The following is a 56,299-nucleotide window of genomic DNA, read 5'->3' as shown; positions in this document are numbered from 1 at the left end:
GCCAGGAGCAGCTTGCGGAAGTTTTCGCCTTGCGCCGCGCGCTTCGAGACGAGATCGAGGCGCTTCAGCTTGGTCAGGCCGTCCACCAGGGCGCCGATTTCCGGGCTGAACAGCTCGCGGATCTCGTCGAGGGTGGCGGCCGTGTCCTCCACGGTGTCGTGCAGCACCGCAGCGACGATGGTGGCGTCGTCGAGCCGGAGGTCGGTGAGAATTCCGGCGACCTCGAGGGGATGGGCGAAGAACGGATCGCCCGAGGCGCGCTTCTGCGTGCCATGAGCACGCATGGCGTAGACATAGGCGCGGTTGAGCAGGGCCTCGTTCGCCGCGGGATTGTAGCGCTTCACCCGCTCGACAAGTTCGTATTGGCGCATCATCCGCCGGAAGACCCTTTCACGCGCGGCGGGTCCGGTCCCGGACCCGCTCCCTGATGTGTCCCGCATCGCACGCAAGCACGCCAGCCCCACGGCGTCGCATCAGCCGCGATTCGGGCCACGGAAACGAAAAAACCCGGCTCGGAGGCCGGGTTCTTCGAATGACCGATCGGGTCGGAAGCGGTCTACTCGGCCTCGTCGTCCGTCTCGGTGGGCGGAGCGAGATTCTCGAGGCCACGCAGGAGGTCTTCCTCGCTCATGCGGTCGAACTGAACCGCGCTGTCGTCGCTCGACGAGGGCGGAGCCACCGCAGCGGCGGCGGGCGAGCTCGACAGGAGCGGCACGGTCTCGGCCTCGGGCTCGTCGACCTCGACGTACTTCTGCATCGAGTGGATGAGCTGTTCCTTGAGGTCGTCCGCGGTGATCGTCTCGTCGCCGATCTCGCGCAGGGCGCAGACGGGATTCTTGTCGCGGTCGCGGTCGATCGTCAGCGGGGCACCCGCGGCGAGCAGGCGGGCACGGTGGCTGGCCAGCAGAACCAGCTCGAAGCGGTTCTCGACCTTGTCGATGCAGTCTTCAACGGTGACGCGAGCCATGGCGGACGGCTCCTTCCTCGGACGGAATTTCTGGGCTGAGCCCGCCTCATACACCCCTTGACGTCGGGCAACAAGCGCCGTGGCCTGTCTATCCCGTTGCGCACGTTCGACGATCCTCCGGCAATTCGCGCTCCATTCGCCGCACAACATCGTCTTCAAGGGCTCGATCGGGCGGATGATCGAGCCGATCGTGCCCGCGGTGCTGTCGCAGCGCGACAAACCGGGCGACTTCACCGGGAACTGCATGCGCGCCAACGTCAATCGCGTGGTGGAGCGCCTGCGCAGCGCCTCCGAACCGTCGCTGCTGGATCGGCTGGAGGCCGGTAAGCTGCGGATCGTCGGGGCCTCCGACAGGTTCGATTCCGGCACGGTCGACTTCTGCGACGAGAGCTGAAGGCGCTCCGCGTCGCTGCGGTGCCATGTTGACACAGGGGGCGGGCGGTGCGACTGCGCCGCCCTTCCAGCCTGGGGAACCCCGGCCCGACGACGAGGACACCACATGGCGCGCGCTTGCATCTTCCCGGGCCAGGGCAGCCAGGCGGTCGGCATGGGGCGGGCGCTGGCCGAGCACTTCCACCAGGCCCGCGACGTGTTCGCGGAGGTCGACGAGGCCCTGGGCCAGCCGCTCTCGCGCCTGATGTTCGAGGGGCCGGTGGAGGAACTGACGCTCACGGCCAACGCCCAGCCGGCCCTGATGGCGGCGAGCCTCGCGACGCTGCGGGTGCTGGAGGCCGAGCGCGGCCTCGATCTGAAGCGCGACGTGGCCTGCGTCGCCGGGCATTCGCTGGGCGAGTACACCGCGCTCGCCGCCGCCGGCACCTTCTCCATCGCGGATGCCGCCCGGCTGCTGCGCATTCGCGGCAGCGCCATGCAGGACGCGGTGGCCCCCGGGGCCGGCGCCATGGCGGCCCTGATCGGGGCCGATGCCGAGGCCGCCCAGGCGATCGCCGCGGACGCCGCCGAGGGCGCGGTCTGCGAGGTCGCCAACGACAATGGCGGCGGCCAGGTGGTGCTCTCCGGCGAGCGGGCCGCGGTCGAGCGCGCGGTGGCGCTGGCCCCGTCGCGCGGGATCAAGCGGGCCGTCATGCTCAACGTCTCGGCCCCGTTCCACTGCTCGCTGATGGCGCCGGCCGCCGCTCGTATGCAGAGAGCGCTTGTCGAGGTCGCGATGCACAGCCCCGTGGTGCCGGTCTACGCCAACGTTCTGGCCGGCCCCGTCACCGATCCGGCCGCGATCCGCGAGGCGCTGGTCGCCCAGGTCACCGGCACCGTGCGCTGGCGCGAATGCATCGCCGCCATGGCCGCCGCCGGAATCGACCAGTTCAGCGAGATCGGCACCGGCAAGGTGCTCACCGGACTCGTCAAGCGAATTGCGCCGGGCGCCGCGGCCAGCGCGGTCGGCACCCCCGACGACATCGCGTCCTTCCCCGCCTTCGGCTGAACCACAGGAAAGCCCATGTTCGACCTGACCGGCCGCAAGGCCCTCGTCACCGGCGCCACCGGCGGCCTCGGCGGCGCCATCGCGCGGGGCCTGCACGCGCAGGGGGCGACCCTCGCCGTCTCGGGCACCCGCCAGGCGGCCCTGGAGGCCTTCGCGGCGGAGCTCGGCGGGGAGCGCGTCCACGTCGTGCCGGGCGACCTCTCCGACAAGGCCTCGGTGGAGGCCCTGGTGCCGGCGGCGGAGGCGGCGCTCGGCGGCCTCGACATCCTGGTGAACAATGCCGGCATCACCCGCGACAACCTCGTGCTGCGGATGAAGGACGACGAGTGGGACGCGGTGATCGCCGTCAACCTCTCGGCGGCGTTCCGGCTCTCGCGGGCGGCCGTGAAGGGCATGATGAAGCGCCGCCACGGCCGCATCGTGAACATCGGCTCGGTGGTGGGCGCCACCGGCAACCCGGGCCAGGTGAACTATGCCGCCGCCAAGGCGGGCCTCGTCGGCATGACCAAGGCGCTGGCGGCCGAGGTCGCCACCCGCAACCTCACCGTCAACTGCATCGCGCCGGGCTTCATCACCTCGCCGATGACCGATGCCCTCAACGACAAGCAGCGCGAGGGCATCCTCGGGCGCGTGCCGATGGGGCGGCTCGGCACCGGCACCGACATCGCCGCGGCCGCGATCTACCTCGCCTCCGACGAGGCGGCCTACGTCACCGGCCAGACCCTGCACGTGAACGGCGGCATGGCGATGTACTGAGGCGCCGGCGCCCCCGTCTCGCTGCACCGCACAGCCCAAAAAACGGGCGATTGGCTCGAAAAGGCCACAGCGATGAACGGGTTGTGAACAGGCTCTCGCCAGCGTCGGAACCCTGTGTTAACACCCCGGCTGCCGTGCGAGGGGGGTGCCGATTCAGCGTGTTGCGGATGTTTGAAAAACGTGGGTCACTGACTGGACAAGTACGGTGACTTGCCCGAAACGCGCGATCGAACACACCGGCCGCTCAATCCGAACAGCCAGTCCCGGGGACGGGACGGCGGCCACGGCACCTTCACCGACCTTCCACCAGCAAGACTCTTCACCAACAAGATCCTTGCACCATCACGACCTTGAAGAGCTAAGGACCAAGACCGATGAGCGATATCGCTGAGCGCGTGAAGAAGATCGTTGTCGAGCACCTCGGCGTTGAGCCGGAGAAGGTGGTCGAGGGCGCGAACTTCATCGATGATCTCGGCGCCGACAGCCTCGACACCGTCGAGCTCGTGATGGCGTTCGAGGAAGAGTTCAACGTCGAGATCCCCGACGATGCCGCCGAGACCATCCAGACGGTCGGCGATGCGGTGAAGTTCCTCGAGAAGAACTCCGCTTAAGGCCACGGGTCGCGCGCCAGCGGGGTCTCGTGAAACGGACCCCGCGCGCCATTCGTTGTGATGACAGGACCGGTTCGGGATAGCGCGATGCGTCGGGTAGTGGTGACGGGCTTGGGGATGGTGACGCCGCTGGCCAGCGGGGTCGAAGCCACCTGGAGCCGGTTGATCGCCGGCGAATCGGCCGCCAAGGTCGTGACGGCATTCCCCGTCGACGACCTGGCCTGCCGCATCGCGTGTTCCGTGCCCTTCGGCGACGGCTCCGAGGGCAGCTTCAATCCCGACGCCTTCATGGAGGTGAAGGAGCAGCGCAAGGTCGATCCGTTCATCGTCTACGCGATGGCGGCCGCCGGCGAGGCCCTGAACGACGCCGACTGGCACCCGACGCGCTACGAGGACCAGTGCGCCACCGGCGTCATGGTCGGCTCCGGCATCGGCGGCATCGGCGGCATCTACGACGCCTCGGTGACCCTGCACGACAAGGGTCCGCGCCGCATCTCTCCCTTCTTCATTCCCGGCCGCATCATCAACCTGGCCTCCGGCCAGATCTCGATCGCGCACGGCCTCAAGGGCCCGAACCACGCGGTGGTGACGGCCTGCTCCACCGGCGCCCACGCCATCGGCGACGCGGCCCGGCTGATCCAGTTCGGCGATGCCGACGTCATGGTGGCGGGCGGCGCCGAATCGCCGGTGAACCGCCTCGCGCTCGCGGGCTTCGCCGCCTGCCGCGCCCTCTCCACCGGCTTCAACGACGACCCGACCCGGGCCTCGCGCCCCTACGACCGCGACCGCGACGGCTTCGTGATGGGCGAGGGCGCCGGCGTCGTCGTGCTCGAGGAGTACGAGCACGCCAAGGCCCGCGGCGCCCGGATCTACGCCGAGGTGATCGGCTACGGCCTCACCGGCGACGCCTACCACATCACCTCGCCGGCCCCGGACGGCGACGGCGCCTTCCGCTGCATGAGCGCCGCCGTGAAGCGCGCCGGCATCCGGGCCTCGGACCTCGACTACATCAACGCCCACGGCACCTCGACGCCCATGGGCGACGAGCTGGAGCTGAAGGCCGTGGAGCGCCTGCTGGGCGACCACGCGGGCCGCGCCTCCATGTCCTCCACCAAGTCCTCGATCGGCCACCTTCTGGGCGCCGCCGGCTCCGTGGAAGCGATCTTCTCGATCCTGGCCATCCGCGACGGCATCCTGCCCCCGACCCTCAACCTCGACAACCCCTCCGTCGAGACCGCGATCGACCTCGTGCCACACGAGGCCAAGCGCAAGCGGGTGGATACGGTGCTGTCGAATTCGTTCGGGTTTGGGGGGACGAACGCGAGCTTGGTCATGCGGCGGGTGGATTGATTGATGAGAGCTTGACGATTGGTTTTCTGCAATTCTGTCTAAAATTTCATGTGGATCACGAAAACCGTTCGTCCGATTCATTGATTAATTAAATTACGGTCGTCGCATCCTTGTTCGCGAAGAACACTCTGGGCGGCCATGTCCTACTCGACCAATTACGATGAATATAAGACGCGCATTTCACTAGAGATCAAGGATCTCATTTCGCGATATCAGTGCCAACCTATACTGTTCGTAGGCGCAGGTCTTTCGAGAAGGTATTTTAGTGCTCCAAGTTGGCACGATGCGCTTCGATTTTGCGTTAAGCAGATAGATGATCAAGGGCCAGACTATCAATACTATGTACAAAAACATGATGGCGATACCATCAAAATCGGCTCTTTAATATCGCAGCGCGTTCATGACTGGGCTTGGAAGGGCGGCAAGAATAAATTTCCGTCTCAATTATTCTCATCAGCTGATAATGGCAATATTTTTATTAAACACATGCTTGCCGATCACTTAATTAAGCTTATGCCCTCCAGCTTGAGTACGTCTCCATACAGCGAGGAGATCGAGTACTTCAAGAAAATCCGCCCACACGCAGTTATCACGACAAATTATGATACGCTTCTTGAGCATCTATTTGAAGGTTATGAAGCAATAGTTGGAGAAAATGTTTTAAAATACAATAGTTATAGCTTTGGTGAGATATACAAGATTCATGGCTCTGTCTCAGAGCCTGAAACTATGGTCCTTACCGAGGACGACTACAAGACATTTGTTGATAGAAAGCAATATCTTTCAGCTAAATTGCTTACCTATTTTATCGAGCATCCTATATTTATATTTGGATATGGATTTCAAGATCCAAATATCCAAGCAATAATAGAGAATGTTGGAAAAATTATTTCTTCGGATAGCGGTACAATCCGAAATATTTATTATGTTAAATGGGACGCATTAGCAGCTGAAAAAACAGATTTGCAGAGCGAACATCTGATTGCCTCAAATGGGCAAAATTTCCGTGTCAAAGCAATAGTCACCGACAGCTTTGATTGGATATTTCGATCTTTAGCCGTCGACGGAGAGCTTAAATCTGTAAATACAAAACTAGTTCGCGCCTTAGCTGCGCGAGCTTTTAAACTAATTCGCAATGATATTCCGAAGGGTCAAGTGAATGTAAATTACGAAGTTCTGGAGCGTGTGGCTGAATTAGACTCTGAGCTTCCGACATTATTGGGCATCACTCAGTCGGATAATATGAACGCTCAATATCCATTTGTTATTACACAAATTGCGGAAATGCTTGGATATAAAAGTTGGAATCCAATAAATAAAATGATCCTACAAATCAAGAAAGAGACGGGAGTTGACATTAAAGCTAGTGATAATAAATACCATTGCCGTGTTAAAACAGGTAAAAAATCCTATACGCCGAAATATTCACATCTTGCAGTCGATTTGATCAAGAAGGTCCATGCGCATCAAAAATATGAGTGCACTTTAGATTGACTTTTATCCTGCACCCAGCGGCCGATTGGTTTCGGCAGTAGCCACCGACGTTTCGCCACAAAACCCACCAAGTTCGCGCGCCAAGATGGCCGTCCCGTGCGCCCACCCCCTCGACTCGGGCGCGCGGATTCCCCAACACTCCGGCGGCGGCCGGGGCGGGGACCTGAGGCCCGAACAGGATGTCCATGTTCTTCCGCAAGCGCGACAAAACCCCGGCGCCCGCGCCGATCGCCTCCGACGAGCCGGCCCTGCCCAACCGCCTGTCGCCCCGCAGCCCCAGCGAGGCGATCAAGCCCACCGCCGCGCCGCCGCCGCCCGACCGTCCGGTCCGTGAGCGCGGCGGGCTGCTCGCCCGCATCTCCGGCCTGCTCACCGCCTCGGTCGTTCTGGCCATCGCCGTGATGATCGGCGTGACCCTGTTCGAGCGCCAGACCAAGGAGCCGGGGCCGCTGCCCGCCGACAAGGTCGTGGTCATCCCGCCCCGCAGCGGCACCACCGAGATCGCCGAGGCGCTCTCCCGCGAGGGCGTCATCACCCACACCGCCCTGTTCGAATGGGCCGCCCGCTTCTCGGGCAAGGCGCTCAAGGCCGGCGAGTACACGTTCAAGGCCCATGCCAGCATCGGCGAGGCCATCGACACCCTGGCCTCCGGCCGTCAGGTGCAGCACGCCATCACCTTCCCGGAAGGGCTGACCTCCGAGCAGATCGTGACGCGCCTCAACGACAACGACGTGCTCACCGGCGACGTCAACGAGATCCCGCCCGAGGGCTCGCTCCTGCCCGACACCTACAAGTTCGAGCGCGGCGCCACCCGCCAGCAGATCGTCAACCTGATGCGCGCCAAGCAGCGCGAGGTGCTGAACCAGATCTGGCTGCGCCGCTCGGCCGAGATTCCGGTGAAGACGCCGGCCGAGATGGTGACCCTGGCCTCCATCGTCGAGAAGGAGACCGGCCGGGCCGACGAGCGGCCCCGGGTCGCCGGGGTGTTCGTCAACCGCCTGAACAAGCGCATGAAGCTGCAGTCGGACCCGACCATCGTGTACGGGCTGGTCGGCGGGCGCGGCACCCTCGGGCGCGGCATCCAGCGCGCCGAGATCGAGCGCGCGACGCCCTACAACACCTACGTGATCGAGGGCCTGCCCCCGGGCCCCATCGCCAACCCGGGCCGGGCCGCCCTGGAGGCGGTGGCCAACCCCTCGCGCACCAAGGACCTGTTCTTCGTGGCCGACGGCACCGGCGGCCACGCCTTCGCCGAGACCCTGGAGGGCCATTCGCGCAACGTCGCCCGCTGGCGCCAGGTCGAGCGCGCCCGCCAGACGCCGACGCCGGACGCGGTGGTCGACAAGGCCGACCCGCCGGGCGCCCCCGCCGTCCCCGGCACCGCCTCGGCCTACGCCCCCGAGGGCACCAACATGGCCGCGACCCCGGAGGGCGGCGCCAACCGGCCGAAGGCCTTCGACGCCTCGGAGGGCACCCGCCTCGACCCCCTGCGCAACAAGACCTTCGACCTGAACTCGCCCAAGACCGTGCCGGTGCTCAAGCAGCCGTAGCGTCCGCCCACGAAACCGGACGACCCGCCCCGTCGTCCCGGAGCCGCGTAGCGGAGCCCGGGATCCGGACACACAGGTGGGCCAGGGCCTCGCACCGTCGGCGGCTCCGGATCGCCCGCCGCCGGCGCGCCCCTTTGGCTCCAGGCTCGCCTGCCGCGCCGCGGCATGACGGTGTGCCGTTCCACCGGGCAGAGCCGGGGCTGGCGCCGCCGGCCTCCGCTCCCGTAGAATCGCCCGACCCTCCCCATCCCGAGCGCCTCCCCACAGGGGGCGGGACGAACGCGAAGACAGCCATGATCCTCTCCAGCATGACGGGCTTCGCTCGGGCGGCGGGCACCACCGGGCCGGTGCAATGGGCCTGGGAGGTCCGCAGCGTGAACGGGCGCGGGCTCGACGTGCGCCTGCGGGTGCCGAACGGCTACGACGCCGTCGGCGAGGTCGCCCGCACCGCCCTGCAGAAGACCCTGGCCCGCGGCCAGTGCCAGCTCTCCCTCAACCTGACCCGGCCGGAGGCGGCGCCCCGCGTGCGCATCAACGAGGCGCTGCTCGGCCAGCTCGCCGCCGCCATCGCCCGCGTGCCCCGGCCCGAGGGGCTGGCGCCCGCCACCCTCGACGGGCTCCTCGGCATCCGCGGGGTCATCGAAGCCGACGAGGAGCCGGGCGCCGACGCGGAGGCCCTGGCCCGCGACCTCGCCGAGGGGGTGATCCGCCTCGTGGCCGATCTCGTCGAGGCGCGCCGGGCCGAGGGACGGGCGCTCCTCGCGGTGATCGAGGGCCAGCTCGCCGAGATGGCCCGGCTCACCGCCGCCGCCGAGGCCTGCCCGGCCCGCAGGCCGGAGGCGGTCAAGGCGCGCCTGTCCGCCACCGTCGCGACGCTGCTGGAGGCCGGCACCCTCGATCCCGACCGCCTGCACCAGGAGGCGGTGCTGCTGGCCGCCAAGGCCGACGTGCGCGAGGAGCTCGACCGGCTCCAGGCCCATCTCGGCGCCGCGGCCGAGCTGCTGGCCGCGGGCGGCGCCATCGGCCGCAAGCTCGACTTCCTGGCCCAGGAGCTCGGGCGCGAGGCCAATACCCTCTGCGCCAAGGCGAATGACATCGCGCTCTCGCGGATCGGACTCGACTTGAAGGCCGTGGTGGAGCAATTCCGGGAGCAGGTTCAGAACGTCGAATAGGTTTTTCGAGAGATGCGCGACGCATTGACGACGCATGCCGGGGCGATCGCGCGGCGCGGGTTCATCCTCATCCTGTCCTCGCCCTCGGGCGCGGGGAAGACCACCCTGACCCGGGCCGTCGCCGCCGATCCGAAATGGGGGCTCGACCTCTCGATCTCGGTGACGACCCGGCAGCGCCGCCCCTCGGAGATCGACGGGAAGCACTACAACTTCATCGACCGCGAGGCCTTCGACGCCCTGCGCGGCGCCGACAACCTGCTCGAATGGGCCGAGGTGCACGGCAATTTCTACGGCACCCCGCGCAAGCCCGTGGAGAAGGTGCTGGGCGCCGGCCGGGACATGATCTTCGACATCGACTACCAGGGCACCCGGCAGGTGCGGGCCAAGCTCACCGAGGACGTGGTGACGGTGTTCATCCTACCGCCGTCGCTGGCCGAACTGCGCCACCGCCTCGAGCGCCGGGCCGAGGATTCCCCCGACACCATCGAGAAGCGCCTCGCCAACGCCCGGCTGGAGATCCAGCGCTGGAGCGAATACGACTACGTCATCGTCAACGACGACCTCGACGACGCCTTCCGCTCCCTGGAGGGCATCCTGATCGCCGAGCGGCTGAAGCGCGCCCGCCGCACCGGCCTGACGTCCTTCGTCGAGGGCCTGCTCGCCGAGCCCGACTGACGGGCGGGTTGCCGCAGACAGGAACGTTCGCCGAACCCTGCGGGTTGGCCCGCGATTCCGGTGGCCGGGGTCGTGAGGCGCGAACCCGAGAGCCGTCGCGATGCGCGAGAGATCCTGTGACATCGCCGTGATCGGCGCCGGCACCGCCGGCCTCGCCGCCTTCCACGCCGCCCGCGACGGCGGCGCCGACGCCGTCCTGATCGAGGCCGGCCCCGGCGGCACCACCTGCGCCCGGGTGGGCTGCATGCCCTCGAAGCTGCTGATCACCGCCGCCAACGCCGCGCACGCGGCGCGCCACGCCGGCGTCTTCGGCATCGAGGCCGGCCCGGTGCGGGTGGACGGCCGCCGCGTGCTGGAGCGGGTCCGGCGCGAGCGCGACCGCTTCGTGGCCGGGGTGTTCGAGAAGATCGACGCCATTCCCGCAGAGCGCCGCATCGCCGGGCGCGCCCGCTTCAGCGGTGCCGACACCCTGGCGGTGGACGACCACACCACCCTCCGCTTCCGCGCCGCGGTCGTCGCCACCGGATCGAGCCCGGCCGTGCCGGAGCCCCTGCGCGACCTCGGCGACCGGCTGCTCACCAGCGACACGCTGTTCGAGATCGCCGACCTGCCGGAGACCCTCGCCGTGCTCGGCGGCGGCGCCGTCGGCCTCGAACTGGCGCAGGCCATGGCCCGGCTCGGGGTCGCCGTCACCCTGTTCGATCCGGGCACGCATCTCGCCGGCCTGCGCGACGACGGCCTCGCCGCCGAGGCCCGCCGCCTCTTCGGCGAAGAGATGTGCCTCCGCCTCGGCTGCACGGTGGAGGCGGGCGCCCGCGCGGGAGACGGCGTGCGCCTGACCTGGACGGACGAGGCCGGAACCCGCGCCACGGGCACCTTCGCCCGGGTCCTCGCGGCGGCGGGACGGCCGCCCAACGTCCGGCATCTCGGCCTCGCCGAAGCGGGCCTGCGCCTCGACGATCACGGCCTGCCGGACTTCGATCCACGCAGCCTGCTCTGCGCCGGCGCGCCGATCTTCATCGCGGGCGACGCCAATGCCGACCGGCCGGTGCTGCACGAGGCCGCGCGCCAGGGCCGGATCGCCGGCGCCAACGCCGCGCGTCTCCTCGCCTCGAGCCGGGCGGCCGTCGCGTCGCCCCGGCCCTGGACCCGCCTCGCCATGGTCTTCACCGAGCCCCAGGCGGCCAGCGTCGGCGAGGCCTACGATCCCGCGGATGCGGGCAGGGTCCTCGGCACGGTGGATTTCGGCAATCAGGGCCGGGCCCGCATCATGGCCGAGAATGCCGGCGCGCTGCGGCTGCAGGCCGATCGCAGCGGCACCCTGACGGGCGCCGAGATGCTCGGGCCGGCCTGCGAGCACCTCGCCCAGTTCCTCGCTCTCGCCATCGAGGACGGGCTGACCGCGCGGACCCTCCTCGATCGGCCCTTCTATCATCCGACCGTGGAGGAGGGGCTGAAGACCGCCCTGGAGGCCATCGTCGCGGCGCTGGATCGGCAGGACTGATCGGGGCCAGATCTCGTCTCGGCGCGATCGCACGATCCGGCGCGGCCTGAGCGTATCGGATTGGATCCGGGCCGGCAGAGCCCGATCTCGAATCGGACAGACCGGGCGCGACGACCGGCCGGCCGGGTCGAACTCGCCGTCGCCATGGAAGCGAGGGTTCTTCCGCTCCGGGCGTCGGCCGGCCAATACACGCGGATCGGCATCGTCCCTCGTGATGGACGTTTCGAAATCGTGCGAAGACCGCGGACATACTTACCGATCACGATAAAAATGACGCGTTTCAGCAATATAGATGCACAATGATCCAGGTATCATCAGTCGATACGTATTAGAACGTGGCTATCGTGCAATCGACTGATCGATCGCTCTGTACGATGTGAATTAACGGCCTGTTCGAAATTTCATGAAAGGATTACGAGGAGTAATATTTCATCTGGGATAAGATAGAGTAACAATAATGCGTATCGCGACATCGCTCCAGGGCAAGCTCATCGCCTGCTTCTCGGTGATGCTGATCCTGATCTTCGGTCTGGCCGCCTTGGCCTACCAACAGATCGAGACCATCAACAGCGCGGCCACCGAACTGCGGACGGGTCGGCTTCCCGCCACGCAAGCCATCGGGGCGATCCAGGCCGCGACCCTTCGCATCCGCATCAACGGCGGCCGCGTGCTGTCCGCCAAGACCCCGCAGCAGAAGGCGGAGGCTCTGGCGATGATCCAGCAGCGGCTCGCCGAACTCGGCACGCAGCAGGCGCGCTACGCCCAGCAGATCCAGGCCGCGTCGACCCGCGAGATCTACGCCACCTTCGAGCGCCAGTTGGCGACCTACCTCGCACAGCAGGCCGACGGCCTCGCCGCGGCGGAGCGGGGCGACCTGTCGACGGCGCAGGAGCAGTACAACACCACGATGTCCGACACGATGCGGACCGTCGTGGCCAGCCTGACCAAGCTCTCGGAGATCGAGGTCGCGGCGGCGGCGGCGAGCGGCGCCCAGGCACAGGGCGCCTACGACAATGCGCGGAGCCAGATGCTGGGCTTCGTCCTCTTCGCCGCTCTCGTCGCGAGCGGCGCCGTCGTCATGCTGGTCCTGGCGATCAGCCGGCCGCTGTCGCACATGACCGGCGCCATGCGCCGGCTCGCTTCGGGCGACACCGCGGCTGAGGTCCCGGCGACCGGTCGCCGGGACGAGATCGGCGCCATGGCGGCCGCCGTGCTGGTCTTCCGGGAGAACATGATCCAGGCCCGCCAGCTCGAGGCCGAGACGGCCCAGGCGCGCCTCGATGCCGAGCAGCAGCGCAAGGCCGGCATGCGCCAGATGGCCGATGCCTTCGAGCAGGCGGTGGGCGGCATCGTCGGCATGGTCTCGTCCGCGGCGACCGAATTGCAGGCGACCGCGCAGACCATGACGGTGACGGCGGCCGAGACGGCGAACCAGTCCGTCAGCGTCGCCGCCGCGGCCGAGCAGGCGGCGGCCAACGTGCAGACGGTGGCCGCGGCGGCCGAAGAACTCGGCTCCTCGGTCCAGGAGATCGGGCGGCAGGTCTCGGGCTCGTCGGACCTCGCCCAGACCGCCGTCGGCGAGGCGGACCAGACGATGCAGCTGGTCCAGGCCCTGAGCCAGGCCTCGGCCCGGATCGGCGACATGGTCGGGCTGATCTCGAACATCGCGAGCCAGACCAATCTCCTCGCGCTCAACGCCACCATCGAGGCGGCGCGCGCCGGCGAGGCCGGACGCGGCTTCGCGGTCGTCGCCACCGAGGTCAAGGAACTCGCTTCGCAGACGGCGCGGGCGACCGAGGAGATCGGGACGCAGATCGGCCAGATCCAGGGCGTCACCGGCCAGGCCGTCGCCGCCATCGGCTCGATCTCGACGCGCATCCGCGAAATCAACGGGGTCGCCACCTCGATCGCCGCCGCGGTCGAGGAGCAGGGTGCCGCGACCCAGGAGATCGTCCGCAACGTCGCCCAGGCTTCCACCGGAACGACCGAGGTGACGAGCAACATCGCGCGCGTGGCCCAGGCTTCGGAAGCGACCGGCACGGCAGCCGGTCAGGTGCTGTCCGCGGCCTCCGAACTCTCGCACCAGTCCGAGCACCTCAACACCGAGGTCGCCCGCTTCCTCCAGACCGTGCGCGCCGCCTGAGGCGGGGCGAAAGGCCCTCATCCGGCGGGACCCCCGATCCGGCGCAGGGCCGCTTCGGCGGCCCTGAATCGTTTGGGGCGGGCGTTCGATTCTGCGGGCAAGGGTCAGGTCGGGGTCATCGCAGCCGCCGCGGCGACGCGCCCGCGGTGGCTGCTCACCGTATTGCCCAGGGATGCCAGTACGATCAGGGCGATCGCCAGCCACTCGGTGGGGCTGAGACGCTCACCGAGGATCGCGAGGCCGGCGAGGGAGCCGACCGCGGGCTCCAGGCTGAGGAGCACGCCGAAGCTCTGCTTCGACATCCGCTTCAGGGCGACCATCTCCAGGGTGTAGGGCAGGGCGCTCGACAGGGCCGCCACCGCGAGGCCGAATCCGAGCATGGCCGGCTCCAAAAGCAGCGCGCCCGCCTTCGCGATCCCGAAGGGCATCACCACGAGGGCCGCCACCGACATGCCGATGGCCACCGCCCGCCCGCCGTGGAGATGCCCGACCCGCTGCCCGAAGACGATGTACAGCGCCCAGCACAGGGCCGCGCCGAGGGCGCAGCCCACCCCGATCGGATCGAGCCTGGTGGAGACGCCGCCGAGGGGCAGCAGGAGGGACAGGCCCAGGACGGCGCAGGCGATCCAGGCGAAGTCGATGGCCCGCCGCGACACCGCGAGGGCGAGCGTCAGCGGGCCGGAGAACTCGATGGCGATGGCGAGTCCCAGCGGGATCGTGCGCAGCGACAGGTAGAACAGCAGGTTCATCGCGCCCAGGACGGCCCCGTAGAGCAGCAGCGACCGGCGATCGGCACCGCTCAGGCGCAGGCGCCAGGGCCGCCAGAGCGCCACCAGCATCAGCGCCGACAGGCCGACGCGCAGGGTGGTGGTGCCCTCCGCGCCCAGGACCGGGAACAGGTGCTTGGCGAAGGACGTGCCGACGCTGAGGGAGACGATGCTGCCGAGAAGGGCCGCCACCGGCAGGAGCGTCGCGGCCAGGCCGACGGGCACGGCCGACGGCCCGCGCGGTGAGGAATCCATGTCGGCCGCGTCACGTCGCCGGAGGCAGGATCATGGCGCGTCGCGCCTCCAGGGCCTGCCAGAGCAGCAGGGCCGGCAGGCCGAGAACGACGTCGGGCACGCGCTTGATCAGCGACAGGGCGAGGGCGGTGCCCGCATCGATGCCGAACAGGCTGCCGAGGAGGACGAAGCCGCCCTCCTGCACCCCGAGGCCGCTCGGCACCGGGAAGGCCGCCGACTTGATCGCCTGGCTCAGCGCCTCGATCACCACGACCTCGGTGAAGCTCACCGACTCGACGCCGATGCAGGCCAGGGCGATCCAGATCTCCAGGGCGCCGAGCCCCCAGGCGGCGAGGTGAAGCAGGATCGACCCGGCGAGCCGACCCCAGCGGGCGCGCGCCCAGACGGCGTCGAGGGCGTCGTAGACGCCCCCGCCCGCCGGCGAGGCCTCGGCGCCATCGCCGCGAAAGGTCCGGCGCAACCGGCCGAAGGCCCGGCGCCCGAGTGCCCGCGCGGCCGGGCTGCGCTGGACCGCCAGGAAGGCCGCCAGCAGCAGGGCCGTGACCGCGAGCACCCGCAGGACCCAGGTCGCCAGGGCCTGGGCCGCCTCGCCCCCGACCTGGAGAAGGAGCCCGACGCCCGCCAGCGCGAACACGGCCTGGGTGCCGGCCTGGAACAGCATGTCGACGAGGATCGAGGCCGCCGCGAGGGTGCCGGCGGTGCCCCAGAAGGTCAGCAGGCGGCCGCCCACCACGTCGCCGCCGACGGAGGCGACGGGCAGAAGCACGTTGATGCCCTCGCGGACGAAGCGCAGCAGGACGAAGGCGCCGGTGCCGGCGCGTCCCAGGCCGGTCAGGCCCTGGATCACGCAGCCCCAGGCGAGCCCGCACAGCAGGATCACCGCCACCCGCACCAGCACGATGGCGGCGAGGCCGCCGGGGCCGACCCGGCCGAAGGCGTCGGCGACGGCGGCGAGATCGTTGGTGGCGATCAGCCAGATCCCGAGGGCGAGGCCCAGGAGGGTTCCGGCCAGGGGCAGGCGGCGCAGGACGTGGCGTCCGAGGCGGGCGGGCCAGGGCGGCCGGGAAGCCGGGCGCTCGGCCGTGCGTGTCGCGGTGGTGCGGAGTTCGTCAGGCATCCGATCGGTCACGCATCGTCCGGTTCGAGAAACGTCGGTCCGAGCGCAATCCGTCCCGTGGAACGTCCGGCCCGGCCCCGTCCCGCCGGGTGGGTCTCCCGGCACCCCCACCCGGAGCACCCGCGCCCGGAACGCCGCGGTCCGACCTAGCGGTCCGTGGTCGGGGCGTCCGCCAAGCTTAGGCAGCCTTTGGGGCCGAAATCGGGGAACAGCGCGTCGATCGATTGGGCCGGCGTGGCCGCCGGGTCAAGCAGGTGGATGCGCCGCTTGGCGAGACTGTCCGCGGTGGCGGCCGCGAGCGCCCGCTTCGGACAGGGGCCGAGGCACCCGACCTCCACGACCCGGAGCTTGCGCGACGGGACGCGCGCCTTCAATTCGCGCCGCAGCAGCCGGCGCACCGAGCCCTTCTTCAGTCCCTGACGCTTGACGCACTTGCCGCAGACGAGCACGAGTTCGGAGAACCCGGCGCGTGCCATGCGGATCCGCGCCGGGCGCGCCGTCCCACCTGTGTCTTCCATGCCGTCACCGATGTTCCCTGCCGCCGCCGCGTGACGCGGCGCCCCGGCGAAGCGCCTTAAAAAGGGCCGAAAAACGAAGGAGTCCTCCGCTCAACACGAGGGCGGCGCGGGGGCTCCGCAGGCGTGACCATATGCATCGTCCTCAACCCCGTGCAGACTCGCCGTCCCTGACGGTGATTCCTCAGCCTGCCCTGATCGAGCCGTGTCTCGGGAACCTGAATTGATGAGTGCCGAGGAGGTCAAGCAGAAGGATCGCGTGCGGGGGGTGATCGACGTCGCCCTGCGCTCGCTGCCCGATCTGCGGCGCAATGCCGAAACCGTCGACCCGGTCTCGCGGAGCCGCGTCCCCGCGCTCCTGCGCCGGGCGCAGGAGCGGCTGGACTGGCGCCAGCTGCCCGGGATCCGGCCGCCGTCGAGCCAGCCGAAGAACCTGATCAAGAGCCTGGTGCGACAGTTCGGCCTCTTCGTGCTGCTGCCGACCGCCCTCGCGGGGATCTACTTCTACGCCTTCGCCGCCGATCAGTACGTGGCGATCTCGCAATTCGCCGTCCGCGGCAACGTCGAGCCGATGGAGGAAAGCTCGGGCGGGCAGTTCTCCGACCTGATCATGAAGCACAACAGCCAGGACAGCTTCATCATCCGCGACTTCGTCGAGAGCCGGGCGATCGTCGCCACGATGGAGGAGCGCCTGCAGGTCTCGAAGATGTTCTCGCGACCGGAAGCCGACTTCTGGACGCGCTACCGCGTCGGCGAGCCCATGGAGGAGCTGGTCAAGTACTGGAACAAGCATGTCGGCACGCGGATCGAAGTGCTCTCGGGCATCATCACCCTCAGCGTCCGCGCCTTCACACCCCAGGACGCCCTGACCATCAACCGCGCGATCGTCGAACGCAGCGAGGCGCTGATCAACGAGATCTCGCGGCGGGCGCAGGCCGATATGGTCAAGCACGCCGAGGCCGAGGCGGCCAAGGCGCAGGAGCGCCTGCGCAACGCCCACCTGGCGCTGCAGGTCTTCCGCAACCGCTGGGGCATCATCGACCCGGCCAAGGCCGCGGAATCCACCCTCACGACGATCGCCGGTTTGCGGAAGGACCGCCTGAAGGCTGAATCCGACCTCGCGGTCCTGCGCGGATCGAGCCTCGACGAGAAGTCGCGCAGCATCCAGAACCTGGCCTCGACCGTCGCGGCCCTGGATCAGCAGATCCAGAAACTCACGGGCCAGCTGACCACCGATGGCCTGTCGGGGGCAGATTCCGCCACCAACATGACCCGCGCGCTGCTGGAATACGAGAGCCTCCAGGTCGAGCGCACCATCGCCACCAAGCTCAACGAATCGGCGAACCTGATGGTCGACCGCGCCCGCATCGCGGCGAACAAGCAGCAGATCTACCTCGCGACCTTCGTGGACCCGGCCCTGCCGGACGATTCGATCTTCCCACAGCGCGGCTACAGCATCATGGTCGTTTTCTTCGGATGCCTGGTCGTCTGGAGCTCGATCGCCCTGATCATCGCCGGCGTCAACGACCAGCGCCTCTAGCCCGTCCCGAGCATCGATCCGCCCCGCACCGCCGCATGTCCGAATTCACCGATCTCATCGCCCGCGCGGTCAATCCCACCATGTCCCGCACCGAGCGGGAAGCGGTCTACGGCGTCGTCAAGCAGGCGGTGGAGCGGCTTCAGGCGCGGGACGGCCTCGAGCCGAACGACCCGCGCAGCGCCCTGCAGCAGCACCTCGTGGAGGAGACGATCCGCGACGTGGAGGCCGACATCGCCCGCTTCCACGCGCTGGAGAAGCTGGAGCGCGCCCACGCGGTCCAGATGGCCGGCGAGCGCGTCCACGGCGCCTCGTAGGCCTGCACCCCGGGGCGCGGGGCAGCCCGGCGGTCAGCCGTAGGCCGCCACCGCCCGCACGCTTCCGGGCTCGGCCACGGACAGGCCGGCATCGACGTACTCGTTGAGCTTGTTGCGCAGGGTCCGGATCGAGATGCCGAGGATCTTGGCGGCGTGGGTCCGATTGCCGAGGCAATGATCGAGCGTGTCGAGGATGAGGTCGCACTCGACCTGCGCCACCGTCTGCCCGACGAGGCCGCGGGTCGCGGCCTCCGCCACCCGGGCGGCGCGCTCGGCCGGCCCGGCCGCGACCGGCGCGATGCTGTCGCCCTCGGGCGTGAGGATGGCGTCGGGGCCGATCTCCGGACCGGAGGCGAGGAGCACCGCCCGGTGCAGGGTGTTCTCGAGTTCGCGGACGTTGCCGCGCCAGGGATTGGCGCGCACCAGTCCCTGCGCCTCGGCGCTGAGCGGCCGCACCGGCACCCCGTTCACCTCGGCGTATTTCTTGGCGAAGTGCGCCGCCAGTTCGAGGATGTCGGCCGGGCGCTCGCGGAGCGCCGGCAGGCGCAGGTGCACGACGTTGAGCCGGTAATACAGATCCTCGCGGAAGGTGCCCTTGCGGACCTCCTCCACCAGGTTGCGGTTCGAGGTGGCGAGCACGCGGATGTCGACCTTCACCGGCGCGGTGCCGCCGACCCGGTCGATGACCCGCTCCTGCAGGGCGCGCAGCAGCTTCGACTGCAGGCGCACGTCCATCTCGGAGATTTCGTCGAGGAGGAGCGTGCCGCCGTGAGCCTCCTCGAAGCGGCCGATGCGGCGCGCCACGGCGCCCGTGAAGGCGCCCTTCTCGTGGCCGAACAGCTCCGATTCGAGCAGCGCCTCGGGGATCGCCGCGCAGTTGACGGAGACGAAGGGCCGGTTGGCCCGGTTCGACTTGCCGTGCAGGTGGCGGGCCAGGACCTCCTTGCCGGTGCCGCTCTCGCCGGTGATGAGCACGGAGGCCTCCGAGCGGGCCACCTGCTCGGCGAGCTTGACCACCTTCTCCATGGAGGCGTCGCGCCACACGAAGGCGCGCCCGTCCTCGGACACCGCCTGCAGGACGGCGGCGATCAGCTCGGGATCCGGGGGCAGGGGGATGTATTCCCGCGCGCCGGCCTGGATCGCGGCGACCGCGGCCTTGGCGTCGGTGGCGACGCCGCAGGCGATGACGGGGGTGCGGATGCGCTCCTCGGCGAGCGCCGTCACCAGATCGCGGATCGCCAGGGCGACGTCGATCATGATGAGGTCGGCCCCCTTGGCCCGTAGCACCGCGAGCCCCTGGGCGAGGCTCTCGGCGTTGGTGACGGCCGCGCCCCGGTTCATGGCGATCTTGGAGGCGGTGATCAGCTCGCCGTTGAGCCGTCCGATGATGAGTAGCCGCATGGCCCGGAATCTCCGTCAGGTGTGGCTTCGCGCGAGAAGCGCGGCGGCCGGAAGGGCGGGGAGTGTCAGTGGTCGCTCTTGATGATCTCGGTCATCGTGACCCCGAGGCGGTCCTCGACCAGCACCACCTCGCCGCGCGCCACGAGGCGGTTGTTCACGAAGATGTCGATGGCCTCGCCGACCTTGCGGTCGAGTTCCAGCACTGCGCCGGGCTGGAGCCGGAGCAGGTCGCCGATCGGCATGCGCGAGGAGCCGAGCACCGCCGAGACCACCACCGGCACGTCGAAGACCTGCTCCAGGTCGGCGGCGCTCTTCGGCGTGGTCGGCGTCTCGCGAATCGACTCGGTGCCGAGGCCGTCGAAAGAGGCGTCGCCGCCGTTGAGCTGGGGCAGGCTGAAATCGTCGGACATAGGGGTTTTCCGGAGCGGAGATCGGGTCGGGCAGAGGCGTCGGGCGGGGGCGTCAGGCGGGAATTCCGAGGGCGGCGAGCACGGCGGCCTCGATCTGGGCCCGGTCCCGGACGACGCCGCCATCGGCCCATTCCATGCGGGCGTCGCCGGGGGCGAGATCGGGTTCGCCGAGCACCACGAGGCGCCCCTCGAAGCCCCGTTCGCGGGCGAGACGCTTCACCAGAGCCTCGGAATCGTCGACGAGGCTCTCGTGCACCCGCACGACGAGGTGGGGCACGCCGCGCAGGTGCTGGAGTGCGGCGCGCGCGGCGTCGCCGATCGCCGCCAGGGGCTGGGCGTCGAGGGCCTCGCCCGCGACCTTGCGGGCGAGCAGGATGGCGAAGTCGAGCGCCTCGTCCTCCCGCGCCTGGTCGCGCGCGTCCGACTGCCCGATCAGACCGGCCGCCGCGAGGCCGAGCCGGGTGAGGGCGTCCGAGAGGCGCGCCTGGATCTGCTGCTCGGCCATGACCTGGCCCTCGCGCAGGCCGCGGGCGTAGCCCTCGGCCTCGGCGCGCGCGACGGTCTCGGCGAGGGCCGCGGCCTCCTTGACGGTGGCGGGGTTGTCCGGCCTCGGCCGGAAGTCGGTGTCGAAGAGGAAGCGGCGCGCGTTCAATAGACCAGCTCCTCCTCGCCGCTCGACTTGGCGATCATGATCTCGCCCTTCTCGGCCAGCTCCTTGGCGAGCTCGGTCATCTTGGCCTGAGCCTCATCGACGTCCTTGAGGCGGATCGGCCCGAGGGAGCCCATCTCGTCGGTGATGTTCTTGGCCGCCCGGGTGGACATGTTCTTCAGGAAGAAGTTGCGCACCCGCTCGTCGGCGCCCTTGAGGGCCCGGCACAGGGTCTCGTTGTCGACCTTGCGCAGCAGGGTCTGGACGCTGCCGGCATCGAGCTTCAACAAGTCCTCGAAGGTGAACATCAGCTGGCGGATCTTCTTGGCCGAACCGCGATTGGCCTGGTCGAGGGCCGTGAGGAAGCGGCCTTCCGTCTGCCGGTCGAAGGCGTTGAAGACGTCCGCCATGAGCTCGTGCGCGTCGCGCCGGGTGGTCTGGGCGATGGTGGAGACGAACTCGACGCGCAGGGTCTCCTCGATGTGGCGCAGGGCCTCCTTCTGCACCGTCTCCATCCGCAGCATCCGGTTCAGCACGTCGATGGCGAACTCCTCGGGCAGGATGGTCAGCACCTTGGCGGCGTAGTCGGAGCGCACCTTCGAGAGCACCACCGCCACCGTCTGCGGGTATTCGTTGCGCAGGAACGAGGCCAGGATCTCGGGATCGATCTGGGTCAGGCTCGCCCAGACGCGCTTGCCCGAGGCGCCCTTGATCTCGGCCATGATCGAGGAGACCTGGTCGGTCGGGAAGATCTTGAGGAGCAGGGATTCCGTCCGCTCGAAATTCGAGGTGATGCCGCCGCCGGAGGAGAGGCGGGAGACGAAGTCGACGATCAGCTTCTCGACCGTCTCGGCTTCCAGCGAGCCGAGCTGCACCATGGCGTGCGAGACGAGCTTGACCTCGTCCTCGTCGAGCATCTGCCAGATCGGCGCGCCCTCGCTCTCGCCGAGGAGCAGGAGGAGCGCGGCGGCGCGCTGGGCGCCCGTCATGGCGCCGAAAGCACCGTTGCTGCCCTTGGCGAGTTCCGCCTGGATGTTCAATCCCGAGGACATGGTCTCAACGCCTCTTGGTCGGTGCGGGGGAGAGGGCGCGCATCAGTTCTCGTGAATCCAGTTGCGGAGCACTTCCACGGTCTCGCTCGGGCTGGCGCGGACCATGTCGACCACCCGCTGAACGGTCTCGGCCTGGACCTTGCCGTTGAGCTGGGCGAAATCGACGAGGCGCGCGGTCGGGTTGTCGGGCGGGGCCATCAGGGCCTCGCCGCCGGCGGCCAGGGCGCCGGCGCCCTCGGAGAGGAGGGCGATCTGGATCGGCTCCGAGGCCAGGACCTTCTTCAGGAGCGGGCGCACCACCGCCATCAGGACGATCAGGGTCAGCATCGTCAGGACGCCGAGTTCGACGATCCGCATGACCTCCTCCTTCGAGGGGGCCAGCAGCGACTGGACCAGCGACGGCTCGGCGAACTCGGCCGGTGCCGGCGTCTCGGCGAAGCGCAGGTTCACCACCTCGACCTGATCGCCGCGCGCCTTGTCGAAGCCGATGGCCGAGCGCACCAGGGCGGCGATGCGGTCGACCTCGGCCGCCGGGCGCGGCTGGTAGACGGGCTTGCCGTCCGGGCCGGGCACGTAGGCGCCATCGACCACCACCGCCACCGAGAGCCGCTTGACCCGACCGCCCTCGGCGACCTCGGTCTTCGTCACCCGGGAGATCTCGTAGTTCGTGGTCTCCTCGTTCTTGTTCGTGGAATCCTTCTGCGCCGGCGCCTGGCCGGGCTGATTGGCGCCCGGAAGCTCGTTGCCGACGCTGACCGCGCCCTCGGCGCCGCCCGTGAGGGAATTCTCGCTGCGGGTCTGGGTCGAGCGCACCACCCGGCTCTCGGGGTCGAAGCTCTCCGACCGGCTCTCGATCCGGTTGAGGTCGAGCTCCGCACTGACCTGGATGCGGGCGCGCCCGGCACCGACGATGCCGGCGACGATCTCCTCGATCTGCGCGCGCAGGCGGCGCTCGATGCCGACCTGCTTCTCCTCCATGCCGGCCCCGGTCTCGGACTCGGCGCCGCGGGCGCCATCGGCCAGCAGGCGGCCGCGCTCGTCGACGATGGAGACCCGCTCCGGCTTCAGGCCCTCGACGGCTGAGGCCGCGAGGTGGCGGATGGCTCGGACCTGGGAGGGGTCGAGGTCGCCCATCAGCTTCAGGACGATGGCGGCGCTCGGCGTCTCGCGGTCGCGCTCGAACAGGCGCCGCTCGGGGATCACGAGGTGGACCCGGGCCGCCTGGACCCGGCCGATGGCGCGGATCGAGCGGGACAGCTCGCCCTCGAGGGCGCGCAGGTGGTTCACGTTCTGGACGAAGTTGGTCGACGAGAAGGCGTCGCCCTTGTCGAAGATCTCGTAGCCGACGCCGGCGGCGCTCGGCAGGCCCTTGCCGGCGAGGTCCATGCGCAGGCGCGGCAGGTCGGCCCGCGGCGCGAGGATGGTCTGGCCCGCGTCGCCCTTGGTCTCGTACTTGATTCCGCGCGCGTCGAGGTCGCGGATCACCGCCGAGGAATCGGACATCGACAGGTCGGCGAAGAGCACGCCCATGTCGGGCTTCGAGACCCGCAGGATGACGAAGGCGAAGAAGCCGATCAGCGTCATCGTGACGGCGGCCATGGCGGCGAGGCGCGCCGGGCCCAACTTTGTCACGAGGTCGAGGACCGGTTTCACGACGCGACGCACCCACCCGAGACGCGGCGCCGGACTGCCGGCACCCGCTCGGCAAAATTTGCCTGGGCCGTGGTTAGCGCCGGGTTAACAATCGTGAACGAAGTGGGGCGCGCGGACATGAACGCCCCCCGGAAACGCGAAAGCCGCGCCCGGGTGAGGGGACGCGGCTTCCGGGTTCGGAGGGGCTGGGACGGGGTCGGGCGCTGAGCCCGGCCGTCTTCCGGCTCAGTGGCGGTAGTGCTGGATGCGCGTGGTGCGCAGCCCGGCCAGACCGTGCTGATCGATGGAGAACTGCCAGCTCAGGAACTCCTCAGTGGTGAGGGTGTAGCGCTGGCAGGCCTCCTCGAGGCTGAGGAGACCGCCCCTGACGGCGGCGACCACCTCGGCCTTGCGGCGGATGACCCATCGACGGGTGGTGGTCGGTGGAAGATCCGCAATGGTTAACGGACTTCCATCAGGCCCGATAACATACTTCACTCTCGGGCGGCTTGGTTCGGTCATGATACGCTCTACAACTCGACTGACCTGTCGAGATTGGAAGCTACTTGTACCCACTTAAGATATCTTGAAGCGGATCGATCGCATTGGATTCGCCCCGCTGGTCATGTGGACAACCCCGCGCCGATGTCCTGCACGGTCGAGACCGGAACCCGCGACTTGCCCACCAGCAGCACCGGTTCCGAGCCGCTGAGATCGACGCTGTCGACCGTGCCGCTCACCTTGGTGTCGACCTTGATCTTGGCGCCGGTGGCGTCCACCGCGTCGACCTTGATCGCGTAGGTGCCGTTAGGCGCGGTGAAGCCGCTGGAGGTGCGGCCGTCCCAGGTGAAGCTCTGGGCCTCGGCCGTGAGCGCCTTGGTCTGCGTCGCCACCACGTTGCCCTTGGCGTCGCTGATCGTCATCGTCGCCTGCTTGGCCGCCCGTGCCGGGGTCAGGGTCCAGGAGGCGGCACCGTCCTTGAGGGCGGTCGTCGTGCCGTTCGCCGTGATCTGCTGACCGATGAAGCCCGTGGCCGAGGCGGCGCTGGACGACTTGGCGTTGCTCAGGATCGAATCGAGCCGGTCGTTCGACTTCAGCTGCTGCTCCACGCCGGCATACTGCACCAGCTGCTGGGTGAACTGGTTGGTGTCCATGGGATCGAGGGGGTTCTGATTCTTGAGCTGCGTCGTCAGCAGCGTCAGGAACTGGGTGAAGTTCCCGGCGAGTTCCTGCTGGGAGGTCTTGGTCGTGCCGCTCGACCCGGTCGAACTCGCGGCGCCGGTGATGCCTGAAGCCATGTTCGGATTCCTCAGATGCGGATGTCGATGCCGGAGAGGGCGCCGTAGCGGCGCATCGGAACGGCGGCGATGGGGGTCGGGTCGGGGTTGTCGGCGCGCGCGCTCCGGCCCGTGTCGGATTGCTGCCCGTCGCCCCCGGAACCGTTGGAGCGGCCGTCTTGCTGGCCGTCTCCGCGAAGGGACAGGTTGATGCTGCCCTCTCCGGGATTCAGGCCGGCCTGCGCCAGGGCCTGCTGGAGATTACTGGCATCGCGCTGGAGCAGGGCCAGGGTCTCGGGCCGGTCGACCACGAGCCGGGCCTGGACGGCACCGGTCTCCTTGTCGATGTCGAGATTGACGTCGATGCGCCCGAGATCCTTCGGATCGAGGCGGATCTCGAACTGGTTGCTGCCCGCGAGGGAGCGCAGGCCGATGGTCATCGGCACGGCGCCGAGGGGCACCGGCGGCTGGGCCGGGGCGGCCGGCACGCCGGGCGCGGACGCCTCGGTGGCCTTGGCGTGCGCCGGCGCCGGCGCCGCCGTGGCGGCGGGCGCCAGATCGGTGCGGGCGGCGCCCTCCACGGCCGGCGCGAGGCTGGCGGCGAACTCACCCTGCGGCTTGCCGTTGCCCGGTTCGCCGCCCTCGGAGCCCTCGCCACGGCCGGCCGGCGCGTGGACCTTCAACCCCTGCGGGACCGGAGCCGCCGTGCCGGCCACCTCCGCACCCGCGGCCACCACCGGGGCGGCGGGACCGGCTGGATCCTGCGCCGGGACCGCCTCGCCCGATCCGGCCGACGCGGCCGATTGCGCGGCCTGAGCCGCGGCACTCGGCGGAGGGGCGATCGGCAAGGGGACGATCGGCGCCGCGGGACCGGCCTGCGTGGCCAGTTCCGTGTCCTCGGAAGTGTCGGCCGCAGCCGTCTCGCCGGTCGCCGCCTTCGGGGGCGATGCGTCGTCCGGGGCGGGCGCGGCCGGGTCCCGGCTCGCGGGCGCCCCGGGCGGGACCTTCGTGTCGGGACGCGCCGCCGGTGCTTCGTTCGATGCCGCCGGACGCGGCGAATCCGTGTCGCTTCTGGCCTGCGCGCCGGTGGGGCGGGGGCGGGGCGGCACCGGGGCGCGGGTCTCCTCCGCCTTGGTGGAACGCGCCGCCGCGGCGGCCTTCGCGGTGTCGCGGGCCTGTGCGGCCTCGCGATTGGCCGCCGCGTCGGCGGCACGGTCGGATGCGATCCGCTCGTTCCGATCCGCGGCCGCCGCGCGGTCGTCCCGGGCACGGGCCTCGGACGCAAGCGGACGAGGTTCGGGCGCGGGCACGTCGAGACTGAAGGTCGCCGACCCGCGCGAGGGAACCACGCCGGGCGTGACCGGGCGCCGGGCCGGGGAGTTCCAATCGATCGACGACACAGCCATGGGCGACAATCCTCTACGGATCTGGACCGAGCAAGGCGCAGGCCAGCCGGCTTCGAGCGCAAGCTCTTGACGGGACGCGATTTTTTCCAAGAGGTGATGTCCTGCTCCGGCACGGCCGGGCAAATCCTGCCGGGGGGCCGGCAGCTTCCGCCCGGAGCCGGACGCCGTGCGCGGGCGCGCACCCGCCATCGCGGCCTCCCTGGAACTCCCGGGCCAGGATCGCTATAGACTCACGCGCGGGGCCGGACCGGTCCCTTCCGGCAAACCCTGGCGCGATGAATTCCCTCGATCTTCCCAAGGCTCCGCACGAGACGCGCGTCGTCGTCGCCATGTCGGGCGGCGTCGATTCCTCCGTCGTGGCCGGGCTCCTGAAGCGCCAGGGCTACGACGTCGTCGGCATCACCCTCCAACTCTACGATCACGGCGCCGCCACCCATCGGAAGGGTGCCTGCTGCGCCGGCCAGGACATCCACGACGCCCGGCGCGTCGCCGAGGCCCTCGCCATCCCGCACTACGTCCTCGACTACGAGGACCGCTTCCGCGAATCCGTGATCGACCGCTTCGCCGAGAGCTACCTGGCCGGCGAGACGCCGATCCCCTGCGTCGAGTGCAACCGCTCGATCAAGTTCCGCGACCTCCTGCGCACGGCCCGCGACCTGGAGGCCGATTGCCTCGCCACCGGGCACTACGTGGCGAGCCGGCCCGAAGCGTCCGGCGGACGCGGGCTCTACCGCGCCCTCGATCCGGCCCGCGACCAGAGCTACTTCCTCTACGCGACCACGGCCGAGCAGCTCGACTTCCTGCGCTTTCCCCTGGGCGAACTGCCCAAGGACGAGACCCGCCGCCTCGCGCGCGACCTCGGCCTCGCCGTGGCCGAGAAGGCCGACAGCCAGGACATCTGCTTCGTGCCCCAGGGGCGCTACGCCGACGTGATCGCGCGGCTGCGGCCCGACGCGGCGCGGGCCGGCGAGATCGTCGATCTCGGCGGGCAGGTGCTCGGCCGGCACGAGGGCATCATCCACTACACCGTCGGCCAGCGCCGGGGCCTGCGCCTCGCGGTGGGCGAGCCGCTCTACGTCATCCGCCTCGAGCCCGACACGGCCCGCGTCGTGGTCGGACCGCGCGCGGCGCTCGCCACCAGCCGCATCCGGATCACCGACCTGAACTGGCTCGGCGGCGCCGGGACCTGCGAGGACCTGCCCGTGGCGGTGCGCGTGCGCTCGACCCGGGAGCCCCGGCCGGCCCTCCTGACCCGAGACGCCTCGGGCGACGCGGCCGAGATCGTTCTCGCCACGCCGGAGGACGGCGTCTCGCCCGGACAGGCTTGCGTCATCTACGCCGACGACGGTCCGCGCGCCCGCGTTCTGGGCGGCGGCACCATTCGGCGCGTCGACGCGTTGGCGACCGGCGCGGCCGAAGCGGCCTGACCGACGAACCGCCCCACGAAACCCATCCCTCCACAGGACGACGAGATCGACATGCTGAGCGAGCCGCGGGAGGCCGGTCCGAGCACCGCCCTGATGCGCAAGGCCTATGCGCGCTGGGCGCCGGTCTACGACGTCGTCTACGACAAGCTCACGGAGCCGGCCGCGCGGGACGCCGTCGAGGCCGCCGTGGCCTGTGGGCCGCGCATCCTCGAGGCGGGCGTCGGCACCGGCCTGTCGCTGGGCTACTACCCGCCCGCGAGCTTCGTCTGCGGCGTCGACCTCTCCGAGGACATGCTGAAGCGGGCGCGGGCCAAGGTGCTGCGGCGCGGCCTCCGTCACGTCCGCGGCCTCCAGGTCATGGACGTCTGCCGCCTCGGCTACGCCGATGCCAGCTTCGACGCCGTGGTGGCGCAGTTCCTGATCACCCTGGTGCCGGATCCGGAGGCCGCCCTCTCGGAGTTCCTGCGGGTGGTCCGCCCGGGCGGCGAGATCGTGCTCGCCAACCATTTCGGCCAGACCGCCGGCCCGGTGGCCAAGGTCGAGGAGATCGTGGCGCCGCTCTGCACCAAGATCGGCTGGTCCTCGGCCTTCAAGTCGACCCGGATCGAGGCCTGGGCTCGCGCCAACGGCGTCGAATTCATCGGCGTGTCGCCGACCTTCCCGGGCGGGTTCTTCAAGATCCTGCGGATGCGCAAGCGCGGGTGAGCGCGCCGACGCCGCCGGCGAGCCCCGGGACGCCGACGCGGCTGAAGCGCCTCCTGCGCTGGGGGCCGCTCCTGCTCCTCGTCTGCGCCTCGCTGGCGGTGCTCGCCTCCGGGGCCTCGCATCTCCTCAGCCTCGACCGGCTGCTCGCCTCGCGGGCCTGGCTCAACGCCTGGGTCGCCGAGGACCGCTTCCGCGCGATGGTGGTGGCCTACCTCGTCTATGTCGGGGCCGTGGTGGTGTCCGTCCCGGCTTCCCTCTTCCTGACGATGCTGTGCGGGTTCCTGTTCGGGATCGTGCCCGGCGCCCTCGTGGCCGTGGCCTCCGCCACCACGGGCGCCGCCATCGTCTTCACCATCGGCCGCGGGCCCGCCTCCGACCTCCTCCTGCGGCGGGCCGGCCCGCGCCTCGCCGGCCTCGCGGCGGGGTTCCGCGAGGACGCCTTCGGCTACATCGCGTTCCTGCGCCTCTTGCCGATCTTCCCCTTCTGGATGACGAACCTGGCGCCGGCCGCCTTCGGGGTGAAGCGCGGCACCTTCGTGCTGGCGACCCTGGTCGGCCTCCTGCCGGGCGCCTTCATCTACGCCTCGACGGGTGCGGCGATCGAGGACGTGGTCCTGGCGCACGAGAGCGCCAAGGCGGCCTGCCTCGCCGCGGACGGCCTCGATTGCGCGAACGCCCTGACGCTGCGCGCCCTCGTCACGCCCAAGATGGTGCTCGGCCTCGGCGCGCTGGCCGCATTGGCCCTGATCTCGGTATTCGTCCGACGTCGCGCACAGGGCCGGCGCCGTCTAGAATCCTGATCGAATTTAGCCATACATCTGATCTAAAAAGTTGTATCTCTGGACGCAGCCTAATGCCGTTCGGAGCGTTGTTGGGCAATCGCGCTTCGAGCCGTCGCCCTGAAAACGCCACTGAACCGCTCTCCAGATCAGGTTCACGCCGTCACCCGCCGCGCCCTTGGAACACCGGAAACGCTAGTACCGAGATGGGTGTGACGTCGCACGTCGAATTCGAGCAGGAGGTGGCCGCGACGTCCCCCGTGGCCGAGCGCGGGCTCGGCCGGCATCTCGGCCTGTCGGGCCGGCTGTTCCTGCTCACCGTGGCCTTCGTCGCCCTCATCGAGGTGCTGATCTACGTGCCGACGGTGGCCAATTACCGCCGGATGTGGCTCTCGGACCGGATCGCGGCGGCCCAGGTCGCCGCGCTCGTCCTCGACGCGGCTCCCGACCAGCAGGTCTCGGAAGGCCTGTCCCAACGCCTGCTCGCCGGCGCCGGCGCCCGCGCCATCGCGGTGCGCGGCAACGGCACCCGCCGGCTTCTGGCCAACGAGACGGTGCCCGACAGGGTCTCGGACATCATCGACCTGCGCTCGGAGCACTGGATCCGCTCGATCCGCGGCGTGGCCCGCACCCTCTTCACGGAATCGCCCGACCCGATCCGCGTGATCGGACACGGGCGCGACGGCATCGACCTCGTCGAGATCCTGATGGACCCGGGTCCCTTCCGGGAGGCGGTGGCGGACTTCTCGATCCGGCTGGCCCTGTCGTCCATGGCCCTCGCGGCCGCGGTGGCCGGCCTGATCTTCTTCGTCCTGCAGCGGGCGATCGTGAGGCCGGTCCGACGCCTCGTCGAGAACATCACGGAATTCGCCGACGACCCGGAAGCGATCGACGGGGTGATCGTGCCCTCCCGCCGCACCGACGAGATCGGCCATGCCGAGATCGCCCTGGCCCGCATGGAGACCGCGCTGGCGCGGGAGCTGCGCGAGAAGCGCCGGTTGGCCGGCCTCGGCCTGTCGGTAAGCAAGATCAACCACGAACTGCGCAACCTGCTGACCACGGCGCAGCTGCTCAGCGACCGCCTCGACGGCGTCGCCGACCCCGTGGCCCAGCGGGTGGCTCCGCGCCTCGTCGCCACCCTGGATCGCGCGATCCGGTTCTGCGAGGAGACCCTGGCCTATGGCCGGGCGACGGAGCGCAATCCGAACCGGCGCCTCGTGCCGATCGCCCCGATCGTCGCCGAACAGGCGGATCTGGCCGGGCGCGGGCGCGATTCGAAGATCGTCATCCACGAGGTCTGCCCGAGCGAATTGCGGATCTTCGTCGATCCCGACCAGTTCTCGCGGGCGCTCGCCAACATCGTCCGGAACGCGGTGCAGGCGCTGAGTCCCCAGGGCGCCGGCTATGAGCCGCTGGACCAGCAGAATCCCGAGATCACCATCAGGGCGCGCCGGCAGGGCCAGCCCGGGTCCGGAGAGACGCAGATCCTCGTCGCCGATAACGGCCCGGGGCTGCCGCCCCGCGCCCGCGAGCACCTGTTCTCGCCGTTCAAGGGCTCGTCGCGGGCCGGCGGCACGGGCCTCGGCCTCGCCATCGCCTCGGAGCTGATCGAGCTCAACGGCGGTCGCCTCAGCCTCGACGACACCGTCATCGGCACCTGCTTCCGCATCACCATCCCGGACGCCGCCAGCGCCTGAGCCGGTGGTGGTCGCGGACGGGCGCTACTCCGCCGCCGCCAGGGTCAGGCCCGGCACGGTGATGCCGATGTCGCGCAGGAGCTCGGCGTCGGAATCGGTCTCGTTGTTGGCCGTGGTCAGCAGGCGCTCGCCGTAGAAGATCGAGTTGGCGCCGGCGAGGAAGCACAGGATCTGCGCTTCGCGGGTCAGGCCCTTGCGGCCGGCGCTGAGGCGCACCCGGGCGCGTGGCATGACGATGCGGGCCGTGGCGCACATCCGCACCAGATCGAGGGGATCGACCGCCGGGCGATCCGCGAGCGGCGTCCCTTCCACCGCCACCAGGGCGTTGATCGGCACGCTCTCCGGGTGCGGCGCGTGGTTCGCCAGCACCTGGAGCATGCTCGCCCGGTCCTTCACGCCCTCGCCCATGCCGACGATGCCGCCGCAGCACACGCCGATGCCGGCGTCGCGCACGTTCTGCAGGGTGGTCAGGCGATCCGCGTAGGTCCGCGTGGAAATGATGTCGCCGTAGAAGTCCGGGCCGGTGTCGAGGTTGTGATTGTAGGAGGTGAGCCCGGCCTCCGCGAGGCGCTCGGCCTGCGAGGGCGACAGCATCCCGAGGGTCACGCAGGCTTCCATGCCGAGACCGCGCACGCCGCGCACCATCGCCAGCACGGCGTCGAATTCCGGTCCGTCCTTGGGCTGGCGCCAGGCCGCGCCCATGCAGAAGCGGTGGGCGCCGGCCGCCTTCGCCTCGGCCGCCTCGCGCAGCACAACATCCACCGGCATCAGGCGCTCGCGCGCCATGCCGGTGCCCTTGTGGTGGGCCGATTGCGGGCAATAGGCGCAATCCTCGGGGCAACCGCCAGTCTTGATCGACAGCAGGCTCGCGCGCTGGATGTCGGCCGGATCGTTGTGCGCACGATGGATTTCGGCCGCCCGGAACACGAGGTCGAGGAGCGGCAGGTCGTGGATCGCCTGGATCTCGGCCACGCTCCAGTCGTGACGGATCGCGGCTGCCGCGGGGGCCGGGCGGGAAGCGAGGGGGGCCAGGGTATCGGTCATGGTCCCCATGAGGCGAATCTCGGCCGGAAAATCAAGCCGGCCGGGTGTCCTCAATGCGTCGGCTCGCCCGCCGCCACCTTGGCGGTCCAATCGTCGAAGGCGACGATCTCCTGGCGCTGCTCGCCCAGGCCGGCGATGCCGAGGGTCATCACGTCGCCGCTGCGCAGGAAGCGCGGCGGCTTGCGGGCCATGCCGACGCCGGGGGGCGTGCCGGTCGTGATGACGTCGCCGGGCTCCAGCATCATGAAGTGCGAGACGTAGGCGACGAGTTGCGCGGCATCGAAGATCATCGTCGCCGTGGAGCCGGTCTGCATCCGGCTGCCGTTCACGTCGAGCCACATGGCGAGGTTCTTCAGGTCGGGGATCTCGTCCAGGGTGACGAGCCAGGGACCGAGCGGTCCGAAGGTCGGGCAGCCCTTGCCCTTCGTCCAGGTTCCGCCGCGCTCCATCTGGTACTCGCGCTCGGAGACGTCGTTGCAGATGCAGGCACCGGCCACGTAGGACAGGGCCTCGTTGGCGTGCACGTAGGAGGCGCGCGCGCCGATCACCAGGGCGAGCTCCACCTCCCAGTCGGTCTTGGCCGAGCCCTTAGGCAGGATCACCCGGTCGTGGGCGCCCGCGAGGCACGAGGGCGCCTTGTTGAAGATGATCGGCTCGGGCGGGATGTCGGCGCCGATCTCGGCGGCGTGATCGGTGAAGTTCAGCCCGATGGCGACGAAGTTGCGGGTGCCGCCGACGCAGGGGCCGAGCCGGGTGTCGGCCGGAAGGGCGGGCAGGCTCGCGCTGTCGATCCGGCGCAGGCGCTCCAGCGTCTCGCGCGACAGCGCAGGACCCGCGATGTCGCGCACATGGGCCGAGAGGTCGCGCAGGACACCCTGCGAGTCGATGAGCCCCGGCTTCTCGTCTCCGCTCGCGCCGTGCCGTACCAGTTTCATCGCTCGTGCCTCCGCATGACGTTGCGATGTCTGACATCGATCGCATCGGGATACCCGGCAAGGGGCAATCCGCGACGGATGGCGCGCGATCTTCCCCTCCGGCGCCGGGTCAGGGGCGGATCCGGGCCGATTTTGTCACCGAAAGGTCACACCGCCGCTGGGAGATGCGACGGCAGCGTTTTTTCCGGCCCGGCGCTTACTCACGGCAACGAGAGTTTAGATGTGAACCATTCTGCCGGCTTCCTGGCCTCGGCGATCCCAAGGCTGCAATATTGCGCAAAAAACAGGTTATTCTTGCGTTGATACTTTGCTTCTATTGGAGGATGTCCGGATTGCGAAGTCGCGCCGGTCGCGTCATTGTCTCATCCAAGGTGCGAGACCGACCCAGTCGGGACGGGACAAGCGAGCGCCAACAACAAGGGTGGGTCTTACGTCATGATGGGCACGATTCGGGGCCGTTCCCTCCGCAACATCGCGCGATCGGGAGTTTCCGCGGCCATCCTCTGCGCCAGCGTGGCCGGCGCCTCGGCCGGCGCCTTCGGCATCCGCGAGCAGAGCGCCCAGGCGCAGGGTCTCGCCTGGGCCGGCGCCGCGTCCGGCTCCGGCGGCGTCTCCTCGATGTTCTGGAACCCCGCCACCGTGACCATGCGTCCGGGCTGGGTCACCGAGCAGAACTTGAGCTTCATCAACCTGTCGGCGAAGATCACGCCCGACGTGGGCACGAACCCGGCCTTCGCCCGTCTCGGCGACAGCGGCGAGCTCGGCCAGGGCGCCATCGTCCCAGCGGGCGCCACCTCTTACCAGCTCAACGACCGCCTCTGGGTCGGCATCACCACGGGCGCGCCCTTCGGCCTCGTGACCAAGCCGCGTCAGACCTGGTCGGGCGAGCTCTATGGCCGCTCCAGCCGCATCTTCTCGCTGGCCTTCAACCCGGTCATCGGTTTCAAGGTCAACGAGTGGCTCTCGATCGCCGCCGGCCCGAACATCGAGTACTTCAAGCTCGTCCTGCGCCAGGCCTTCATCCCGGCCGCCGTCTTCAACCCGGCCGCCCTGCCGAGCTCGGGCCTCAAGGGCGATTCCTGGGGGGTCGGCTTCACCGCCGGCGCGCTGATCACGCCCTTCGACGGCACCGCCATCGGCGTCGGCTACCGCTCCTCGGTGCACCACGACATCGGCGGCCAGCTCATCCTCCCGGGCGCCTTCTCGGCGCTCGGCGGCGACATCAAGGCCAAGCTCAACACCCCCGAGAAGCTGAGCGTCGGACTCACGCAGGCGATCACCCCGGTGGCGCGCCTCAATCTCGGCTTCGAATGGGACAACTGGAGCCGCGTCGGGCTGATCAACATCGTCTCGGCCGGGGCGCGGGCCGCGGCGCCGCCGCTGACCCTCAACTACAAGGACGGCTACACCTACTCGATCGGCGGTGAGTACGACTGGTCGCCGGCCCTGACGGTCCGCGCGGGCGTCGCCTACGAATCCTCGCCGATCGACTTCTCGAACCGCTCCGTGCGCCTGCCCGACGGCGACCGGGTGAACGTCTCGGTCGGCGGAAGCTACCGCTGGAGCGAGAAGCTGACCCTCAACGTCGCCTACTCGCACTTCTTCGTCGACAAGGGCCGCATCCTCGCCGGTCCCGGACGCGACTACAACGTCCAGAACGTCGTCTTCGCCGGCGTGGCCGACAGCAGCGCCGACATCGTCTCGGTGGGCTTCCGCTACGTCTTCGGCGATCCGGTCGTCGCCGCCCCGGCCCCGCTGGTGCGCAAGTTCTGAGGCCGCGGAACGCTCAGGACGGCGGAGCCGGTGCGGCTCCGCCGTACTCGAAGCGCTTCACGTAGAAGATCCGGTCATGGCCGGGCGGATAGTCGGTGATCCGCCCGCACTCGGAAAAGCCGAGGCGCTCGTAGAAGCCGGGCGCCTGGAAGGTCCAGGTGTCGAGCCAGATTCCGGAGAGGCCGCGCCGGCGTGCCTCGGCCTCCGCGTCCTGCATCAGGCGCCGGCCGAGCCCGCGGTCCCGGGCCGGACCCAGCGCCAGCAACTCCACGAACAGCATGCCGTAGCCGGTCCGGCCCCAGAGGCCGCCGACGATGGCGCCGGCCGCGTCCCGCACGGTGAGGGCCAGCAACCCCCAGTTGCCGTTCGGCACCTGGGCTTCGTTGTGGGCGACGAGGGGCGCCAGGATCTCGGCGCGCATGATCGGGTCCGGCTCCGCCTCCAGGCGGACGGTCCAGCCCGGCGCGTCCCTGCCGGCGCTCACGCCTTCATGCGGACATAGGTCCCGGGCGCCGGCCCGAGGGAGGCGAGGCCGCCCTCGCCGGGAACCCGCGCCGGTACGCGGGCCGGGGCCTGGTGCTCCAGCCACTGGAACCAGTAGGGCCACCAGGACCCCTTGGTCTCCGTGGCGGCCGTCACCCAGTCCTCGAACCGCCCCACGGCCGGGCCGCCGGTCCAGAAGCCGTATTTCGGCTTGGCCGGCGGATTGACCACCCCCGCGATGTGGCCCGACCCGGCCAGCACGTAATCGACCGGGCCGCCGAACTTCGAGGAGCCCTCGAACACCGACAGGGCGGGCGCGATGTGATCCTCCTTGGTGGCTAGGTTGAAGATCGGGATCTTCACCTTCTTCAGGTCGAGGCGTACGTTGCCGAGGATCATCTTGCCCTGCGCGAGTGTGTTGTTGAGGTAGCAGTTGCGCAGGTAGAACGAGTGATTGGCTGCCGGCATCCGGGTCGAATCGGCGTTCCAGTACAGCAGGTCGAAGGGCATCGGCGCCTGGCCCTTGACGTAGTTGTTGACCACGTAGGACCAGATCAGGTCGTTGGGGCGCAGCATGTTGAAGGCGGTGGCCATGCCGGTGCCCTCGAGATAGCCGCGCTTCTGCATCCGCGACTCGATCAGGCGGATCTGCTCCTCGTCGGCGAACACCTTGAGGTCGCCCGCATGGGTGAAATCGACCTGCGTGGTCAGGAAGGTGGCGCTCTTGATGCGCTTGTTGCCGGTGGCGGCCTGCATCGCCAGGGTCACGGCCAGCAGGGTGCCGCCGACGCAGTAGCCCGCCGCCGAGACCTCGCTCTCGCCGGTGGCGACCCCGATGGCATCGATCGCGGTCTCGATGCCCTCCCGCATGTAACTCTCGAAATCCTTGTCGGCGTGCCGCGCATCGGGATTGACCCAGGAGATGCAGAACACCGTCAGGCCCTGACCGACCATCCAGGCGATCAGGCTCTTCGACGGGTTGAGGTCGAGGATGTAGAACTTGTTGATCCAGGGCGGCACGATCAGGAACGGCCGCTTCAGCACCGTGTCGGTCGTCGGCGCGTACTGGATCAGCTCCATCAGGTCGTTGCGGAAGACCACCTCGCCGGGCGTCACCGCCACGTTGAGGCCGACCTCGAAGCCGGCGCCCGGATCGGTCTGGCGCACCCGGAGCTGGCCCTTGCCGGCCTCGATGTCCTCGGCGAGCATCTTCATGCCGCGCACGAGGTTGGCGCCGTTCTCCTTCAGGGTGTGCCGGATCAGTTCCGGATTGGTCATCACGAAGTTCGAGGGCGACAGCGCCCCGGTGATCTGGCGCAGGTAGAAATGCGCCTTGTGCCGGGTGTGCTCGTCGATGCCCTCGGCCTCCTCGACGAGCTCCTCCGCCCAGCGGGAGGTGATGAGGTAGCTCTGCTTGATGAAGTCGAAGATCGGGTTGGTGGACCACTCGGCGTGGGCGAAGCGGTTGTCCTTGGGCTCGGGCTGCGCCACGGGCGGGGCGCTCTCGCCCTGCAGGCGCTGCCAGGTCGAGCCCCAGAGGGTGATGAACGCCTCGCTCAGCTTGGTCTGCGCCTCGACGGTCCGCTTGGGATCCGCGAGCCAGGTCTCGGCGACGCTGCCGAGGGTGCGCACCACGTCCTTGACCTCCTCGGGGGGTTCGACGGCCTCGACCGGGAGGGCGTCCGACGCGCCGACGGGCTTCATGTAGCGCGATGCGGCCCGGCCGAATTCCTCGACCAGCAGGCTCGCGTTGCGGGACAGGGCCTCGATGTCGGGCAGCGGTGTCGTCCGTTCGGTCGTCACGCGTGCGTCTCTCCCCGAGTGTGGCCCGGCCTTTCACCGCGCGACGCCTGCCGCGCGGCCGAGGGGGCCTCGTTTCCGACAAATTAACGCGCCATCGCGGAGTTCCGCCAGTGCGCATGACTCCGAAACGGCCGACTTCCCCCATGTCCCGGCTTCACAACCCTCAGTTTGTCGCGAGCCTGGTGTTCGCGATCCTGCTCGCCGGCTGTTCCGGCGACCTGAATCCGATGCGGATCGCCTACGGCACCGGCGAGGCGGGTCCGCCGGCCAAGGCGCCCGATTTCGTCGCGCAGTCGCGCCGCGGCGACGACGCGTTCATGCCCGTCGGGGTCTCCGCTCCGGCCCGGCCCATCCGCGCCAAGACGCCGGAGGGCACGCGGGCCCTGGAGGACGAGCTCGTCGCCGCCCGCGGCCGGAACGAGGCGCGCGGCCGCTCCGCCGAGAGCGCCGCGCAGGGCGCCAAGCCTTAAGATCCGCCAGATCGGGCCGTCGGGTCCGCCAGATATCGTTCGGCGTCGGGCCGCAGAACTGCTAGAGATTCGCCGGGCGTGCGGATTCCGCGACGGCCCTGCGCAAGGCAGATCCGTCAAAGGACGTCCGAATGCCGCTCGAGGGACCTTCGGACGAGACCACGCTCCCGTCTCGGGATGACGACAGCTTCGCGCGGCGGTGACGCCCGTCACCCCGCGCCTCAATTCCATTTCGGACTTCGTGAAGGCCATGACCGACTTCCACCGCATCAAGCGCCTGCCGCCCTACGTCTTCGAGCAGGTGAACCGGATCAAGGCCCAGGCCCGCGCCAACGGCGCCGACATCATCGATCTCGGCATGGGCAACCCGGACCTCGACGCCCCGAAGCACGTCATCGCCAAGCTGGTGGAGACCGCCGGCCGGCCGCGCACGGACCGGTACTCGGCCTCCAAGGGCATCGCCGGCCTGCGCCGCGCCCAGGCGAGCTACTACAAGCGCCGCTTCGGCGTGAGCCTCAACCCCGACACCCAGGTGGTGGCGACGCTGGGCTCGAAGGAGGGCTTCGCCAACATGGCGCAGGCGATCACCGCGCCGGGCGACGTGGTGCTGGTGCCGAACCCGAGCTATCCCATCCACGCCTTCGGCTTCCTCATGGCGGGCGGCGTCATCCGCTCCGTTCCGGCCGAACCGACACCCGCCTTCTTCCCGGCGGTCGAGAAGGCGATGCAGCACTCGATCCCGAAGCCGGTGGCGATCGTGGTCTGCTACCCCTCGAACCCCACCGCCTACGTGGCGAGCCTCGACTTCTACCGGGATCTCGTCGCCTTCGCGAAGCGCCACGAGATCATCATCCTGTCGGACCTCGCCTATGCGGAGGTCTATTTCGACGGCGATCCGCCGCCCTCCGTCCTGGAGATTCCCGGCGCCATCGACTGCACGGTGGAGTTCTCGTCCCTGTCCAAGACCTTCTCCATGGCCGGCTGGCGCATGGGCTTCGCGGTCGGTAACGAGCGCCTGCTCGCCGCGCTCACCCGCGTGAAGTCCTACCTCGATTACGGCGCCTTCACGCCGATCCAGGTCGCGGCGACCGCCGCCCTCAACGGGCCGGAGGATTGCATCGTCGAGATGCGCTCGATCTACAGGAAGCGCCGCGACGCGCTGATCGAGTCCTTCGGCAAGACGGGCTGGAAGATCCCGACCCCGTCCGCCTCGATGTTCGCCTGGGTGCCGATCCCGGAGAAGTATCAGGCGCTGGGCAGCCTCGAATTCTCGAAGCTCCTTCTCGAGAAGTCGGACGTGGCCGTGGCCCCCGGCATCGGCTTCGGCGAGCACGGCGACAACTACGTCCGCATCGCCCTGGTCGAGAACGAGCAGCGCATCCGGCAGGCGGCGCGCAACGTCCGGCGCTTCTTCGAGACCTCGGACAAGACGCTGCACAACGTGGTGCCGCTGCCCGAGGCCCCGCTGTCGAAGGCCGGCTGAGCAGGTCCCCGGCCGGTTGTTGCGGCCGGGAGACAGGCGCCCGCAAAGCTCGCCGAAACGCACCGATGCGCTTGTCACGGCGGTGCGAGGTCAGCAGGGTCGAACGACGCCGCGCCGCGCCCGATGGTTTCGCGCGGCCCGTTCGCCGAGGCCCGAGGATCGTATGCGTCGCCTGACCCTTGCCGTCGCCCTGGTGCTGAGCGCCTCCGCGGGGGCCTGCGCCCCGAAGCCGATCGTCGCCCGCGATCCGGTGCCGGCGCCCGAGCCGACCCTCGGATACGAGTGCAATTCGCGCCCGACCGTCCTGAACGGCTTCTACTCGACCTGCGAGCCGGTGCTCCAGGAACGCTCCGTGGTGCTCCGCGCCAAGGGCTGAACAAGGGCTGACCGAGGGCTGAGACCATCGTCGGACCCCTTCGCGGCTCAGGGCCGGGCCGATCGCCCGGCCTTCGTCGTTCCGGGCACCTCTCGACGGGGCTTTTGCCCACAGGGCTTTGCTGAAAGTCGTGGCGGCGCGACCGAACGGACACGGACAGCGTCGCGGGAATGGAGCATGATGCGCGCGGGCGCCTCGCTTCCCGGTCTCAGGCTGCCCGCAGGAGTGATCTCGTGGTGCTGAAGATGCGAGCCCTTATTGCCGCTGGCCTGATCGGTCTCGGGTTCAGCGTTCCCGCCCCCGCGCAGACCCTCTTTCTCGGATCCCAGGGTCCGATCGTCCTGCCCACCAGCCCCAGCAGCGGTCGGCCGATCCCGGACGTGCCGAACGCCGTGCCGGTGCCGAGCGTGATGAACGGCGGCGGCTTCGGCCTGACCGGCACGGATTACTTCGCCGACGGCCTCAGCGAAGGCCCGCTGAACCAGCGCCATCGCCCGCGCGAATACGTCCTGGCCCCGGCCCGCATCGGCCCGCCCGACTACGTTCGCCCGGCCCTGCGCTAGCGCCGGTCGGCCAGGCGCGCGGCCAGGATCCCGGCCGCGTAGGCGACGAGGTTCCAGGGCGAGAACACCCGCCCGACCAGCAGCTTGCCGGCCAGCGTCAGCCGGAAGGCGTCGAGCTCGGGCGTGTGAACCAGCCGGAAGAGCTCGACCGCGACGGCGATGGCGGCCGCCAGGGCCAGAATACGTCCGCGCGGCCACGGCAGCACGAGGCCGACGAGCCCGTAGACCATCGCGCCCCAGAGCACCGAGCCGCCCCACTTCGTCACCGCGGCCGGCAGGCCGAGGGGCACGAGGCGCAGGAAGAGGCCGGCCGCGATGACCAGGACGGTCAGCGCGAGAAGCCGGAGCCGCCGGGTGTTCTGGGCTTGCATCGTTCGACGATCCTGGGGCGGCGCGCGGGTGCGCGCCGTTTACACCATCCGGCCGGCCCGGTATCACCCCGTCCCACACCCCCGAACCACGAGCCCGAAACACCAGATGCGCGCCGAGATCGAACAACTCTCGGATGCCGCCAAGCAGTCGATCGGACTGCTGAGGAGGCATCTTTGACTGGGATACCGTCGAGAAACGCCTCGCGGAGCTGAACGCGGCTTCCGAGAACCCCGAACTCTGGAACGACGCCGAGGCGGCCCAGAAGGTCATGCGCGAGCGCACCCAGCTCGATGACGCCGTCACCGCGATCAAGAAGCTGAGCCAGGACCTCGAGGATGCCCACACGCTGATCGAACTCGGCGAGATGGAGGGCGACGAGGCCACCATCCTGGAGGGCGAGGCCGGCGTGCGCGCCGTCGAGAAGGAGGCCGCGCGCCGCCAGATCGAGACGCTGCTCTCCGGCGAGGCCGACGGCTTCGACACCTATCTCGAGGTCCATTCGGGCGCCGGCGGCACCGAGAGCCAGGACTGGGCCAACATGCTCCAGCGCATGTATGCCCGCTGGGCCGAGCGCCGGAAGTACAAGGTCGAGATCGTCGAGTGGTCGGACGGCGACGAGGCCGGGATCAAGGGCGCCACGCTCCTGATCAAGGGCCACAACGCCTATGGCTGGCTCAAGACCGAGTCCGGCGTGCACCGGCTGGTCCGCATCTCGCCCTACGATTCGAGCGCGCGTCGCCACACCAGCTTCGCCAGCGTCTGGGTCTATCCGGTGATCGACGACCGGATCGAGATCGAGATCAAGGAATCCGATTGCCGGATCGACACCTACCGGTCGTCGGGCGCCGGCGGCCAGCACGTGAACACCACCGATTCGGCGGTGCGCATCACCCACATCCCGACGGGCATCGTGGTGGCCTGCCAGCAGGAGCGCTCGCAGCACAAGAACCGGGCCACCGCCTGGAACATGCTGCGCGCCCGCATGTACGAGGCCGAGCTGAAGAAGCGGGAGGAGAAGGCCAGCGCCGAGGCCGCCGCCAAGACCGATATCGGCTGGGGCCATCAGATCCGAAGCTACGTGCTGCAGCCCTATCAGCTCGTGAAGGACCTGCGCACAGGCACCCAGTCCACCGATCCGGACGCGGTGCTCGACGGCTCCCTCGACCCGTTCATGGAATCGTCCCTGGCCCAGCGCGTCTATGGCGGCGCCGACGTGGTCGAGGACATCGAATAGGGACCCGCGCCCGAATCCTGGGGAATGTCGCACGCGGTTCCCGTGCGGGTTCCCCGGGCCTCGGCGCGCGTCGGGCGCTGCAGGCGATAGGGATCGGATGGGCCTGCCGCGGCCCGCCCGATCGCCGCTCAGAGCGCCTCGGCGGCCCTGAGGAAGCGAACCGGGTCGACGGGCTCGCCGTCGATGCGGGTCTCGTAATGCAGGTGGCTGCCGGTGGAGCGCCCGGTGGAGCCGACGCGGCCGACGATCGTGCCGGGCTCGACCCATTGGCCGGGCGTCACGTCGAAGGCCGAGAGGTGGGCGTAGCGGGTGACCAGGCCGTGGCCGTGGTCGACCTCGACCATGTTGCCGTAGCCGCCGTTGTAATCCGCCACCGTGACCCGTCCGGCCGCCGTGGCGCGGGCCGGCTCGCCGGTCTCCGCCCGCATGTCCATGCCGGTATGCATGGCGTAACCGCGGGTGAAGGGATCGAGGCGCGCGCCGAAATTGCTCGACAGGCTGAGCTCGCCGGAGAGGGGACGGCGCACCGGCAGGCCGGCGGTGATCCGGCGCAGATGCGCCTCCTCGGCGATGGAGCGCTGCACGTCCGCCAGCGAGGCGCCGAACGCGTCGCTCAGGGGCACCAGGGGGCCGCCGATGCCGGCCGGGCGCTCATGCTCGAAGCGGGCCGGGTCGAGGCCGAGGCGGACCACGAGTTGGCGCAGGCGCTGGGCGCCCTTGCCGGCGCGCAGGCCGAGATTGGCGAGCACGCGCGACTGGGCCTCGGCGAGGCCGTCGAGGCGCTGCTCCAGGGCCGCGATCCGGCTCTCGGCCGCGCGCGCGGATTGCCGGCCGGGCATGGTTTCCGCGTCGGTCCGCAGCCGCAGGCCGTCGGGGGTCGGGAAGGGCTTGCCGCCCGGAAGCGGTCGCGGCGCCGGCTCGGGGATCTCGACCGCCGGGGGCGGGAGCGCCGCGGCGCCGGTCTCGCCGGCCAGGTTCGCCAGCACGGCCTGGCGCGCCTCCATGGCGGCCTGCCGTCGGGCGAGCTCGGCCATGCGCTGGGCGATCCCGTCGCGCGCCGCCGCCTGCTCCATCGTCACCCGGTCGAGCTGGAGGCGGAGCGCACCGATCCGTTCCTCGTAGCCGTACTGGATCGCGCTCTGCTGCGAGACGAAGCGGGCGAGCACCTCGTCATGGAAGACGAGGTAGTACGTCGCTCCGCCGGCCCAGGCGACCGCGAGGGCCAGCGCTCCGGCGAGGAGGCGTGACCGAAGCGTCGCGCCGGGCGCGGCGGAGACGACGTGGGTCGTCTTCGAGGAGGTTTTCCGAGAGGACGATGGCATGGGACGCGTGACCTGATCCACCGCGTCACTCTGCCCGGATCAGGGTTAACGAACCGCCAAGGCGCCGGTCCGACGATTCACCATGCGGGTCATGTCGCCCTGCCGGATCGCGCCGTCATGCCGAGTCGCTCTTCATGCCAAGTCGCGGGCGGCGGCCAGGACCTCCTCGGCGTGACCGGGCACCTTCACCTTCGGCCAGATCCGCGCGATGCGGCCGGTCCGGTCGAGGAGCATCGTGGTCCGCTCGACGCCCATGTACTTGCGGCCGTACATGCTCTTCTCGACCCAGACGCCGTAGGCCTCGAGCATCGCCTTGCTCTCGTCGGAGGCGAGCGGGAAGGTGAGGGCGTATTTGGCGCGGAACTTGTCGTGGCTCTTGACCGAGTCCGGCGACACCCCGATCACGATGGTGTCAGCCGCGGCGAAGTCGGGGCCGAGGGCGTTGAAGCCCTGCGCCTCCAGGGTACAACCGCTCGTGTCGTCCTTGGGGTAGAAGTACAGGACCGCCTTGCGGCCCTTCAGTGCTCCGAGGCTGATCGTCTCGTCGCCGGCGCCCGCCAGGGTGAAATCGGGCGCCTGATCTCCGGTAGCGAGGGGCATCATGCCTTCCTTTCGGCCGATTGATGGTGTGCCTCTGGAGTTGCATCGCGACGGGGCGTGACGCCCCGGCCCACCGGGACCGATCAAGGCGAAAGACCCGCGAAAGCTGAAACCCGTAGGACAGCCGCTCGATAGCCCGAGGGGACGTTCCGATCCAGCGGCACAAGGATTGATGGACCAGGAAACGGCCAAAGGTTTGCGACCCGCGCGGCCCGCCGCCCGGCGGCGGCCGCTGCTCTGGATCGTGGCCGCCCTGGTGATCGGCCTGGTGATCGCCGTCGGCGGGCTGATCGGGCGCCTCGCCATGGGGCCGCTGCGGATCGACGGCATGTCGGAGCGGGTGGCCTCGGCCATCGCCGGCAGCATCGGTCCCGGCTGGCGCGTCAACCTCAGCGACAGCGCCCTGGAGATCGACCCCGAGAATTCCCTCGCCCTGCGGGTGGCCGGTCTCGACATCCGCAACCCGGAGGGCGCCCTCGTGGTCCGGGCGCCCCTGGCGGTGGTCAGCCTCGACACCTGGAGCCTGCTGCGCCTCGCGGTTCAGCCCCGCGCCATCGAGTTCCGCGACCTGCAGATGACCGCCCTGGTCCATCGCAACGGCAGCATCGCCTTCGCGGCCTCCGACAGCAGCCAGGCGGGGACGGTGGTGCCCCACACCCTGCCGAGCGTCGATGCCGCCGCCGGGCACGTCTCGCCGATCTCCGCCGGCGTCGCCTCGATCTTCGGCGTGGTGCTGGATTCCGCCGGCGTCATCGGCGCCCTCGACCGGGCGCGGATCACGAACGGGCGCCTGACGCTGATCGACGACGATGCCCGCCAACGCGCCGTCTTCGAGCACGTCAACGGCCTGTTCCGACGGGATGCCGTGCGCGACGCCCGGGTCTTCGAGCTGCGCATCGACGGACCGCACGGGGAATGGCGCTTCGGCGGCGACCTGCACGAGGCCGGCGGCACCAAGCGCACCGGCATCATCACCCTCGACGACCTGCCGATCAACGACCTCCTCCTCCTGTCCGGCCAGTCGAAGCTGCCGGTGGAGACCGACCTCAAGCTCTCGGCCAAGGCCGACGTGGCCATCGATGCCGGGCGCATCGAGACGATGACGGCCGAGATCCGCACCGGCGGCGGCAGCGTTCTCATCGAGGCGAAGGACTTCAACCCGGTCACCATCGACAGCCTCGCGGCCGCGGTGAGCTGGGACGAGGCCGGCCGGGCGATGAAGCTCGAGGCCCTCGACTATCGCGGGGCCGGCAACGCGGTGCATCTCTCCGGCGTCTGGACCGCCGCGCCGCAGGGCGCGGAATCCGCCTGGACCCTCGAGCTGTCGGGCAAGGATGCGGTCCTGCGCGGGGCCAATGCCGGCGACAAGCCGGTGACCCTGGACACGATCTCGAGCCACCTCACCGGCAAGGCCGGGGGGGTCGTCATCGACGACTTCTCGGTCCGGGCCGGGGTGGCGAGCGGCCGGATCACCGGAACCATCGGGACGGCCGCCGACGACGACGGTCTGACCCTGCACATCGTGGCCGCCGACACCGACGCGCGCATGGCCCTTCGCCTCTGGCCGGAACACGTGGTTCCGCCCGCGCGCAACTACCTCGTCGACAATCTGCGCGGCGGCCGGGTGAACGCCGTGGACATCACCGTGGACATGAGCGGCTCCGAACTCGCCGCCGCCACCCGCGGCGAGCCGATGCCCGACAACGCCGTCCATATCGACTTCGCGGTCTCCGACGCGAGCCTGATGGTCTCCGCCGACGCCCCGCCGCTGACGCGCGGGCGTGTCACCGGCACCATCACGGGCCTGACGACGACGATCCGCAACGTCACCGCCGACCTGCGCATGCAGGACAGTCGCACCCTGTCGATCTCCGACGGCTCCTTCGTCATCCCCAGGATCACGCCCGACACGATGGTGGCGCAGATCGGCCTGCGCCTCGGCGGCGGCGCGGACGCGCTGGTCTCCCTGCTGCAGACGAAGATGTTCAAGAGCCTGACCGGGGTCGACGTCGACCCGGCCACCGTCAAGGGCAGCGCCGACCTGCGGATCGATTTCCCGCTCAACCTCAAGCACATCCCCGACCTGCCGGAGCTTCCGGTCACGATGACGGGGACGCTGGCCGACATCGCCGTCGACAAGGCCTTCGGCAAGGAGCGCCTGGATGCCGGCCGCTTCTCGGTCTCCTACGACCGGGGTGCCTTCGCGCTGAAGGGCGACGGACGGGTGCTGGGGTCGGCGCTCACCGTCGACCTGCGCCAGCCGAAGGCCGGCGCGCCCGGCGAGGTCAACGTCGCCCTCGCCCTCGACGAAGCGTTGCGCGCCCGCAAGGGCCTGCCGGTGGCGCCGCTCCTGTCCGGCACGATCCCGGTGCGGATCAACGTGCCGATCGGGCGGCCCACAGCCGGCAAGCCGCCGATCCGGATCGAGGCCGACCTCGCCCGGGCCGGCAGCGACGGATTGCTGCCGGGCTTCACCAAGGCGGTCGGCAAGCCCGGCCGGGCCAGCTTCACGATGCAGGAGACCGCCGGCGGCGGCCTGGAGCTGCGCGACCTCGCCGTCGAAGCCGCGCCCCTGCTGGCGCGGGGCAGCGCCACGCTGAACGGCGAGGGCGGTTTCGAGCGGGCCGACCTGTCGAGCTTCAAGCTCTCGCCCGGCGACGACATGCGCCTGCAGGCCGAGCGCAACGGCAACGGCTACCGAATCGGCGTGAAGGGCGCCGTGGCCGATGCGCGCCCCTTCCTGCGCAACCTCGCCGGCTCCGACGCCAAGGGCGGCCGCGATGCCGCCCCGAAGGACATCGACGCCGATCTCAGTGTCGGCATCCTCACGGGCTTCAACGGCGAATCCCTCACCAACGCGACCGTCAAGGTCGCCCTGCGCGGGCGCGACATCCGCAGCGGACGCATCCAGGGCAAGTTCACCAGCGCGCCGTTCTCCGCGCAGATCACCCACAGCGATCGGGGCGTCTCGGGCATCGCCATCGAGACCCTCGATGCCGGCTCGACCCTGCGCTTCGCGGACATCTACAAGCGCATGTACGGGGGCAAGCTGATCATGACGAGCGCCCTGAACGACGGACCGCAGCCGGGCTCGGTCCAGATCCGCAACTTCGTCCTGCGCAACGAGCCCGCCCTGTCGAGCATCATGGCCCAGGGGCCGGCCACCAGCGAGGTCACGGACGCGCGCGGCCGGAAATACGTGGTCCAGAATGCCGGCAACGACGTGGAATTCGATCGCCTGCGGGCGATCTTCACCCGCACCGGCAGCCGCATCGACATCAGCGACGCCGCGATCTCGAACCCCGCCATGGGCTTCACGATGACGGGCTTCCTCGACACCGCCAAGGAACGCACCGACATCAACGGGACTTTCGTGCCCCTCTACGGCCTGAACAACGTCGTCTCGCAGCTGCCGATCCTCGGCCAGCTCCTCGGCGGCGGCCGCAACGAGGGGCTGTTCGCCCTGAACTTCCGCGTCTCGGGCCGCCTCGCCAAACCCGACGTCAGCGTGAACCCGCTCTCGGCCCTCGCGCCCGGCATCCTGCGCAAGCTGTTCAGCGCGGGCGGCGGCAATGACGGGCTCGCGGCCGGCACGCCGATGAACGAGATCGAGCGCTGAGGGCGTTCGGCCCCGTCCGACCCGGTTAGCGGGTTTGGAACCGGACCGGGTTAATCGTCCGTCAGACGAACGACGGAATGCCGCGTTGACCCTCGACATCGCCACCCTGCTCCTCGCCGCGATGGCGCTCGACGTCGGCATCGCCCTCTATGCCTGGGCGCTCTGGCTCAGCTGCCGCTCCGTCCGGATCCATCTCTGGGTCGCCGCCTCGGCCACCAGCGCGACGATCGGGTGCCTGCTCTACATGCTGCGCCAGGCGGCGCCCGACTGGGTGGCGATCTGGCTCGCCCAGGTCTGCTTCATCCAGACCTTCGCCTTCCTGTGGGCGGCGATCCGCCTAGTGCATCACCGGTCGCATCGGCTGAGCGTGGTCTGGGCCGCGTCGGCGGTCTGGTCGGCGGCCTGCCTCGTGCCGCCCCTCTTCGCGGCGGAGCAACTGCGCAACGTCGTCGCCACCCTCGGCTTCACGACCTACTGCCTCGCCATGTCGGTGGAGATGCTGCGGCCCGAGCAGGCGCGGCCGGCGATGAATCGGGTGCTGGCCGCCGCCCTGCTCTGGCTGCTCTCGGGCGCCTCCCTGACTCTCGCCGTCGACTCGGCCCTGCAGCGCGACATCGTCGTCCCGTTGAACCAGGCGCAGACCCGGGCCGCGCTCTGGCTGATGCTCTACCTGGTCATCTACACCGTCCTGATCCTCGCGGTGGTCACCCTGGAACTCGGCAACGAGGCGGAGCGCCAGCGCCGGGTGGCGACTCTCGACGGACTGACCGGCCTCCTCAACCGGCGCGCGTTCTTCGATCTGGCGGGACGCCTGACCGCACCGCATCGTGAGATGGCCGTGCTGATGCTCGACATTGACCATTTCAAGCGGATCAACGACCTGGAGGGCCATGCCGCCGGCGATGCGGCCCTGGTCCGCTTCGCCACCCTGTTGCGGCGGGCGACGGCCGGCGAGCCCACCGGCGACGGGCGCGGTCCGGTGCTCGCCCGTTTCGGAGGCGAGGAGTTCGTCTGCCTGATCCCGGGCGGCAACGAGGCGGACGGCACCCGTCTCGGCGAAACGATGCGGCGGACGGTCGAGACCGATCCCTCCACGCCGGAGCGACCGGCCATGACGGTGAGCATCGGCTTTGCCGCCGGGCCGATCCGTGCACGGACGCTGGACGCCCTGCTCCAGGCGGCCGATGCCGCGCTCTACCGGGCCAAGCACGCCGGGCGCAACCGCGTCGCGGGTGAGACGTTCGGCGGGGAGCCGGCCAGTTCCGACGGCCCGCGGATCCGGTGCGCCTGAACGCGTCTCAGCCCGCGCCCGCGATCCCGTCGAGGTCGGCGCGGGCGTCCTCGGGCAGCGTCAGGCCGGCGGCGGCCAAGTTCTCGCGCAGGTGCTCGGGCGAGGACGTGCCGGGGATCAGAAGGATGTTGGGCGACCGGGCGAGGAGCCAGGCGAGCGCGACCTGCATCGGCGTCGCGCCGAGGCGCGCGGCCACCTCCGACAGCGTCGTCGATTGCAGCGGGCTGAAACCGCCGAGCGGAAAGAACGGCACGTAGGCGATGCCGGCCGCGGCGAGGTCGTCGACCAGGGCGTCGTCGGCCCGGTGGGCGAGGTTGTAGGCGTTCTGCACGCAGGCGATCGGCACGATCGCGCGTCCCTCGGCGACCTGCCGCGGGGTCACGTTGCTGAGTCCGATCTGGCGGACGAGCCCTTGGCGCCGGAGGTCGGCCAGGACCTTCAGGGGCTCCGCGATGGAGCCCTCGGCGGGGCCGTGCACGTCGAGCATGATGCGCAGGTTGACGATTTCGAGGGCCTCCACACCGAGGTTCCGCAGGTTGTCGTGGACCGCCTCCGTCAGCGCCGCGGCCGAGAAGGCCGGGTTCCAGGAGGCGTCCGGGCCGCGGCGCGCGCCGATCTTGGTGACGATGACGAGGTCGTCCGGATAGGGGTGCAGCGCCTCGCGGATGATCTGGTTCGTGACGTGCGGGCCGTAGAAGTCGCTGGTGTCGATGTGGTTGACGCCGCCGGCGACCGCCGCGCGCAGGATTGCGACCGCCCGGGCGCGATCCTCGGGCGGTCCGAAGACGTGCGGCCCGGCGAGTTGCATGGCGCCGTAGCCGAGCCGGTTCACCGTGCGGTCGCCCAGCTTGTATGTGCCGGCTTGGTCGAGGTTCTTCATCGGGGTTCTCCGGAATGGGTCACGCACAGCTAGGCCCAGCGACGGGCCGCGATAATCCGGTACAGTCCGCACGGGTCGTGCGAACGGGCGAACAGCGATGACGGATCTCAGCGACCTCGTGGCCTTCGTCGCCGTGGCGGAGGCCGGCGGTTTTCGCGACGGTGCCCGTGCCAGCGGTTCGAGCGCCTCCGGACTGAGCGAGGCGGTGCGCCGGCTGGAGAGCCGCCTCGGCGTCCGGCTCCTCAACCGCACGACGCGCAGCACCGTCCCGACGGAGGCCGGGCTGCGCCTGCTGGAGCGCCTGAAGCCGGCCCTCGGCGAGGTCGCGGCGGCCGTCGACGTCGTCAACGGGTTCCGCGATCGTCCGGCCGGAACCCTCAGGCTCAACGTGCCGGTGAGCGCGGCCCGGCTCGTCCTGCCCCGGATCGTGCCGCCCTTCCTGGCGGCCTATCCGGATATCCGCCTGGAGGTGGTCGCCGATGACAGCTTCGTCGACGTGCTGGCGGCGGGCTGCGATGCCGGCATCCGCTACGACGAGCGGCTGGAGCAGGACATGGTCGCGGTGCCGATCGGCCCGCGCGAGCAGCGCTTCGCCACGGTCGCCGCGCCCGCCTATCTCGACCGGCGGGGACGCCCGGAGCATCCGCGTGATCTTCTCGACCACGCCTGCATCGGTGGCCGCTTCGCCAGCGGCGCGATGACGGCCTGGGAATTCGAGCGCGACGGCGAGACCGTCCGGGTCGACCCGTCGGGGCCCCTGATCGTGCGCGTTGGCGCCGCCACCGACCTCGCGGTCGAGGCGGCCGTCGCCGGAATCGGCATCCTCACCCTGTTCGAGGACTGGCTCCGGCCGCATCTCGACAGCGGCGCGCTGGAGGCCGTGCTCGAACCCTGGTGGCCCCGCTTCTCCGGGCCGTTCCTGTACTATCCCGGGCGGCGCTACCTTCCGGCGCCGCTCCGGGCCTTCGTCGATTTCGTCGGCCGGCAGCGGCGCGCGGCTTGAGGCCGCCGGCGCCTCGCGCCCGGCTCAGCCGACCCGGACGAGCACGTGCTTCTTGCGGCCGAACGAGAGCTTGATCACGCCATCCGCGGTGAGGTCCCCGGTCCGCAGCACCGCGCGCTCGTCCGTCACCGGCACGTCGTTGACGCGCAGGCCGCCGCTCTTGATCTGGCGGCGTCCCTCGCTGGTGGAGGGCAGCAGCTTGGCGAAGTCCGGTCCGAAGGCCGAGAGCACGCCGAGGCCGGCCTCCAGCAGGTCGGGCGAGACGTTGATGCTCGGCAGGTCCTGGGCCACCGTTCCCTCGACGAAGGTCTTCCGGGCGGTCTCGGCGGCGGCATCCGCCACCTCGCGGCCATGCATCAGGGCGGTGGCTTCGGTCGCCAGCACCTTCTTGGCCTCGTTGATGCCGGCGCCCGGCAGGCTTTCGAGACGCGCGATCTCGTCCATCGGCAGCAGGGTGAACAGCTTGAGGAAGCGGCCGACATCGGCGTCCTCGGTGTTGCGCCAGAACTGCCAGTAATCGTACGGGCTCAGCATGCCGGCATCGAGCCAGACCGCACCGGCGGCGGTCTTGCCCATCTTGGCGCCCGAGGCGGTGGTGAGGAGCGGGCAGGTCAGGCCGTAGAGCTGCGGCGTGCCCATGCGGCGGCCGAGATCGATGCCGTTGACGATGTTGCCCCACTGGTCCGAGCCGCCCATCTGCAGCACGCAAGCATAGCGCCGGTTCAGCTCCACGAAGTCGTAGGACTGGAGGATCATGTAGTTGAATTCCAGGAACGAAAGCTCCTGGTCGCGCTCCAGGCGCATGCGCACGCTGTCCATCGACATCATGCGGTTGACCGAGAAGTGGCGCCCGATGTCGCGCAGCATCTCGATGTAGTTCAGCTTCGTCAGCCACTCGGCGTTGTCGACCATGGTCGCGGCGTTGCCGCCGCCCTCGAACGTGAGGAAGCGCGCGAACGTCTTCTGGATGCCGGCCTTGTTCTCCTCGATCTGCTCGAGGGTGAGGATCTTGCGGCTCTCGTCGCGGCCCGACGGGTCGCCCACGCGGGTGGTGCCGCCGCCCATCAGGGTGATCGGCGTGCCGCCGGTGGCCTGCAGCCAGTGCAGCATCATGATCGACAGGAGGTGGCCGACATGCAGGGAGGCAGCCGTGCAATCGTACCCGACATAGGCCGTCAGCCGGCCCTCCCGCGCGGCCGCGTCGATGCCGGCGAGGTCCGAGCCCTGGTGGATGTAGCCGCGCTCGGTCAGCACCTTCAGGAAGTCGGATCGTGGCACGAAGGCGTCGACGGGCTTGGCGGGGGCAACCTGGGTGGCGTCGGGGGACATGCGAGGTTCCGGTCTGCTGGATCGCGGCGCGGGACAGGGCCGAAGGCCGCGTGATAGCACCGCACGGGATGTTTGGCCGGCTCTTAGCAGGGCTGCGGACGGAAGGCACGGGCATCGAGGCCCGGGGAGGGCACCATGACGATGATGCGCGCGATCGGATTGATGAGCGGCACCTCCCTCGACGGCGTCGACGTCGCCCTGATCGAGACCGACGGCGAGACGGTGCGCGTGGTCCAGAGCCACAACGGCTACCTTGAACCCCTGGGGCCGACGGGCTACCGCGGCTACACCGAGGAGGACCGGGCCCTGCTGCGCCAGGCGCTGGTGGATTCGGAAGGGGTCACCGCCCGCGAGGACCGGCCGGGCTGCCTCGCCGAGGCCGAGGCCTTCGTCACCGCCGCCCATGCCGAGGCGGTGGAGAGCTTTCTCGCCGCCAACGGCCTCGCGCCGTCCGATATCGACGTGATCGGCTTCCACGGCCAGACCGTGGTGCACCGGCCGGACCAGCGCATGAGCGTGCAGATCGGCGACGGCGCGGCCCTGAGCCGGCGCCTCGGGATCGCGGTGGTGTCGGACCTGCGCCACGCCGACGTGGTGGCGGGCGGGCAGGGGGCGCCCCTGGTGCCGGTGTTCCACCAGGCGCTGGCCCGCGCCTCCGGCTTCGAGGGCGCGCTCGGCATCCTCAACATCGGCGGCGTCGCCAACGCCACCATCCTGTCCTCGAACGGCGACGTCATCGCCTTCGACACGGGACCCGGCAACGCGCTGATCGACGACTGGATGCGCGAGCGCACCGGACGCCCCCTCGACGACGGCGGCCGCACCGCCGCCCGCGGGCGCCCCGACGAGCCGCTGCTCGCCTGGCTGCTGATCCACCCGTTCTTCGCCCGGCGCCCGCCGAAATCGCTGGACCGGAACTGGTTCTCCCACAAGCTCGCCGGCCAGCTCTCCACCGAGGACGGCGCGGCGACGCTGACCGCCTTCACCGCCCGGGCGGTGGCCCGTGCCCTCGACCACGCCCCGGAGATCCCGGCGCGCTGGATCGTGGCCGGCGGCGGCGCTCGCAACGGCGAGCTCGTGCGGCTGCTGAACTACCACCTGCGCGCCGAGATCACGACGGCGGATGCCATCGGCTGGTCCTCGGCCTACCTGGAGGCCCAGGCCTTCGCGCATCTCGCGGTGCGCTCGCTCAAGGGCCTGCCGATCACCTTCCCGTCGACCACCGGCGTGCGCGAGCCGACGACGGGCGGCGTGCTGGCGCGGCCCGACGCCTGAGGCGCGGCGCGTGTCCTGGCGCACGGTCGCTCCCGGACCGGTGCATGGCCGCCCGCTGGCCCTCGGACCAAACCCGCGCTAGAGCGGGGGCGCCATGTCGCACAATACGTTCGGACACCTGTTTCGCGTCACCACCTTCGGCGAGAGCCACGGGGTCGCCCTCGGCTGCGTCGTCGACGGCTGCCCGCCCGGCCTGCCCCTCTCGGCCGAGGACATCCAGGCGGAGCTCGACCGGCGCAAGCCGGGCCAGTCGCGCTTCACCACCCAGCGGCGCGAGCCCGACCAGGTCCGCATCCTCTCGGGCGTCTTCGCCGACGACCGCACCGGCGGCGTCCAGCTGACCACCGGCACCCCGATCGCCCTGGAGATCGAGAACACCGACCAGCGCTCGAAGGATTATTCCGAGATCCGCGACAGCTACCGGCCGGGACACGCCGACTACGCCTACGACGCCAAGTACGGCATCCGGGACTACCGCGGCGGCGGTCGCTCCTCGGCCCGCGAGACCGCCGCGCGGGTGGCGGCCGGCGCCGTCGCACGCAAGGTCCTGCCGGCCGGTCTGGTCATCCGCGCCGCCCTGGTCCAGATGGGTCCGCACGCCATCGACCGCTCCCGCTGGGATTGGGAGGCGGTGAACGCCAACCCGTTCTTCTGCCCGGACCCCGAGACGGCGCGCTTCTACGAGGACTACCTCGACGGCATCCGCAAGGACGGCTCCTCGGTGGGCGCGGTGATCGAGGTCGTGGCCGAAGGAGTGCCTCCCGGCCTCGGCGCGCCGATCTACGGCAAGCTCGATGCGGACCTCGCCGCCGCGATGATGTCGATCAACGCCGTGAAGGGCGTCGAGATCGGCGACGGCTTCGCCTCCGCCGCCCTCCGGGGCGAGGAGAACGCCGACGAGATGCGCTCGGGCAATGCCGGCGCCCCCACCTTCCTCGCCAATCATGCGGGCGGCGTTCTCGGCGGCATCTCCACCGGCCAGCCGGTGGTCTGCCGCTTCGCCGTGAAGCCGACCTCCTCGATCCTCACGCCACGCATGAGCGTGACCCGGGACAACCGCGACGTCGACCTCGTCACCAAGGGCCGCCACGACCCCTGCGTCGGCATCCGCGCCGTGCCGGTGGCCGAGGCCATGATGGCGTGCGTCCTCGCCGATCACTATCTGCGCCATCGGGGACAGGTCGGCGCGCGGGCCTGACCCCGCCCGCGCCCGCCATCGTCCGATCCGCGAAACGCCAAGAGACAGCCCGTGCCCCACACCCACGTCACGCAAGCCATCGAGGCCTATGCCCGCGGCGAGATCGTCGTCGTCACCGATGACGACGACCGCGAGAACGAGGGCGACCTCGTCGTCGCGGCCTCTCTCTGCACGCCGGAGAAGATGGCCTTCATCATCCGCAACACCTGCGGCATCGTCTGCGCGCCCCTGACCCGGGCCGAGGCCCGGCGCCTGCGCCTCGACCCGATGGTGGCCTCGAACGACGCGCCTTTGGGCACCGCCTTCACGGTGACGGTGGACGTCAAGCACGGGCTCACCACCGGGATCTCGGCCGAGCAGCGCTGCAACACGGTCCGGGCTCTGGCCAACGGCAACATGGGCGAGGACGACTTCGTCCGCCCCGGGCACGTCTTCCCGCTCATCGCCAAGGACGGCGGCGTGCTCATGCGCTCCGGCCACACCGAGGCGGCGGTCGACCTGTGCAAGCTCGCGGGCCTGCCGCCGGTGGGCGTGATCTGCGAGCTCGCCAACGACGACGGCACCGTGATGAAGGGGCCGCAGATCACGGCCTTCTCCGAGAAGCACGACCTGAAGCGCGTCTCGGTGGCGGACCTCATCGCCTACCGGCAGGCGCGCGAGACCCTGGTCGAGCGGGTCTCCAGCTTCCCGGTCAAGACCGAGTTCGGCGAGATGACGGGCTACGCCTACACCACGCCCTTCGAGACCGTGCAGCAATTCGCCTTCGTCCACGGCCGCATCGGCGACGGCACGAACGTGCTGGTGCGCCTGCACCGCTCCAACGTGGTGGCCGACGTGATCGAGGGGGGGCGCCAGATCGAGGCGGTGATGCGGCGGTTCGCGCAGGAAGGCCGCGGCGTCCTGGTCTACCTGCGCGACGGCACGGCCGGGGTGCCGCTCAATCCCATCGCCGAGGAGGGCTCGGAAGCCCAGCGCGTCGCGCAGTGGCGCGAGGTCGGCCTCGGGGCGCAGATTCTGCGCGACCTCGGGATCTCGTCGATCCGCAACCTCGCGACGTCCTCGCGGGCCTATGTCGGCCTGTCCGGCTTCGGCATCGAGTTTCTCGGCGACGAGCGGCTCGAAGGCTGAGGCGCCGCTCGATGCCGGGGCGACGGCGGCGCCCGATGCGCGGCGTCGGACGGCCGGCGAGGTTCGAAGCCTCCCGGCCGCTCAGGCCTCGGGATCCTCAGGACTCTCGGGCCTTGGGACCGCTCGACCAGGACAGGCGGCGCGGCTGAGGTCGGGGGCGCTCGTGCACCGTGTCGCGCCGGGTCAGGATCTCGCGCACCGCCAGGATGGTGAAGCGGTACCAGATGTAGGCGTTTCGCCGGATTCGCCGGGCGCCCGTCGCATCCACGTCGTCGATCAACCGCATCCCGCTTCCCTCACCGCTCGACGAGCTTCCGCGTAAGTCCTACGTAGAAATGCCCGGGATGGAACCCACTTTCGTTCACCATGAAGCCGAGACGCGCGCGCGGAGCGCCCCGCACCCGGCGCCGCACGCCTCGGGTCGTAGCAAGCGCCGGGCCGAAGACGGCCGCGCTCTAGGAAGGTCCGCCACCGCATCCGGTTCCCCGCCCTCAGCAACATTGTGACCGAGCCGACCGTGACGCGGTCCCGGCACCGGCACCGTCGATGTGATCCAGGACGGCGGCCGACATTTCTCGGGAGACATCATGGCGGATGACGCGACGAACCGGGTTCTCATCGCCGGGCTGGCGATGGCGCGGGCGCTACACCGCCGCGGGATGCCTGGGCTGGTCCTGGAGCGGCGGGCGGACGTCGCAGAAGCCGGCCTCGCCATCAACCTGCCGGGCAATGCGGTGCAGGCCCTGGCGCAGCTCGGTCTGGCCGACGCGCTCGGGCAGGTCGGATCGCCCATCCGGCGCCGGGAGTACCGCACGGAACGCGGCCGTCTGCTGTTCGCCGTCGACGAGGGAGCGTTCTGGGGCGCGCGAGCGCATCCGCGCTGCGTGCGCCGCGGCGATCTCCTGCGCCTCCTGGCGGACGGACTGCCCGCGGACGCCGTGCGGCGGGGGCGTGCGGTCGCCGCCATCCGCCAGAGTGCCGGGGACGTGAGCGTGGAGCTCGCCGATGGGGCGGTCGAGCGGGGCGGCTGGCTCGTCGGCGCCGACGGCGTGCACTCGGCGGTCAGGCGATCCGTGTTCGGGGAGGCGGCACCCAGCCCAGCGCTCCTGGGTCAGGCGAGCTGGCGCTTCATGGCACGGAATCCGGGGCTCGACGCCTGGACGCTCTGGGCCGGCGCCGGCGGTCTCTTCCTGCTCATTCCCGTGGACCGCGACGAGGTGTACGGCTGGGCCTCGGTCGGTGGGGCAGGCGCCGCCGGCCGCGATCTCGCGGCGGTGCGCCGGGTGTTCGATCGGTTTCCCCAGCCCGTCCAGGACACCCTGGACCGGATCCTGTTGCGTCCCGACGCGATCCACCACTCTCCGCTCGAGGAAGTTCGGGTCGCTCACTGGACCGAGGGTCGCGTCCTCCTGATGGGCGACGCCGCCCATGCCACCGCGCCGGTCTGGGCCCAGGGCGCGGCCTTGGCCCTCGAAGATGCGCTGGTGCTGGCCGGCCTGCTGGCGGGGGGAG

Annotated in this window: 53 protein-coding genes (2 of these 53 cut by a window edge); 30 read left to right on the top strand and 23 right to left on the bottom strand. The window is 69.9% G+C overall.

The features are described from left to right. Both ASF49_RS16570 and rpoZ read right to left on the bottom strand, forming a co-directional pair. Positions 1–374, bottom strand: partial view of a RelA/SpoT family protein gene (locus ASF49_RS16570; RefSeq protein WP_056475218.1) — the beginning only. 1,870 nt of this gene lie to the left of the window's left edge; the window shows 374 of its 2,244 coding nt (coding positions 1–374); it begins with the start codon at positions 372–374; its stop codon lies beyond the left edge, outside the window. Positions 375–556: 182 nt separating this feature from the next. Next, positions 557–967 (bottom strand): DNA-directed RNA polymerase subunit omega, encoded by a 411-nt coding sequence (gene rpoZ / locus ASF49_RS16565; RefSeq protein WP_056211011.1) that lies wholly within the window; start codon positions 965–967, stop codon positions 557–559. 175 nt (positions 968–1,142) lie between these two features. On the opposite strand from rpoZ, the gene ASF49_RS16560 reads away from it, so the two are divergent. From ASF49_RS16560 to ASF49_RS16515, 11 genes are all read left to right on the top strand, one after another. Beyond that, positions 1,143–1,361, top strand: coding sequence for a hypothetical protein (locus ASF49_RS16560; protein ID WP_056475215.1), 219 nt, complete (start codon positions 1,143–1,145; stop codon positions 1,359–1,361). Between the two features lie 105 nt (positions 1,362–1,466). Continuing rightward, on the top strand, positions 1,467–2,408 hold the full coding sequence (gene fabD / locus ASF49_RS16555; protein ID WP_056475212.1) for an ACP S-malonyltransferase: 942 nt from the start codon (positions 1,467–1,469) through the stop codon (positions 2,406–2,408). A gap of 15 nt (positions 2,409–2,423) precedes the next feature. Further along, positions 2,424–3,164, top strand: coding sequence for a 3-oxoacyl-[acyl-carrier-protein] reductase (gene fabG / locus ASF49_RS16550; RefSeq protein ID WP_056475210.1), 741 nt, complete (start codon positions 2,424–2,426; stop codon positions 3,162–3,164). A gap of 374 nt (positions 3,165–3,538) precedes the next feature. Continuing rightward, complete coding sequence (locus ASF49_RS16545; RefSeq protein WP_018044468.1) at positions 3,539–3,775, top strand: acyl carrier protein; 237 nt, start codon at positions 3,539–3,541, stop codon at positions 3,773–3,775. Between the two features lie 87 nt (positions 3,776–3,862). Continuing rightward, positions 3,863–5,125 (top strand): beta-ketoacyl-ACP synthase II, encoded by a 1,263-nt coding sequence (fabF, locus tag ASF49_RS16540; protein ID WP_056475208.1) that lies wholly within the window; start codon positions 3,863–3,865, stop codon positions 5,123–5,125. A 138-nt stretch (positions 5,126–5,263) separates the two neighbouring features. Further along, a complete protein-coding gene (locus ASF49_RS23255; RefSeq protein ID WP_082511377.1) occupies positions 5,264–6,619 on the top strand; it encodes an SIR2 family NAD-dependent protein deacylase in 1,356 nt (451 codons plus the stop codon). A 185-nt stretch (positions 6,620–6,804) separates the two neighbouring features. Beyond that, positions 6,805–8,169 (top strand): endolytic transglycosylase MltG, encoded by a 1,365-nt coding sequence (gene mltG / locus ASF49_RS16535; RefSeq protein ID WP_056475205.1) that lies wholly within the window; start codon positions 6,805–6,807, stop codon positions 8,167–8,169. 293 nt (positions 8,170–8,462) lie between these two features. Continuing rightward, on the top strand, positions 8,463–9,341 hold the full coding sequence (locus ASF49_RS16530) for a YicC/YloC family endoribonuclease (protein ID WP_056475202.1): 879 nt from the start codon (positions 8,463–8,465) through the stop codon (positions 9,339–9,341). 12 nt (positions 9,342–9,353) lie between these two features. Then, a complete protein-coding gene (gene gmk, locus ASF49_RS16525) occupies positions 9,354–10,016 on the top strand; it encodes a guanylate kinase (RefSeq protein ID WP_056475199.1) in 663 nt (220 codons plus the stop codon). Positions 10,017–10,116: 100 nt separating this feature from the next. Next, a complete protein-coding gene (locus ASF49_RS16520) occupies positions 10,117–11,520 on the top strand; it encodes a dihydrolipoyl dehydrogenase (RefSeq protein ID WP_056475197.1) in 1,404 nt (467 codons plus the stop codon). Positions 11,521–11,977: 457 nt separating this feature from the next. Further along, a complete protein-coding gene (locus ASF49_RS16515; protein ID WP_056475194.1) occupies positions 11,978–13,663 on the top strand; it encodes a methyl-accepting chemotaxis protein in 1,686 nt (561 codons plus the stop codon). A 104-nt stretch (positions 13,664–13,767) separates the two neighbouring features. On the opposite strand, the gene ASF49_RS16510 is transcribed toward ASF49_RS16515, so the two are convergent. The 3 genes from ASF49_RS16510 to ASF49_RS16500 all read right to left on the bottom strand — a co-directional run bounded on the left by ASF49_RS16510 (position 13,768) and on the right by ASF49_RS16500 (position 16,278). Next, entirely contained in the window at positions 13,768–14,685 is a 918-nt protein-coding gene (locus ASF49_RS16510) for an EamA family transporter (RefSeq protein ID WP_056475190.1), read from the bottom strand. 10 nt (positions 14,686–14,695) lie between these two features. After that, positions 14,696–15,802, bottom strand: coding sequence for a lysylphosphatidylglycerol synthase domain-containing protein (locus tag ASF49_RS16505; protein ID WP_056475188.1), 1,107 nt, complete (start codon positions 15,800–15,802; stop codon positions 14,696–14,698). 146 nt (positions 15,803–15,948) lie between these two features. Further along, entirely contained in the window at positions 15,949–16,278 is a 330-nt protein-coding gene (locus tag ASF49_RS16500; RefSeq protein WP_243214583.1) for a (2Fe-2S) ferredoxin domain-containing protein, read from the bottom strand. A 265-nt stretch (positions 16,279–16,543) separates the two neighbouring features. On the opposite strand from ASF49_RS16500, the gene ASF49_RS16495 reads away from it, so the two are divergent. After that, on the top strand, positions 16,544–17,857 hold the full coding sequence (locus tag ASF49_RS16495; protein ID WP_056475179.1) for a hypothetical protein: 1,314 nt from the start codon (positions 16,544–16,546) through the stop codon (positions 17,855–17,857). 35 nt (positions 17,858–17,892) lie between these two features. Then, positions 17,893–18,171 (top strand): hypothetical protein, encoded by a 279-nt coding sequence (locus ASF49_RS16490; RefSeq protein WP_056475176.1) that lies wholly within the window; start codon positions 17,893–17,895, stop codon positions 18,169–18,171. A gap of 33 nt (positions 18,172–18,204) precedes the next feature. Here the strand turns inward: ASF49_RS16490 and flbD are convergent, their stop codons facing one another. The 8 genes from flbD to ASF49_RS24575 all read right to left on the bottom strand — a co-directional run bounded on the left by flbD (position 18,205) and on the right by ASF49_RS24575 (position 25,998). Further along, positions 18,205–19,572 carry a sigma-54-dependent transcriptional regulator FlbD gene (gene flbD, locus ASF49_RS16485; protein WP_056475173.1) on the bottom strand — a complete coding sequence of 456 codons (1,368 nt, stop codon included), beginning with the start codon at positions 19,570–19,572 and terminating at the stop codon, positions 18,205–18,207. Between the two features lie 65 nt (positions 19,573–19,637). Next, complete coding sequence (gene fliN, locus ASF49_RS16480; RefSeq protein ID WP_055958008.1) at positions 19,638–19,982, bottom strand: flagellar motor switch protein FliN; 345 nt, start codon at positions 19,980–19,982, stop codon at positions 19,638–19,640. Positions 19,983–20,034: 52 nt separating this feature from the next. Further along, entirely contained in the window at positions 20,035–20,634 is a 600-nt protein-coding gene (locus ASF49_RS16475) for a FliH/SctL family protein (RefSeq protein WP_056475171.1), read from the bottom strand. Beyond that, entirely contained in the window at positions 20,631–21,683 is a 1,053-nt protein-coding gene (gene fliG / locus ASF49_RS16470; RefSeq protein ID WP_056475168.1) for a flagellar motor switch protein FliG, read from the bottom strand. The genes ASF49_RS16475 and fliG overlap by 4 nt, the downstream gene beginning before the upstream one ends. A 42-nt stretch (positions 21,684–21,725) precedes the next feature. After that, complete coding sequence (gene fliF / locus ASF49_RS16465; RefSeq protein WP_056475583.1) at positions 21,726–23,336, bottom strand: flagellar basal-body MS-ring/collar protein FliF; 1,611 nt, start codon at positions 23,334–23,336, stop codon at positions 21,726–21,728. 225 nt (positions 23,337–23,561) lie between these two features. Continuing rightward, entirely contained in the window at positions 23,562–23,837 is a 276-nt protein-coding gene (sciP, locus tag ASF49_RS16460) for a CtrA inhibitor SciP (RefSeq protein ID WP_018044452.1), read from the bottom strand. Positions 23,838–23,938: 101 nt separating this feature from the next. After that, positions 23,939–24,613: a flagellar hook assembly protein FlgD gene (locus tag ASF49_RS16455; RefSeq protein WP_056475165.1), complete on the bottom strand. Its 675-nt coding sequence runs from the start codon at positions 24,611–24,613 to the stop codon at positions 23,939–23,941. An 11-nt stretch (positions 24,614–24,624) separates the two neighbouring features. Then, entirely contained in the window at positions 24,625–25,998 is a 1,374-nt protein-coding gene (locus ASF49_RS24575) for a flagellar hook-length control protein FliK (RefSeq protein ID WP_056475161.1), read from the bottom strand. Positions 25,999–26,273: 275 nt separating this feature from the next. Between ASF49_RS24575 and mnmA the strand changes: the two genes are divergently transcribed. The 4 genes from mnmA to ASF49_RS16430 all read left to right on the top strand — a co-directional run bounded on the left by mnmA (position 26,274) and on the right by ASF49_RS16430 (position 30,606). After that, complete coding sequence (mnmA, locus tag ASF49_RS16445) at positions 26,274–27,425, top strand: tRNA 2-thiouridine(34) synthase MnmA (protein WP_056475156.1); 1,152 nt, start codon at positions 26,274–26,276, stop codon at positions 27,423–27,425. A gap of 51 nt (positions 27,426–27,476) precedes the next feature. After that, positions 27,477–28,130: a class I SAM-dependent methyltransferase gene (locus ASF49_RS16440; protein WP_056475152.1), complete on the top strand. Its 654-nt coding sequence runs from the start codon at positions 27,477–27,479 to the stop codon at positions 28,128–28,130. Continuing rightward, positions 28,127–28,930, top strand: a complete 804-nt coding sequence (locus tag ASF49_RS16435) for a TVP38/TMEM64 family protein (protein WP_056475149.1) — start codon at positions 28,127–28,129, stop codon at positions 28,928–28,930. Before ASF49_RS16440 ends, ASF49_RS16435 begins: the two co-directional genes overlap by 4 nt. Positions 28,931–29,115: 185 nt before the next feature. Beyond that, a complete protein-coding gene (locus ASF49_RS16430) occupies positions 29,116–30,606 on the top strand; it encodes a sensor histidine kinase (protein WP_056475146.1) in 1,491 nt (496 codons plus the stop codon). Positions 30,607–30,630: 24 nt separating this feature from the next. Here the strand turns inward: ASF49_RS16430 and bioB are convergent, their stop codons facing one another. Both bioB and ASF49_RS16420 read right to left on the bottom strand, forming a co-directional pair. Beyond that, the gene (gene bioB / locus ASF49_RS16425) at positions 30,631–31,650 is read right to left on the bottom strand and encodes a biotin synthase BioB (RefSeq protein ID WP_056475580.1); all 1,020 of its coding nucleotides are present in this window, start codon (positions 31,648–31,650) and stop codon (positions 30,631–30,633) included. 50 nt (positions 31,651–31,700) lie between these two features. After that, on the bottom strand, positions 31,701–32,585 hold the full coding sequence (locus tag ASF49_RS16420; RefSeq protein WP_056475144.1) for a fumarylacetoacetate hydrolase family protein: 885 nt from the start codon (positions 32,583–32,585) through the stop codon (positions 31,701–31,703). Between the two features lie 435 nt (positions 32,586–33,020). Between ASF49_RS16420 and ASF49_RS16415 the strand changes: the two genes are divergently transcribed. Continuing rightward, positions 33,021–34,358: an OmpP1/FadL family transporter gene (locus ASF49_RS16415; protein WP_056475140.1), complete on the top strand. Its 1,338-nt coding sequence runs from the start codon at positions 33,021–33,023 to the stop codon at positions 34,356–34,358. 13 nt (positions 34,359–34,371) lie between these two features. Here the strand turns inward: ASF49_RS16415 and ASF49_RS16410 are convergent, their stop codons facing one another. After that, the gene (locus ASF49_RS16410) at positions 34,372–34,842 is read right to left on the bottom strand and encodes a GNAT family N-acetyltransferase (RefSeq protein WP_243214581.1); all 471 of its coding nucleotides are present in this window, start codon (positions 34,840–34,842) and stop codon (positions 34,372–34,374) included. Continuing rightward, positions 34,839–36,644: a PHA/PHB synthase family protein gene (locus ASF49_RS16405; RefSeq protein WP_056475137.1), complete on the bottom strand. Its 1,806-nt coding sequence runs from the start codon at positions 36,642–36,644 to the stop codon at positions 34,839–34,841. The genes ASF49_RS16410 and ASF49_RS16405 overlap by 4 nt, the downstream gene beginning before the upstream one ends. Before the next feature lie 143 nt (positions 36,645–36,787). On the opposite strand from ASF49_RS16405, the gene ASF49_RS16400 reads away from it, so the two are divergent. From ASF49_RS16400 to ASF49_RS16385, 4 genes are all read left to right on the top strand, one after another. After that, on the top strand, positions 36,788–37,114 hold the full coding sequence (locus tag ASF49_RS16400) for a hypothetical protein (protein WP_082511359.1): 327 nt from the start codon (positions 36,788–36,790) through the stop codon (positions 37,112–37,114). A gap of 250 nt (positions 37,115–37,364) precedes the next feature. Then, positions 37,365–38,597 carry an LL-diaminopimelate aminotransferase gene (locus tag ASF49_RS16395; RefSeq protein ID WP_056475575.1) on the top strand — a complete coding sequence of 411 codons (1,233 nt, stop codon included), beginning with the start codon at positions 37,365–37,367 and terminating at the stop codon, positions 38,595–38,597. Between the two features lie 163 nt (positions 38,598–38,760). Further along, entirely contained in the window at positions 38,761–38,973 is a 213-nt protein-coding gene (locus ASF49_RS16390) for a hypothetical protein (RefSeq protein WP_056475130.1), read from the top strand. 245 nt (positions 38,974–39,218) lie between these two features. Then, positions 39,219–39,536, top strand: coding sequence for a hypothetical protein (locus tag ASF49_RS16385; RefSeq protein ID WP_082511376.1), 318 nt, complete (start codon positions 39,219–39,221; stop codon positions 39,534–39,536). Here the strand turns inward: ASF49_RS16385 and ASF49_RS16380 are convergent. Next, entirely contained in the window at positions 39,533–39,907 is a 375-nt protein-coding gene (locus ASF49_RS16380; protein ID WP_056475123.1) for a ribosomal maturation YjgA family protein, read from the bottom strand. The two genes, ASF49_RS16385 and ASF49_RS16380, sit on opposite strands and share 4 nt — an antisense overlap. Before the next feature lie 106 nt (positions 39,908–40,013). On the opposite strand from ASF49_RS16380, the gene prfB reads away from it, so the two are divergent. Beyond that, positions 40,014–41,142 (top strand): peptide chain release factor 2 gene (gene prfB, locus ASF49_RS16375; RefSeq protein WP_156653057.1). Its coding sequence is split into 2 segments (ribosomal slippage): positions 40,014–40,082 and positions 40,084–41,142, totalling 1,128 coding nucleotides; the frame shifts between segments, so codons are not numbered across the junction. Positions 41,143–41,270: 128 nt separating this feature from the next. Here the strand turns inward: prfB and ASF49_RS16370 are convergent. Beyond that, complete coding sequence (locus tag ASF49_RS16370; protein WP_056475118.1) at positions 41,271–42,464, bottom strand: peptidoglycan DD-metalloendopeptidase family protein; 1,194 nt, start codon at positions 42,462–42,464, stop codon at positions 41,271–41,273. A gap of 132 nt (positions 42,465–42,596) precedes the next feature. Next, positions 42,597–43,064, bottom strand: coding sequence for a peroxiredoxin (locus tag ASF49_RS16365; RefSeq protein ID WP_056475572.1), 468 nt, complete (start codon positions 43,062–43,064; stop codon positions 42,597–42,599). Between the two features lie 172 nt (positions 43,065–43,236). Here ASF49_RS16365 and ASF49_RS16360 point away from each other — a divergent pair, with 172 nt between their 5' ends. Both ASF49_RS16360 and ASF49_RS16355 read left to right on the top strand, forming a co-directional pair. Continuing rightward, on the top strand, positions 43,237–46,683 hold the full coding sequence (locus ASF49_RS16360) for a YhdP family protein (RefSeq protein ID WP_056475115.1): 3,447 nt from the start codon (positions 43,237–43,239) through the stop codon (positions 46,681–46,683). An 85-nt stretch (positions 46,684–46,768) separates the two neighbouring features. Beyond that, on the top strand, positions 46,769–47,974 hold the full coding sequence (locus ASF49_RS16355; protein ID WP_056475109.1) for a GGDEF domain-containing protein: 1,206 nt from the start codon (positions 46,769–46,771) through the stop codon (positions 47,972–47,974). Positions 47,975–47,981: 7 nt separating this feature from the next. Here ASF49_RS16355 and ASF49_RS16350 read toward each other — a convergent pair whose 3' ends face one another. Next, positions 47,982–48,854: an aldo/keto reductase family oxidoreductase gene (locus ASF49_RS16350; protein ID WP_056475106.1), complete on the bottom strand. Its 873-nt coding sequence runs from the start codon at positions 48,852–48,854 to the stop codon at positions 47,982–47,984. A gap of 97 nt (positions 48,855–48,951) precedes the next feature. Between ASF49_RS16350 and ASF49_RS16345 the strand changes: the two genes are divergently transcribed. Next, positions 48,952–49,857: a LysR family transcriptional regulator gene (locus ASF49_RS16345; protein WP_056475103.1), complete on the top strand. Its 906-nt coding sequence runs from the start codon at positions 48,952–48,954 to the stop codon at positions 49,855–49,857. A 24-nt stretch (positions 49,858–49,881) separates the two neighbouring features. On the opposite strand, the gene tyrS is transcribed toward ASF49_RS16345, so the two are convergent. Further along, positions 49,882–51,186, bottom strand: coding sequence for a tyrosine--tRNA ligase (gene tyrS, locus ASF49_RS16340; protein WP_056475102.1), 1,305 nt, complete (start codon positions 51,184–51,186; stop codon positions 49,882–49,884). A 135-nt stretch (positions 51,187–51,321) separates the two neighbouring features. Here tyrS and ASF49_RS16335 point away from each other — a divergent pair, with 135 nt between their 5' ends. The 3 genes from ASF49_RS16335 to ribB all read left to right on the top strand — a co-directional run bounded on the left by ASF49_RS16335 (position 51,322) and on the right by ribB (position 54,787). Further along, the gene (locus tag ASF49_RS16335; RefSeq protein ID WP_200930071.1) at positions 51,322–52,461 is read left to right on the top strand and encodes an anhydro-N-acetylmuramic acid kinase; all 1,140 of its coding nucleotides are present in this window, start codon (positions 51,322–51,324) and stop codon (positions 52,459–52,461) included. A gap of 94 nt (positions 52,462–52,555) precedes the next feature. Beyond that, complete coding sequence (gene aroC / locus ASF49_RS16330) at positions 52,556–53,659, top strand: chorismate synthase (protein WP_056475099.1); 1,104 nt, start codon at positions 52,556–52,558, stop codon at positions 53,657–53,659. A 51-nt stretch (positions 53,660–53,710) separates the two neighbouring features. Further along, positions 53,711–54,787 carry a 3,4-dihydroxy-2-butanone-4-phosphate synthase gene (gene ribB / locus ASF49_RS16325; RefSeq protein ID WP_056475095.1) on the top strand — a complete coding sequence of 359 codons (1,077 nt, stop codon included), beginning with the start codon at positions 53,711–53,713 and terminating at the stop codon, positions 54,785–54,787. Between the two features lie 97 nt (positions 54,788–54,884). On the opposite strand, the gene ASF49_RS16320 is transcribed toward ribB, so the two are convergent. Further along, entirely contained in the window at positions 54,885–55,073 is a 189-nt protein-coding gene (locus tag ASF49_RS16320) for a hypothetical protein (RefSeq protein WP_056475092.1), read from the bottom strand. Between the two features lie 301 nt (positions 55,074–55,374). Here ASF49_RS16320 and ASF49_RS16315 point away from each other — a divergent pair, with 301 nt between their 5' ends. Further along, positions 55,375–56,299: the 5' portion of an FAD-dependent monooxygenase gene (locus tag ASF49_RS16315; protein ID WP_056475089.1), read on the top strand. 194 nt of this gene lie beyond the right edge of the window; 925 of the gene's 1,119 nt are visible here — the first part of the coding sequence; the start codon lies at positions 55,375–55,377; the stop codon falls past the right edge of the window.

This window comes from Methylobacterium sp. Leaf104, assembly GCF_001422885.1.
In the GTDB taxonomy this organism is placed as follows: domain Bacteria; phylum Pseudomonadota; class Alphaproteobacteria; order Rhizobiales; family Beijerinckiaceae; genus Methylobacterium.
Note: the sequence above shows the minus strand (reverse complement) of the source record. Positions and strands in the feature narration are given on the sequence as shown.

Bases quoted from the DNA above. Each gene is read 5' to 3' on its own strand.
- sciP (WP_018044452.1), bottom strand. From the start codon at position 23,837: ATGACCGAACCAAGCCGCCCGAGAGTGAAGTATGTTATCGGGCCTGAT.
- mltG (WP_056475205.1), top strand. From the start codon at position 6,805: ATGTTCTTCCGCAAGCGCGACAAAACCCCGGCGCCCGCGCCGATCGCC.
- fabF (WP_056475208.1), top strand. From the start codon at position 3,863: ATGCGTCGGGTAGTGGTGACGGGCTTGGGGATGGTGACGCCGCTGGCC.
- ASF49_RS16335 (WP_200930071.1), top strand. From the start codon at position 51,322: ATGACGATGATGCGCGCGATCGGATTGATGAGCGGCACCTCCCTCGAC.
- fliN (WP_055958008.1), bottom strand. From the start codon at position 19,982: ATGTCCGACGATTTCAGCCTGCCCCAGCTCAACGGCGGCGACGCCTCT.
- bioB (WP_056475580.1), bottom strand. From the start codon at position 31,650: ATGACCGATACCCTGGCCCCCCTCGCTTCCCGCCCGGCCCCCGCGGCA.
- ASF49_RS16505 (WP_056475188.1), bottom strand. From the start codon at position 15,802: ATGCCTGACGAACTCCGCACCACCGCGACACGCACGGCCGAGCGCCCG.
- ASF49_RS16530 (WP_056475202.1), top strand. From the start codon at position 8,463: ATGATCCTCTCCAGCATGACGGGCTTCGCTCGGGCGGCGGGCACCACC.
- rpoZ (WP_056211011.1), bottom strand. From the start codon at position 967: ATGGCTCGCGTCACCGTTGAAGACTGCATCGACAAGGTCGAGAACCGC.
- ASF49_RS16360 (WP_056475115.1), top strand. From the start codon at position 43,237: ATGGACCAGGAAACGGCCAAAGGTTTGCGACCCGCGCGGCCCGCCGCC.
- ASF49_RS16515 (WP_056475194.1), top strand. From the start codon at position 11,978: ATGCGTATCGCGACATCGCTCCAGGGCAAGCTCATCGCCTGCTTCTCG.
- ASF49_RS16345 (WP_056475103.1), top strand. From the start codon at position 48,952: ATGACGGATCTCAGCGACCTCGTGGCCTTCGTCGCCGTGGCGGAGGCC.
- aroC (WP_056475099.1), top strand. From the start codon at position 52,556: ATGTCGCACAATACGTTCGGACACCTGTTTCGCGTCACCACCTTCGGC.
- ASF49_RS16320 (WP_056475092.1), bottom strand. From the start codon at position 55,073: ATGCGGTTGATCGACGACGTGGATGCGACGGGCGCCCGGCGAATCCGG.
- fabG (WP_056475210.1), top strand. From the start codon at position 2,424: ATGTTCGACCTGACCGGCCGCAAGGCCCTCGTCACCGGCGCCACCGGC.
- ASF49_RS16350 (WP_056475106.1), bottom strand. From the start codon at position 48,854: ATGAAGAACCTCGACCAAGCCGGCACATACAAGCTGGGCGACCGCACG.
- mnmA (WP_056475156.1), top strand. From the start codon at position 26,274: ATGAATTCCCTCGATCTTCCCAAGGCTCCGCACGAGACGCGCGTCGTC.
- ASF49_RS16560 (WP_056475215.1), top strand. From the start codon at position 1,143: ATGATCGAGCCGATCGTGCCCGCGGTGCTGTCGCAGCGCGACAAACCG.
- flbD (WP_056475173.1), bottom strand. From the start codon at position 19,572: ATGCGGCTACTCATCATCGGACGGCTCAACGGCGAGCTGATCACCGCC.
- tyrS (WP_056475102.1), bottom strand. From the start codon at position 51,186: ATGTCCCCCGACGCCACCCAGGTTGCCCCCGCCAAGCCCGTCGACGCC.
- fabD (WP_056475212.1), top strand. From the start codon at position 1,467: ATGGCGCGCGCTTGCATCTTCCCGGGCCAGGGCAGCCAGGCGGTCGGC.
- ASF49_RS16430 (WP_056475146.1), top strand. From the start codon at position 29,116: ATGGGTGTGACGTCGCACGTCGAATTCGAGCAGGAGGTGGCCGCGACG.
- ASF49_RS16415 (WP_056475140.1), top strand. From the start codon at position 33,021: ATGATGGGCACGATTCGGGGCCGTTCCCTCCGCAACATCGCGCGATCG.
- ASF49_RS23255 (WP_082511377.1), top strand. From the start codon at position 5,264: ATGTCCTACTCGACCAATTACGATGAATATAAGACGCGCATTTCACTA.
- ASF49_RS16385 (WP_082511376.1), top strand. From the start codon at position 39,219: ATGCGAGCCCTTATTGCCGCTGGCCTGATCGGTCTCGGGTTCAGCGTT.
- ASF49_RS16420 (WP_056475144.1), bottom strand. From the start codon at position 32,585: ATGAAACTGGTACGGCACGGCGCGAGCGGAGACGAGAAGCCGGGGCTC.
- ASF49_RS24575 (WP_056475161.1), bottom strand. From the start codon at position 25,998: ATGGCTGTGTCGTCGATCGATTGGAACTCCCCGGCCCGGCGCCCGGTC.
- ASF49_RS16500 (WP_243214583.1), bottom strand. From the start codon at position 16,278: ATGGCACGCGCCGGGTTCTCCGAACTCGTGCTCGTCTGCGGCAAGTGC.
- ASF49_RS16400 (WP_082511359.1), top strand. From the start codon at position 36,788: ATGTCCCGGCTTCACAACCCTCAGTTTGTCGCGAGCCTGGTGTTCGCG.
- ASF49_RS16365 (WP_056475572.1), bottom strand. From the start codon at position 43,064: ATGCCCCTCGCTACCGGAGATCAGGCGCCCGATTTCACCCTGGCGGGC.
- ASF49_RS16380 (WP_056475123.1), bottom strand. From the start codon at position 39,907: ATGCAAGCCCAGAACACCCGGCGGCTCCGGCTTCTCGCGCTGACCGTC.
- fliG (WP_056475168.1), bottom strand. From the start codon at position 21,683: ATGTCCTCGGGATTGAACATCCAGGCGGAACTCGCCAAGGGCAGCAAC.
- ASF49_RS16495 (WP_056475179.1), top strand. From the start codon at position 16,544: ATGAGTGCCGAGGAGGTCAAGCAGAAGGATCGCGTGCGGGGGGTGATC.
- ASF49_RS16370 (WP_056475118.1), bottom strand. From the start codon at position 42,464: ATGCCATCGTCCTCTCGGAAAACCTCCTCGAAGACGACCCACGTCGTC.
- ASF49_RS16510 (WP_056475190.1), bottom strand. From the start codon at position 14,685: ATGGATTCCTCACCGCGCGGGCCGTCGGCCGTGCCCGTCGGCCTGGCC.
- ASF49_RS16390 (WP_056475130.1), top strand. From the start codon at position 38,761: ATGCGTCGCCTGACCCTTGCCGTCGCCCTGGTGCTGAGCGCCTCCGCG.
- ASF49_RS16520 (WP_056475197.1), top strand. From the start codon at position 10,117: ATGCGCGAGAGATCCTGTGACATCGCCGTGATCGGCGCCGGCACCGCC.
- gmk (WP_056475199.1), top strand. From the start codon at position 9,354: ATGCGCGACGCATTGACGACGCATGCCGGGGCGATCGCGCGGCGCGGG.
- ASF49_RS16455 (WP_056475165.1), bottom strand. From the start codon at position 24,613: ATGGCTTCAGGCATCACCGGCGCCGCGAGTTCGACCGGGTCGAGCGGC.
- ASF49_RS16490 (WP_056475176.1), top strand. From the start codon at position 17,893: ATGTCCGAATTCACCGATCTCATCGCCCGCGCGGTCAATCCCACCATG.
- ASF49_RS16545 (WP_018044468.1), top strand. From the start codon at position 3,539: ATGAGCGATATCGCTGAGCGCGTGAAGAAGATCGTTGTCGAGCACCTC.
- ASF49_RS16440 (WP_056475152.1), top strand. From the start codon at position 27,477: ATGCTGAGCGAGCCGCGGGAGGCCGGTCCGAGCACCGCCCTGATGCGC.
- ASF49_RS16395 (WP_056475575.1), top strand. From the start codon at position 37,365: ATGACCGACTTCCACCGCATCAAGCGCCTGCCGCCCTACGTCTTCGAG.